Consider the following 57,671-nt stretch of genomic DNA (forward strand, 5'->3'; position numbering starts at 1 on the left):
TTCAAGCCGAAGACAAGGATCAGTGGGCTGACATGTGGCGGGACTATCTAGCGTTCTATGAAACCACGCTGCCCGCAGAGGTGTACGAGACGACATTCTCAAGACTGTTGGGTGATGATCCGCAGGATTTTTCATGTTTTGTCGCCGAGCAGGATGGCAATCTGGTCGGGTTGACGCATTACCTGTTTCACAGCCACGCATGGAAAGTGGAAAAGGTCTGCTATCTGCAAGACCTGTTCGCCCGCCCCGAAGCCCGTGGAACAGGCGTGGGCCGTGCGTTGATCCAGGCGGTGTATGACGAGGCTGACCGGCAAGGTGCCCCGTCTGTCTATTGGCTGACACAGGAGTTCAACAAAACCGCGCGCCAGCTCTATGACCGCATTGGAACGGTCACGCCATTTATCAAGTATTCCCGCACATGAGGCGTTGGTCCGCTCTTGTTCTGGCGTTGTTTGCGGCGGGCTGTACAACTGTAGAAACCATTCAGACGATTCCAGTGTCAGACGAGGTTCGCTCGGTTGAGGCGACTTTGCCTCCGACCAAGACCTTTGGCGCTTCGCGGCCCTGGCCGCCTGCCCGATCCAACAAGAACATCACCGAAGACTTTGTGGCATTGCATTTCGCGTTGGAAAGCGGGGCTGCGCTGCCGGTGTTCACCCGGTTTGAAACACCGGTCACAGTAAGGCTGACAGGTTCACCCACCGCCAGCATGCAGCAGGATCTGACACGGCTGCTGAACCGCCTGAAACGCGAAGCCGGGATCAATATCCGGCAGATCCGCGAGGGTCAGGCCAATATCACAATCGAGGCAGTCAGCCAGGAAGACATCCTGCGCATTCTGCCCAATGCAGCCTGTTTCGTGGTTCCGAATGCCTCAAGCCTGGACGAATACCGCCGTGACCGCCGCAAGGCGAAAAGCAGTTGGACCGAACTGCGCCAACGCGAACGGCTTGGCATTTTCATCCCTTATGATGTCAGCCCACAAGAAATACGGGACTGCCTGCATGAAGAGCTGGCCCAGGCCCTTGGGCCGTTGAATGACCTCTATCACCTGCCGGATTCTGTGTTCAACGACGACAACATCCACACCGTTCTGACCGGGTTTGACATGTTGATCCTGCGTGCCGCTTATGCGCCCGAACTGCGCACGGGCATGAGCCGCGAAGAAGTTGCCGCCGTGATCCCCGGGGTACTGAGCCGCCTGAATCCGCGCGGCAATCGGCTGGCTGCGCAACCTGCAACCGAAACTCCACGTGAATGGATCGACGCCATCCAGAAATCGCTGGGGCCTGGGCCCGGTTCGCCCCGGCAGATGCGTGCAGCCAGAAAAGCAGCAAGCATCGGTCAGCGACTGGGATGGACGGACCACCGCCGCGCTTACCCCCACTACCTGATGGGTCGGATGGAGCAGTTCCGAAATCCGAACGAAGCGCTGCGCCAGTTCCAGATTGCTCAGCAGTTTCTGAAGGCAACGCCTGGAACCGAAGTTCACCAGGCCTATGTGACCACTCAGACCGCTGCATTTGCTTTGGCTCAAAACCAGGGGCCCCGCGTCTTGCCTGAACTGAACAACGCCATTGACGTGATGACCCGCGCCGAAAACGCCTCGATTTTAGCTACTTTGCTTCTATTGAAGTCCGAAGCTTTGAAACAGTCCGGACAGCTTCAACAGGCCCGTTCGGTCAGGCTGGACAGCATTGGTTGGGCGCGATACGGGTTCGGCTCGGAACTGGTGGCCCAATCTTTGATTGAAAGTGCAGGCCAGCGGAGTTCCAGCAGCACGACAGACGGGTGAAACGCATATGGTGGTAGTTTTGGGAATGGCGATCCTGGGGGCAATCCTGGGCGCTTTGACCGCGAAGAAACGCAATGGCAACGGGGCCGACATGGCGCAATATGCGGCAGGCTACGGGATCGCGTTTGCGCTGGTCGGGTTAATAATATCGCTCGTTCTGGTCCGCTTGGTGGTATAGCGCGATGTTTCTGCCCTTCTTCGAAAACCTCCGCAAAGCTGGAATTCCGGTCTCGCTCCGAGAATACCTGACTTTTCTGGAGGGCATGAAAAAGGGTCTCGCCACTTATGATGTCGAAGCGTTTTATTACCTCGCGCGTGTGTCGATGGTGAAAGATGAACGCAACATCGACAAGTTTGACCGCGCTTTTGCTGCCAGCTTCGAAGGGCTGAATGAGATCAGTTTCGATCAGGTTCTGGAAGCCGTGGATATCCCTGGCGACTGGCTGGCCAAGATGGCCGAAAAGCACCTGTCGGACGAGGAAAAAGCCGAGATTGAAGCGCTTGGCGGGTTTGATAAGCTGATGGAAACCCTGCGCGAGCGGCTCAAGGAACAACAGGGCCGCCATCAAGGGGGCAACAAGTGGATTGGCACAGCCGGAACCTCTCCATTTGGGGCCTACGGGTATAACCCCGAAGGCGTCCGCATCGGTCAGAAGGAAAGCCGCCATCAGCGCGCCGTAAAGGTCTGGGACAAGCGGGAATTCAAAAACTTAGACGACACAGTTGAACTGGGCACACGCAACATCAAGGTCGCCTTGAAACGGCTGCGCCGCTGGGCCCGTGAAGGCGCGGCTGAAGAGCTGGATCTGGACGGCACCATCCGCGCCACGGCTGAACATGGCTATCTGGACGTCAAGACCCGCCCCGAGCGTCACAACGCGGTCAAGGTGCTGCTGTTTCTGGACGTGGGCGGATCAATGGACCCGCACATCAAGGTGGTCGAAGAACTGTTTTCCGCCGCCCGAACCGAGTTCAAGCATCTGGAATATTACTACTTCCACAACTGCCTTTATGAAGGTGTTTGGCGCGACAATCGCCGTCGCTGGGATCAACAGACCCCCACGCACGAAGTGCTGCGCACCTATGGCGGTGACTACAAATGCATCTTCGTCGGCGACGCCTCGATGAGCCCGTATGAAATCGCCTATCCCGGCGGTGCCAACGAACACTGGAATCAGGAAGCCGGACAAGTCTGGCTGCAACGGGCGCGTGAACAGTGGGCATCCAACCTTTGGATCAATCCCGTGCCCGAGAAATATTGGGAATACACCCATTCCATTGGGATGATCCGAGAGATTTTCGAGGATCGCATGGTGCCCATGACACTGGCCGGCCTGGAACAGGGCATGAGGGAACTTACGCGGTAGCCAAAGCAAGCCCCCAAGCGCCGTCTTATTGTTTCTGAATTATGAACAGAATTGAAAGATAGGCGCACAAATGCGCCTATTGTTTGCGAATTCCGTACTAAAGCGGCCTCAAGGCTCGCCGATTTTCAGTTTCATGATAAGGTGCAAGCGGGTCAAAGCTTGGGGGCAGACATGACCAACCGCAAATTAAGAAATATTCTTGCGTCCGTGGCAACCGCCATTTCATTGATCGTTACGTTCGGGGCGGCCGCGACATTTGCACTTGCGCCGGATACAGCTTTTGCAAAGAACGGCAAAGGGAATGGGAATTCTGGGAAAGCAGACAATGGGGACGGATCCAAAGGAAAAGGGAATTCGTCAAGGGGATCGCAGGCCAACGGCGGTGGCAAAGGAAACTCCTCAAAAGGATCCCATGCCAGTAGTGGTGGGAAAAACAAATCCAAGGGCAAATCCTCAGCTTCGGGGAAAGGTGCCGGAGCGAAAAAGCAACACGCGGCCAAGACAAAAAAGTCGAAATCTATCGCTGGAGGAAACCAAAAAGCTCGGCGGGTCTCACTTGGCGAATTTGGGCGAGAGTTCAAGAAGGATGTACGGCAGCTGTTTGGCAAACAGCCCACAAAGAAGTCCAACGGCAAGTCCGCAAAAATGACACGCGCATACAAGACCGTTTCAGTGAAACCGGTCGAACGTTCTTTACGTCCTGTTGTTCGATATGATGTTGCTCCTGACTTGGGTGGCCGCAAAAAACACCGCTATCACGACCCTTTGGTTGCTGCGATTACCGATCCTTATGGTTCGGATAAGCTGCGCAATCTGAATGCATCGAAAGCGGCGGCCCCTGCCTTCCAGAACGCTGCAGCCAACAGCAATGTTGGTAAAATCGCCGCTTATCAGGCTGCTGCCGCGGAATATTACGATTTGCGTGGGCAGTTATATGACACGAGACGCGATTTGCGAGATCTGAACGAAAGCTATGACGGGCGAACCAGCGACCAAATTGCCGACGACATCGCAGCGCTTGATCCGAATGATCCGGATTATGACAGCAAACGCGAAGCTCTGGAATCCGAATTGCAGGACGCTGAAACATATGAGGAAACACGCGACGGATTGCGCGCCGATCTGAAAGACCTGCGGCATCAGACAAATGATGCGCTGCAAGAGGCAGAAGACGCGTTCTTTGACGCCTCCAAAGGGCGTACCCTGACCAAAGATACTTTGGGAGATTTCCATGACAATCTTGGGCTTCCGCAACCCAAGAACCGTTACAAAGACGATGTGACTGTGCAACCGGTGCCTTACGATCCAAGCTATCATCAGTATTCTCAGACCCATAACTACAACCCGAAAGAAACCGAATTCCAACTTCGCCATGAGACGCCTTATAACGGTAAGAAACACCGCTATCATGACCCGCTGGTTGCTGAGATCACCGATCCTTACGGTTCGGACAAGCTGCGCAATCTGAATGCATCGAAAGCGGCGGCCCCAGCCTTCCAGAACGCTGCAGCCAACAGCAATGTTGGGAAAATCGCCACTTATCAGGCAGCGGCGACCGAATATTACGACTTGCGCGGGCAGTTATATGACGCACGGCGTGATTTGCGGGATCTGAACGAAAGCTACGACGGGCGAAGCAGCGACCAGATTGCCGATGACATCGCAGCGCTCGATCCCGGTGACCCGGACTACAACGAGAAACTCGATGCGTTGGAAAACGAACTGCGGGACGCACAGACCTTTGAGGAGGCACAGGACGCTCTGCGCGCTGATGTCAGAGATTTGAGAACGGATAGCCTGGTCGCGCAAAAAGAGGCTGAACACGCGTTTTTTGAAGCCTCCAAGGGGTCCACACTGACAATCGAAACTCTGGCTGACCTACATGAAAACCTGAAGCTTCCTGCACCCCGGAAGTGATCATAGCCTGGGCAGTACAAAACGGTATTGAAGCGTCTGGCAGGGCCATTGTGCCTTGCCGAACTCGCGATGAAGAACCATATCTGCGCTATGATCAAGCTCACCCCGATCCTTCTGGCCGTTTTGTATGGCCTTGCGATGTACCGAATATCCGTCTGGCGCACCCACCGAGAGTTGGACGCAAAATCGACCGAACTGGCCGACCCCGCGTTGAAGCGTATGACGGACCGGCTGGCGGCTGCCCTTGGTATCGATCGGGTGCCGGTTTACATCTATGAGATCGACCCGGTGAATGGGTTGGCCGCCCCAGACGGGCGGATTTTCATTACGCGAGGGTTCTATCGCAAGTTTCGCAATGGCGAAGTTTCAGCCGAGGAAATGGCCAGTGTCATCGCACATGAGTTGGGGCATGTGGCGCTGGGGCACGCCCGGCGGCGGATGATTGATTTTTCCGGTCAGAACGCGATGCGGACGGCGTTGATACTGGTCCTGAACCGGTTCATCCCGTTCATCGGTGCGATGATTGCCAATGCTTTAACCGCCCTTTTGGCCTCGCGCCTGTCACGAGGGGATGAGTATGAGGCCGACGAATATGCCGCAGCTTTGTTGACCAAGGCCGGGATCGGAATTGGCCCGCAGAAATCACTGTTCCACAAGTTGGAGGACCTGACGCATCAACGCGCCGGTGTCGTTCCGGCGTGGTTGATGAGCCACCCCAAGACGGACGAGCGGATTGCAGCGTTGGAAGCTCTTGAACAACGTTGGGAACGTGGCTGAGGGTGCGCAGCGAGAGGCCAGCCTCTCGCGCTCTCCGAGGTATTTTTAGCCAGATGAAGACAGATCCCGTTTACGTGGTGAGGGCTTTGCCCAATCGGGGAAGGCGGGCTTTTTTCATCAATGCGCGCAAGGTCCATTGATCACCTGAAAGACGGTTAGCCTCGGCAAGGACCTGAGCCGCGAGTGCGTTCATCCCAATTGCGTCTGCCTGCCAAAAACCGTGAAGCAGACTGTCTGGGTCACGCCGTTCAAGCCCCTCTTCGGACAGGATATTTCTGGGGAAATCCTTCGCATTCACCGTCACGATTACATCGGCAGACGCAGCAATTGCGGTGGCCAATACATGAATGTCAGCAGCATCAGGCAGCCAAAGGCGGTTTTGCAGTCCCTCGTTAACCGCACGCTCGGCATCGGGCCAATTGGCTTGTGTCAGTGCGATTTCGGCACGGGCTTGTGCCTCACCCGTTGGGCCAAGTTTGCGGGCGGCGCGGGCCCATTCCTCGAGGATGCGTGCAGACCAGATCGGGGTGAAATGACCCATACGCGCCGCGCCCAAAAGCATCTCGCGCATCACCGTGGGGTAGATCACGCAGGTGTCGAGCACGGCTTTCATAGGCGATAGAACACCGCTTTGAGGTAACCGCTTTCCGCCAGTTGCGGCAATTGCGGGTGATCCGGGCCCGCAAACCCGGTGTGGATCAGTTGTGCCTGCCGTCCGGCCCGACCGATCCCGCGGGATGAGGCATCGCGGAATCGCCCCAGATCAGCGGCGTGTGAACATGAGCACAGCCCCAGATAACCACCGGATTTGACCAGAGGTGCGGCCAGTCGGGCGATCCGCTCATAGGCGCGCAACCCTGCATCCAGCGCTTGTTTCGACGGCGCAAAAGCGGGCGGGTCGCAGATCACGACGTCAAACTGCGCGCCCTCTTCCCCCAATTGGGTCAACACGTCGAACGCGTCGCCCTGCCGGGTTTGGAACTTGTCAGCAAGGCCCGAAGCCTCAGCGCCCTTTGCCGCCAACTCCAGTGCCGCGGCAGAGCCATCAACAGACAGCGCCTGCCCTGCACCGCCTGCCAGCATGGCGAGACCAAAGCCGCCCACATGGCTGAAGACGTCCAGAACCTGCGCTCCGGGATGAACAAGCCGCGCAGCGAAGGCATGATTGGGACGCTGGTCATAGAACACGCCGGTTTTCTGCCCGCCGGTCAGATCGGCCATGTAGGTCGCGCCATTCATCGGCACCGGCAGCGGTGCATCGGGTGCGGTGCCGCGCAGGGTTTGGTTGACATCGTCCAGCCCCTCCAGCCCACGTGTACGGCCCGAGGCATTTTTTAGAACCGTTGACACGCCAGTGATCCTGACCAGAGCACCAGTCAGCACGTCGAGATGCGCCTCGGCCCAAGCCGCGTTGGGTTGGATGACGCAGGTGTCACCAAAACGGTCGATGATCACGCCGGGAAAGCCATCCGCCTCGGCATGGATCAGGCGGTAATACGGCGCGTCAAACAGGCTTTCGCGCATCTCGAGGGCGCGCCGCAGGCGGGTTTCGAACCACGCGGCGTCAAGCTGCGCGTCAATATCACGGTCCAGCACCCGGCACATGATCTTGGACTTGGGGTTGACCGCCACTAGCGCGATGGGCGCGCGTTTTTCATCCTCAAGCACGGCCAAAGCGCCCGCCGGGATCTTGCGCGTGCGGCGGTCGGTGACGATGTCATTGGCATAGACCCAGGGGAAGCCATGGCGCAGGCCGCGCGCGTTGGCTTTGGGTTTCAGGCGGATACGGGGGCGGTCGGCAGATTGGGTCATGGCGCCCTCATAGTCAGGAACGCGGCGGTCGAAAACCCCTAGCGGTTACGGGATCGCCATCCGCCTCGGCGTTTGGGGGTCTGAGCCGCCTGAAGACCCTCGCTCAGGACCTGAGTCATGGGATGATCGGGGTTTTGGTCCACATAACCCGCGTGCAATTCCGCCAGCGCTGTATTCTGATCGCGATCGGCAGGCAGGCTGAGCGCCCAGTCCAGAAAGATACTGCGGCATTCGGGCAAGGAGATGCCCTCAATGCGATAAGCTTCAAGGATCAAACCCTTGTGGTCGTTGGGATCAGTGCTGCGCGCCATCTTCGCCCCCTTTGATCACGCTCCCGATCAGATCGGCTGCGGTCGTGTAACTGTCCTGCAATGCCGCCTGCAGCGCCTCGACCTGTTCGAACCCGGTTGCGCGGCATAGAAACGCGGTGCCACCCTCGCCGATCTTGTCCGCTTCGATGACCTTGCCCGACAGTAGGCGGGCGGCACATTGCACGGACCAGCATAAATCATAGCATTCTTTCAGCGATTGCGCCTGCGCGACATTCAGCAATCCGGCTGCGACGGCCCCATCCAGACCCGACGATACATCACGCTGCGCCGAGCCGGCCAGCAAAGCGCCGGTCTCGGCCATCAGTTCGATGTCCATCAGACGCCCGGGTCCGTTCTTGGCATCCCAGATGCCCGCAGGTGCCTTGGCGGCGGCGAGGCGCGCGCGCATCTCTGCCACTTCGCGCAGGACTTTAGCCTGTTCTCGTGGGCGAGACAGGAATTCAGCCCGGAAGGATTCAATATCTTCGGCAAGCCCTACGTCACCCGCAACGACATGTGCGCGGGTCAGAGCCAGATGCTCCCACACCCAGGCTTCGTGTTGCTGATAGTTGGTGAAACTGGCCCAGCTTGTTGCCACCGGCCCCTGATTACCCGAGGGGCGCAATCGCATATCGACCTCGTACAACCGCCCTTGCGACATGGGGGCCGAGAGTGCGGTGATCAGCGCCTGCGTAAAGCGCGCGTAATAAGTTCGCGTGGCCAATGGGCGCGGGCCATCCGACATCTCTTGGTCCAAGGGATCATAGATCACGATCATGTCCAGATCGGATTGCGAGTTGATCCGCCCTGCCCCAAGTGAGCCCATGCCCAGAATAGCCGCCCCGCGCCCCGGCGCAGGACCATGTTTGCGGGCGAAGTTTTCAGTGACGTGTGGGAGTATGGCTGCAATCACCGACTGAGCAAGCTCTGCATATTGCTGACCGGCCTGTGTCCCGTCAATCAAGCCGCGCAGATGGTGCACGCCAATGCGGAAATGCCATTCCTTGCACCAGCGCCGCGCCAGATCGAGTTGGGTTTCATAATCCGTTTCTTCTGAAAGGGCTTGTGCCAGTTCGGCCTGCAGCGCCTCTTGCCCCGGCCAATCGGTAAAGAAACTGCCCCCGATCACTGCGTCAAACACAGACGCATTGCGTGACAGGTGCGAAGCAAGCGCATGAGATGTGCCAACAATATCGACTAAAAGATCGATCAGATGAGGGTTTGCCTCGAACAAGGAAAACAGCTGCACGCCGGCGGGAAGACCGGCCAGAAACCCGTCCAAGGCCATAAGCGCTTCGTCTGGCTTGGCCGTCTTGGCGAGGCGCGACAGCAATTCGGGCCGCAGGCGTTCGAATATCCGCGCACCTCGCTGGCTTCGCAACGCCGGATAGGTCGTCCAACGCGCCAGTATCTTTTTGTCAAACTCCACGTCCTGCACAGGTGCGGGCGGTTGTGACTGGCCCGGAGCAAAGAACCCCTCGGTCAGTTCATGAACTTCGGTCAGGCGGCTCGTCAGGTCTTGCATCAACTCAGCGCCACTGATCCCCATCAGGCACGCAACGCGTTCGATCCCATCCGGCGTTTTGGGAACCTTGTGGGTCTGCGCATCGTGGATCATCTGAATGCGATGCTCGACCTCGCGATGCGCCCGGTAGTGATCGGTCAACTTGTCAGCAACGTCCTGTGGCACCCAGCCTTTTGACGCCAGCGCCGCCAGCCCCGGAACAGTCCCCCGCACCCGCAGGTCAGCGTCCCGCCCGCCTGCGATCAGTTGGCGGGTCTGGGTGAAAAACTCGATCTCTCGGATACCGCCTTGCCCCAGCTTCATATCGTGGCCGGGGATCGACATGGACCCACCCGTACCTTTGTTTTCGCGGATACGCAGACGCATGTTATGGGCATCCTGAATGGCCGCAAAGTCCAGATGACGGCGCCAGACAAAGGGGCGCAGGCTGTCCAAAAACCTTTGACCCGCAACCAGATCGCCTGCACAGGGCCGCGCCTTGATATAGGCTGCTCGTTCCCAGGTGCGTCCAAGGCTTTCATAATACCGTTCAGCCGCCTCCATCGCCATGCAGACCGGTGTCACGGCGGGATCAGGACGCAGCCTCAGATCGGTCCGAAACACATACCCGTCCGCCGTCTTGTCGCTAAGCGTTGCGCAAAAGTTTCGCGTTGCCCGGACCATGCCCTGCCGGGCTTCGTAAAAATCATCTGGGTCAAAACGCGTCTCATCAAACAGGACGATCAGGTCAATGTCCGAGCTGTAATTCAACTCGTGCGCGCCCATCTTGCCCATCGCAAGAATGACCAGCCCAGCTGCGTTTTCGACATCATCTTCAGTCATTCCGGGAAGTTTCTTGCGCCGGATCAAAGCAGCGATCTCGGCCTTGGCCGCAACATCCGCAGCCAGGGCTCCGAAATCCGTCAGGGCCGCCGTGACCTTTTCCAGCGGCCATGCGCCCGCGATATCGGCCAAGGCGGTCAGCAGCGCCAAACGTCGCTTGGCCTGACGCAAGCCGGGTTTCAACTGATCGGGCGGCAGATCACGCGCTGCAGCCATAACGTTCGCCAGCGCCTGATCCGGCTGTTCCAATGCCTCGGGCAGCCAGCCTTTTTCACGCTCGATCAGACCTTTCAGATAAGGGCTGGACCCGGCAGTGCCCGCCACGAGCTCACCCACTTCCTGCGGCAAATCTGGCATCAGGGCCCGTGCTTCATCCCCCAGAGACGGATCAAAAGCACGTGGAAGTCGGGTAATGGCAAGTGCGTCAGTCATGCGCGCACCCTGCGCATCGCGGCGCGTCATCGTCAATGGGGCATTCTGATCAGACGTCCTGAACGGGTGTGTCCTGACTGAAACTGTTGACCCAGACGTCGTTCCTTCGTTCCCACAATGAGGAAATCAGCATCGCTTCGCGCTCTGTCGCACCGGGACGCAAGTAATCAGCCCTATAAGACAACAGGACTGTATCCGACGTCAGAACCCGCAACCGCGCATCGCTCAGATCAAACTCCACCATCGTCGGAGAATCCGCGAATTGGCCAACATGATCATCGCGATTGGCAAACCCGGTTGGATAAACCCCCAGAAAATCTGCACTCAGCAAAGCACGGTCTGCGCTTGCATTACCTTCGACCAACGCCATCCAGACCTGCTTTTCCAGGTCAAGAATTTCATTCAACGCCGGAGCTGTCTTGTTTTCAGTCATATTCATGACCGCACCCTGCGATCAGTGGTGTTCAACGTCAACCGAGCTACAGAATGTAAATCTTTTTCACATCACCCCTTGCATCACCAAAATGCATCCCCATCTAGACAATGTGAAAAGAATTTACATCAACCCTGGAGAGCTTTCATGACTGCACTGTCAGACCCCGCCGTCCCCGCAAATCCGGGATGGCTTTACCGAATTGAAGCCTGGCTGGACGACAAAGGCAAAGGGGCCTGGATCGCCGCCATGGTCCTTGGGTTCATCTTCTTCTGGCCCGTTGGCCTAGCCCTTCTGGCTTATATGATCTGGAGCAAACGCATGTTCAGCAAGTCCTGCAGCCGCCGCAAATCCTGGCACAGCCACATGAGCGCAATGAAGCCGTCGGGTAACAGCGCCTTTGACGCCTACAAGGCCGACACCCTTGCCCGTCTGGAGCGCGAACAGCAGGATTTCGAAGCCTTCCTGCGCCGTCTGCGCGAGGCCAAGGACAAGGCCGAGTTCGACCAGTTCATGGACGAACGCGCCCGCGAGAACCACGAAGACGACGGCAAAGGCGCACCTGCCTGATAGCCCTTGCCCTGCCCCGATTCTTCGGGTCAGGGTGCCTCAACCCTATCTTTCGGACCTGACGAATGAACCACCTGCCCAACCCGGATACTCAACCAGAATTCTACAGCTCGGTTGCGACCAAGCGCTTTGTCGCGTGGCTGTTCGATATCGCCTTCATCTCGCTGCTGTGCATCGTGCCCGTCTTCCTGACATTCGGTGCGGGGCTGTTTTTCCTGCCGCTGATTTATGCGGTGATCAGCTTTGCGTATCGGGTCATCACTATCTCGAACGGCTCAGCCACGCTGGGTATGCGCTTCATGGGCATCGAACTGCGCGACGCGTTTGGCGAACGTATGGATATGGGCAAAGCCATCGCACATACTGCCGGTTATTTCGTCAGCATGGCGTTTTTCGTGGTCCAGATCATTTCGGTCATCATGATGCTGACAAGCGCTCGCGGTCAGGGCCTGACCGACAGTTTCCTGGGGACTGTTATGATCAATCAAAGAGCGTGAGGCCCAACTGCGTGAATCACTTGGCGGTCTCGGGAACGGTTGTTATCATCTGTCCCGAGGCTAGATGGGAACTTCATGCGACACACGCTGCCAATTGCGCCACAATTCTATGTGACCGCTCCACAACCCTGCCCCTACCTTGACGGCAGGATGGAGCGTAAATTGTTTACAGCCCTTCAAGGCGAAGGCGCTGAGCAATTGAATAACTCGCTTTCGCAGCAGGGGTTTCGCCGATCGCAAAACGTGCTCTACCGACCGTCCTGCACGGACTGCGCAGCTTGTTTGTCCGCCCGGATCGACGTTTCGGCCTTTCGCGCCACCAAAAGCCAGAAACGCGCCGCAAAGCGCAACGGGTATCTGGAACGCCGCGCAACGTCACCCTGGGCTACAGACGAACAATACGAACTGTTCCGCCGTTATCTGGATACCCGGCACGCCGACGGCGGCATGGCCGACATGGATGTATTCGAATTTGCTGCCATGATCGAAGAGACTCCGATCCGCAGCCGTGTGGTGGAATATGCCGACCCGAAAACCGGCGATCTGATCGCAGTCAGTCTGACTGATGTGCTCGATGACGGGCTAAGCATGGTTTATTCCTTCTACGATCCAAACCAGCCCCAGAATTCGCTGGGCACATACATGATCCTCGATCACATAGACATCGCGCGCGAAGCCGGCCTGCCCTACATTTATTTGGGCTACTGGGTCCCGGGCAGCCCCAAGATGGGCTACAAGGCCAAGTTCTCAGGGCTAGAGGCTTATATTCAGGGCCAATGGCAAAAGATCAAAGATTCAGATGCCTTTTCCGATGCATCGCATCACCCGTTGTCCTCAGCCCCAATAGCGGAACAAGTGGCCAATATTCAGTTGCCAGACCGCCATCCGACTAAAGGCTGACATCATCATGAAGCAAAATTTGCACGCGGTTACCCTTGTGGTGCCCGACTACGATGCCGCGATCTCATTTTATACCGAAACGCTCAAGTTCCAGCTTCTTCAGGACATCGACCTGGGCGACGGCAAACGCTGGGTATTGATCGCCCCACCCGGCTCAAATGGCAGTTCTCTTCTGCTGGCCAAAGCTGACGGCCCCAACCAGGAAGCCGCTATTGGCAATCAGACCGGTGGCCGCGTGGGTTTCTTCCTTCAAACCGATGATTTTTCTCGCGATCATACCGACATGCTGGTACGGGGCGTGACGTTCGAGGAATCCCCACGCTCCGAGCCTTATGGCCAGGTCGCAGTCTGGCGTGACCCCTTCGGCAATCGTTGGGACCTGATAGAATTCAACTGATCCGCATCTTCATCTGGCTACAAATACCTCGGGGATGAATTGGCCGCAGGCCAAGAAGGGGCTGGCCCCTTTTCCAAAGCAAAAAAGAAAAGGGGGCCACCAGGCCCCCTTTGCATCTTGCTCACCGGGATCAATTCGGGATCAGATCCGGCACAATGGTGACGATCGAGGGGAAGAACCACAGGATCGCAATGCCAACCACCTGGATCAACACAAACGGTATGATCCCTCGGTATATGTGGCCGGTTGTGACCTCTTTTGGGGCAACCCCCCTCAGATAGAACAAGGCGAACCCGAAGGGCGGCGTCAGGAACGAGGTCTGCAGGTTCACAGCCACCATGATCGTCACCCATTTCGGATCGAAAGATCCACCATAAATCACCGGCCCCACAATGGGGATCACGATGTAGATGATTTCAAGGAAGTCCAGCACAAAGCCCAGAATGAACAGCACCAGCATCACGATCAGGAAGACCGTGAACTCGTTGTCAAAGCTCTTCAGGAACTGTTGAATATAGTGCTCACCTCCAAACGAGATCACCACAAGGTTCAGCAACTGTGATCCGATCAGAATGGTAAAGACCATCGAGGTCACTTTCGCTGTCTCGCGAACAACAGGCGTCAGAACACCGCTCGAAAACAACACCCAGCAGCCAAACAACAGGCCAAACAGAGCATACAGATACGTTGCATAAGCCAGAACAAACGCGATCACGGTTTCGACCGAAGCACCTTCCTGATTGACCCTGAGGTCAAAGTTCACGCCCAACAGCAAACAGATGATCACGGCAAAGGTCGACCAGATGATGACGCCGCCGGAACGGCCCTGATCATGCAGTTTGCGATAAGCGGCCAGCATGATTGCCCCGCCCGCACCCAATGCGGCGGCAGGTGTCGGGTTGGTGATACCGCCCAGGATCGAACCCAGCACCGCGATAATCAGAACCAAGGGTGGAAACACCACGCGGATCAGGTCGTTGGTCGCACAGCGTGCTGCCGCTTCCCGGCAACCATAGATCGCAATGGCAAATGGAATGGCCAACAGAACAAATATCAGCCCCGCAGATGTAGTCGGTGCAACAAACAGAACATCGACCAACAACATCAACAAAAGACCAATCGCACCAACGATCAATGGCTGTGGCGAGCGCGAGGGCGCGATACCCCGACCCAGAACCAGGGTCAGCGCCATCAGCACCACAAAAACCGCAACTCCGTTTCCAATCGGCGCTGCATTCGCGATTTTTGCCTCGCGGGCTTCAACCAGCTCTTCCTCGCTCAAACGCTCGGCATTGGCTATACCACCGGCAGCGTCGATCTCTTCCTGCTCGGCAACCGCCTGATCCCAGGCGGACTGGCCATGCAGATCGATCATCGATGCCTTGCATTCTTCCGATACGTTGGTGCGCAAAGATGCGCCCTGCCCGACATCCGAGAATGCTGAGACCGAGATGTTCTGGCTGCCGATGACGCCAGCACTGCCCAAAAGCACGGCACCGACAATGATCGCGACCGGCGCGCCCAGCAGCCAGGTCAGACCCTCTGAGCGGGTGATCGTCTCACCCGAGCCACCGGACATTTCAACGGCCGGCGCTTTGTCCGGGTTCAGCAACGCGTACCCAAAGGCATAGAGCGCATACAGTAAGGCCAGCATGATCCCCGGCAGAAGAGCCGCCTGAAACAGGGTTCCGACCGAAACCACCGCGGGCTCACCCAGATAGGTCAGCGCGTCGGTACATCCGGCCTCGACCGCACGCGTTTCTTGCGCGGTCGAATAAAGATCACCGGCCAGCGTTCCCAACAAAACAATGACAATCGACGGTGGAATGATCTGTCCCAACGTGCCCGAGGCCGCAATCACACCAGTCGCCAGCTCTGGCGAGTAATTGTTCCGCAACATGGTCGGCAAGGCCAGCAGGCCCATGGTCACCACGGTTGCGCCGACGATACCGGTCGAGGCCGCCAGAAACGCGCCAACAACAACAATCGACACTGCCAGACCGCCCGGCAGCGGGCCAAAGACACGCGCCATTGTCGTCAACAGATCGTTTGCGATCTTCGAGCGTTCAAGCGTGATGCCCATCAGAACGAACATCAGCACGGCCAGAAGTGTCTCGATGGACTGACCGGCCAGAACACGTTCGTTCATTCGGTTCACGATGAACGAAACATTGCGGTCCAAAGCGGTTTCCCAACCTTGAACAAAGACCGGCTCGGCGATCCTCGGTAAGTCTGGGTATCGGAACACAGATATCGTGTCGGGTTTCACACCCGAGTTCACGACATCCCGGTAAGCTTGCGAGCCTGTGTCAATTGCCTGATGGATCAGCAATCCTGCGCTGTCCAAGGCTGCGATGATCCCGAATGAGATAACCCCGGCCCCGCCGATGGCAAAGGCCACCGGGAAACCGGACAGGATGCCTCCGAAAAGGCAAAAGAATACGATAATGAGGCCTATCTCGACGCCATCAAGTCCGAATAGCATTGTCTTGGTCTCCGTCCTTAATGTGCGCCTTCATAGGCTTCTTCGCCCTCGCCAAGGCTGTCCTTGTCGAGGTATTTTCCGGCGCTTTCCGGCCCTTCCACGTATTCCAGATACGACCGCCACAGGAAGGCAATCGCGTGCAGGAACACCATGCCTGCAAACAGCACCAGCAGGATCTTGAACAGGAAATACGCGTTGAACCCGTTGGGACTGAACCCGATGGTTTCAACGTTCCAGCGCAGTGCGCGTGACTTGGCCACGAGACGATCCAAGGTGTCACTGGCCGAAGGCTTCGGCACAATCAGGTGCCGCCACATAAAGTACCAGCCGTACATCCATGTCAGCACTGCCATGGGCATCATGAACAGCATCGCGCCGCACATATCGACAACGCGCTTGGCGCGGTGGCTGATGCCTGCATAGATCAGGTCAACCCGAACATGTCCGCCCTGAACGAAAGTGTATGTGCAGCACAGGCACACGACCATTGCGTTGTAGAGTTTAAGTTCTTCCGCGAACCAACTGATATCCTTCTGAAACGGTATACCCAGGCCAAAGGCCATGTCGGCCCGTGTGAACACGCGTTGCATGAATACGATGACGATCTGCTGAATAACCATCAGAAGACCTGCCCAGGCAAAGAAACGCCCGGTGACGTTTGCGAACCCTTCCAGCCCTCGAACCATGCCCCACATAAAGTTCCGATAGTAGAGGCCAATGGCCGTCAGAACCAAAAACAGCGTGAAGACCACAAAGAAGAACTCGACCGAGCCCCCATAGTAGACAAAGCGCATGATCGCTTCTTTGTCCGACCAGTTCAGCCACAGCTGCGGATGCGTCACCGCATATCCGAAATTATAGAAGGCTTCGGCAATGTTCTGAATGAACCAGATCAGTCCATTCCACAGGGCGCCGAAAAACGAAATACCGTTGTCGTCCTGCATGTTGTCCCCGGGTCGCGTCAGTTGCATTGCTTATTATAGCGGCATGATGGGTCCGCGCATATGCAACAGGAAAGGCTTCCCCGCGATTGCGGGGAAACCGTTTACTTTATTGGCTGATGTTTAGCCGCGAACGCGGTCGCGCTGAGCGGTATAGACACCCGACGACAGGTTGTTCCACGCGGACGATGCTGCCATCGACGTCATGGCGCTGTCGTGGATCTTCTTGAACAGCTCGTCGCCCATGTTTTCGTCCAGAACTTCTTGCGAAGCCTGACCGAAGGCGTCCCAAACGCTTTCCGGGAATTCCATGACCTTCACGCCACCGGATTGCAGACGCTGCAGGGCTGCACCGTTGTTGGCCAGGAACTGCGCCAGGTTCCACTGGTGCGCTTCGGCAGCGGCGATCTCGATGATCTTCTGCTGCGCCGGCGTCAGGCTGTCGAACACGTCGCGGTTGGTCGCCAGCGACAGACCTGCACCCGGCTCGTGGAAGCCAGCGGTGTAGTAAGTTTTGGTGATTTCCTGGAAACCGGCCTTTTCGTCCGCCCAGGGACCGATCCACTCGGTGCCGTCAATCGCACCCGAGGACAGCGCCTGATACACTTCCGAGCCCGGAATGTTCTGTACGGATGCGCCCAGCTTACCCAGCGCCTGACCACCCAGACCTGGCATACGGAACTTAAGACCCTGGAAATCCTCAGGGCCATTGATCTCTTTCGAGTACCAGCCGCCTGCCTGTGCGCCGGTGTTACCCGCCAGGAAGGATTTCAGGCCAAAGATCGAGCCCAGTTCATCATGCAACTCCATGCCGCCATCATGGTAGTACCAGTTCACCAGTTCCTGCGCGGTCATACCAAAGGGTACAGCGGTAAAGAACGCGTAGCCCGGGTGCTGACCTACAAAGTAGTAGTCAGCGGCGTGATACATGTCGGCCTGACCGGAAGATACCGCGTCAAACACTTCGAAAGCGCCAACCAGTTCACCGGCTGCTTTGATCTCAACATTCAGGCTGCCATCAGACATCGCGTTGATGCTGTCGGCACAGCGCTGCGCGCTATCAAACACGCCCGCCAGACCGCGACCCCATGAGGTCACCATGGTCAGCGTGCGCTGGCCCTGAGCGTAGGCCGGTGCCGCCAGAGCGGTTGCTGCAGCTGCTGATCCGCCCAGCGCGGATTTTTTCAGAAATGAACGACGATCCATATGAGTGTTCCTCCCCTTCATAGTCATAATCCGGCACAGCCGGACCTGTCGCATTCAATGCGCGTCAGCCTAATGACAGTGATGTGAATGGGAATACCTACTACTGCGTAGACAGGCGGTTTCTTTTGCCATTTTTCACAGATTCTTTGACCATCCTCCAAGTAAACATCGCAAAAATCTCGCCATTTTGCTGATCCTGCCCATTCCTTTTGCATTTTCGCCGCCGCTTGCGTATCGATTCGACTATGCAAAGACTCCGTCAACTGGTCTCGCTGACCTATGCGCAGAAATTGTCTCTGGTGGCCGCGATCCCATTGGTGGTCGCTGTGGCTGCAATCGCCGTGTTGGTGGCTTACGAGGCCCGAGCGACAGCCGAGCGCGAGATCGAGGCACTGGAGCGCAGCCTGATCGAGGCCAAGAAGGAAGAGTTGCGCAACTATGTCACGCAGGCGCGCAACGGATTTGCTTACATCTATGGCCGGGCTGAACCCGATGACGAGGTAGCAAAAAACCTGGTCACGCAAATCCTTTCGGCGATGATCTATGGTCAGGATGGGTTCTTCTTTGTTTATGACTACGACGGAAACAACTTGGTCAGCCCCAGACAGACGCAGTTCATCAACCAGAACTGGGAAGGGCTGACCGACAGCGAAGGCACGCCCATCGTGGACGAGTTCATTCGCCTCGCCCGCCAAGGGGCGGGTTGGCACAGCTTCATGTGGCAAAAGCCGTCGACCGGGGAAGAGGCGCAGATGATCGCTTATGTGGTCGGGCTTCAGGACTGGCGTTGGGTCGTGGGCACGGGTGTATTCATCGATGACATTGTCGCCACAGTGGCCAACGCGCGGGCCGAGGTCGAAGCCCGTGTACAACGCACCTTCATGTATATCGGTGCAATCGTGCTAGCGGCTGTCCTCATCGTTTTTGCCTCGGGCATGTTGCTGAACATTCGCGAACGCCGGTTGGCTGACGCCAAGCTGAAAGAACTGACCCAACGAGTCTTCGACGCGCAGGAAGAAGAACGTGGCCGGGTCGCGCGTGAGCTGCACGACGGCATCAGCCAGATCCTTGTCGGTGTTCGCTATGCGCTGGACAATGCCCGCCGCCGTCTGTCACGCGGCGACGATATCGGCGCGCGCGATCCGCTGGAGAAAGGGATCGACCACCTTGGCACCGCCATTACCGAGGTACGGCGCATCAGCCGCGACCTTCGCCCGGGTGTGCTGGACGATCTGGGCCTGGGGCCGGCACTGAAAGCGCTGACTGACGATTTCCGCGACCGCACCGGGATCGAGACCGAATTCTCGACCGTCGTGTTCCGCAACCGGCTGGATCAGGACAGCAAGATTGCTCTCTACCGCATAGCCCAAGAGGCACTGACCAATATTGAACGCCATTCCGGCGCTACGCATGTTACGATAGACCTGCGCGGACATAAGAAAGGCGCGACCATGCGGATCACCGATAACGGCCGCGGATTGCGCACCGAGCCCGGGACGGCAACCACAGGCATCGGCCTGCGCAACATGCAGGAGCGTATCGAACAGCTTGACGGATCGTTACGGATTCTGTCATCACGCGGACCGCGAGGCGGAACGGTGATCGAAGCCAGCTTACCGCTCAGCCACCTTCTGCCGCCGCAGGAAGACGCAACTCCGAACCGAAAGGCCGGTACATGAGTTCTGACAGCACACGGGTTCTTATTGTGGACGACCACCCGATGGTGGCCGAAGGCATCCAGTCTATCCTGGAAAGCTTTGAGGACATCAACGTGGTCGGCACACTCGGTAGTGGTCAGGCGGCTGTGGATCAGGCCGTCGACCTGGCCCCTGATGTCATCCTGATGGACCTCAACATGCCGGGCCTCGGTGGTCTCAGCGCGACGGAAATCATCCTCGAACGCCTTCCCGAAACGCGCATCCTGATCCTGTCGATGCATGATAGTCCCGAATACATCTCAACAGCTCTCAGCCATGGTGCCAAAGGCTATATTCTCAAGGATGTACCCACCGAAGAGATCAAGCAGGCCATCGATGCCGTTATGCAGGACGAACAATACCTGTGCACAGGCGCCAGCGGGTCCCTTAAACCAAAGCAGGACAGCGCGCGCGAGGCACTGACCGGGCGCGAACAGACGATCCTGCTGGAACTTGCACAAGGCAAATCCAACAAGGAAGTCGCCCAAAAACTCGAGATTTCGGTGCGCACGGTCGAGACCCACCGCAAGAACATCAAGCGCAAACTGGGTATTTCTTCCACCGCTGGTCTGACACGCTATGCGCTGGAACATGGTGTGCTGCAAGGTACTGGCGTCGGCTTCTGATCTACGCGCACGCGCGGCGCGTCTGACTTGAAGTTACATGACTGAAGGTCGACGCCGGGCGGGTACTCAGGTCCGGGGTCTTATGTCCTGCCCAAAAAACACCAGTGTTCCGTCCTCGTCCAAAACGTGAAATTCGCGCTGAAGATAAGGTTGGTCAAACGGCGGGCGCACGCGCCCTTCGGGCAAATCAGCCAGCCCGGATTTCAGGCTTTCGTACAGGCCGTCTACATCGTCGACATCAATGTAAAACGACTGATCGTCGCCCAGTGACTTGCCGTCTTCCCGCGCGGGACATTCCAACAAGCGAATAGCCACCGACCCGAGCGACAGGAAGGCGTAGTTTTCCTGCCTGAACCCGCAGGAAAACCCAAGTCGGTCACAGTAGAAATCGATCTGGTTCTGCAAGGACGAACACAGCACGAATGGGGTAAGTTGCAAAATCTCAGGCATTTGAAGCTCCGACCATGAACCGCTTCAGTTTACCCACGACGGGTTTTCAATCCAGCAATTGATCTTTGCGCAGACCCGCGCGTTCATAGTGGTGCGGCAACACACGGCCATAAAGCTGCTGCGTCCGCTCGACCCCGCCGCACATGCCTTCAGCTTCGACAAACGAGAAAATTCCGACGTAGCGGCGTCGCTGTCCCGTGACAGGTGCCACCCGGTGCAGTGAATACCTCCCCTTGAAAATCTGCAGATCCCCAGGCTGAAGTTCTAGTTGGTGAACACGCGTCATGTTGCCGTCCAGAACCGAGGCTACCTGAGCAAAGTTCTCGTCTTCAGATGTGCGAAGATTGGGAACGTATTCGAACGCCCCTCCTGCCTCGCCATTCTGGATGGCCAGGGTCACTGTGTAGTTGTTCGTATCGAAGTGCCAGGGAAAGCCTTGCCCTTCTTCCACCACGTTGATGATCACATCCGCAAGCGGATCATCATAGCGGAAGAACCGATCCTCGGGTTCATTCAGAGCTTCCCGAATGAACGGCAGAAAGTCCGCGAACTCATAAATCCGCCGCAAGGGACCGGACTGATGGAAGTTGTCCGCCGGGACAAAGGCGTTTGAACGTTCATAGAACCGACGTATCGGATGCCCGATACCAAATCGTGGATCGTCCTTGGTGAAATATGCGTTTGTGCGGCTGAAAGAGCGGTGCGCGTTGGGGGCAACGGCATCGGCTTCCTCGGCCAAAAGCTCGATGCCTTTTTCATGCACAAACCCGGGCAGGACCGCGCAACCATCATGCTCCAGCTCCTGCCTCAAATCTCTGATCAACCGATCATAGGCTGGAGAGTCTGGGCAATCGATCGGGTACCGTCCAAGGTCTACCAGGTCTTGCAGCATTTTCCGCCTCCCTTGCATGCGCCCTACGGATGACCGTGCAGCAGACATATCGGCGGATCATGCCAATTTCAGACATTGGCTTGACGCTTTCAGACCCCAAAACGCGACGGCAAAACCAGGGAATCGCGCCGCGTTTTCCCGGAAGTTCCCAACATGCGGCAATCTGCGCAATAAAATGTCGCAAAATACCGCCCTCAGGACAGGAAATTTGCGATTTTGCCTGTTGACGCCCCTTCCCCCCGACCATAATGTCCCTGCACGCAAAGAAGGAGCCTCTGGCGATGAAAGCGCTAGTCGTAATCGTAGGAAAAACGCGCATGGGCCGGTAACGGAAAACCATAATCGAACCCATGCGCCTCCGAAAAAATCGGGGGCTTTTTTTTGGCAAAACGCAAGACACATGTCGCGAACGGAGCAAAGCAGATGACACGTGAGATGACCGGCGCAAAGATGGTGGTTCAGGCCCTCAAGGATCAGGGCGTGGACACGGTATTCGGATACCCCGGTGGCGCCGTCCTACCGATCTATGATGAGATCTTTCTGCAGAATGACATTCGCCACATTCTGGTGCGTCACGAACAAGGTGCGGTTCACGCAGCCGAAGGCTATGCGCGTTCGACCGGCAAGCCCGGCGTTGCGCTTGTAACCTCCGGCCCCGGGGCGACCAACGCTGTCACCGGCCTGACTGATGCTTTGATGGATTCGATCCCGATTGTGGTTCTGACGGGTCAGGTGCCGACCTTCATGATTGGATCAGACGCGTTTCAAGAGGCTGACACAGTTGGCATCACCCGCCCCTGCACCAAGCATAACTGGCTGGTGAAGGATACGGATTCGCTGGCCGAGACCATGCATGAGGCGTTCCATGTCGCTACCTCGGGCCGCCCCGGCCCTGTGTTGATCGACATCCCCAAGGACGTTCAGTTTGCGTCCGGCGAATACACCAGCCCGAAGCCTTCGACATCGCATTACCAGCCGGTATTGAAGGGCGACCTTGAGGAAATCACCGAGCTGGTTGCGGCCATCGAAACCGCCAAAAAGCCGGTTTTCTACACAGGTGGCGGCGTGATCAACTCGGGCCCCGCGGCCAGCCAACTGCTGCGCGAGCTGGTCGATTCGACTGGTATCCCGGTCACCTCGACCCTGATGGGATTGGGGGCCTACCCGGCGTCCGGTGAAAACTGGCTGGGCATGTTGGGAATGCATGGTCTCTATGAGGCCAACCTTGCGATGCATGACTGCGACCTGATGATCAATATCGGTGCGCGGTTCGATGACCGGATCACCGGGCGCGTCGATGCGTTCTCTCCAAACTCGAAGAAAGCGCATATCGATATTGACCCCTCGTCCATCAACAAGGTGATCCGCGTCGATATCCCGATTGTGGGCGATGTGGCCCATGTGCTGGAAGACATCCTGAAGGTCTGGAAAGCGCGCGGTCGCAAGACCGACGCGGCGGCTATCAAGCAATGGCAGGCGCAGATCTCTGAGTGGCGCAAGGTGAACTGCCTTGCCTTCACAGCCAGCGAAAAGACCATCAAACCTCAGCACGCGTTGCAACGGCTTGAGGAACTGACCAAAAAGCACGACCGCTACATCACCACCGAAGTGGGCCAGCACCAGATGTGGGCCGCGCAATATCTTGGCTTCGAAGATCCGAACCGATGGATGACCTCGGGTGGTCTGGGCACGATGGGCTATGGCTTCCCCGCCTCTATCGGTGTGCAGATGGCGCACCCGGATGCGCTGGTGATCAACGTGGCTGGTGAAGCGTCGTGGCTGATGAACATGCAGGAAATGGGCACCGCCGTTCAGTACCGCCTGCCGGTGAAACAGTTCATCCTGAACAACGAACGTCTGGGCATGGTCCGCCAGTGGCAGGAGTTGCTGCATGGCGAGCGGTATTCGCACAGCTGGTCCGAGGCCCTGCCCGATTTTGTCAAGCTGGCTGAAGCGTTTGGCGCGAAAGGCATCCTGTGTTCCGACCCCGCCGATCTGGACGATGCGATCATGGAAATGATCACCTATGACGGCCCGGTGATCTTCGACTGTCTGGTTGAAAAGCACGAGAACTGCTTCCCCATGATCCCGTCGGGCAAGGCCCATAACGAGATGCTGCTGGGCGAGGCCGAGACGCAGGGCGTGATCGACTCTAAAGGTTCGGTTCTGGTTTAACGCAATTCGACGGATTTAGTCGGGCGCCTTGTTGCGCCCGGCATCTCAAGGATGATGAAAGGGACAAATATGTCTGCCCTACATATCAAAAAAGGCTCTACCCGCCATTCTGCCTATAACCTACGCCCCACCTTCTCGGACGTACAGGAACGCCACACGATCGCGGTTCTGGTCGAAAACGAACCCGGCGTACTGGCCCGTGTCATCGGATTGTTCTCTGGCCGTGGCTATAACATCGAAAGCCTGACCGTGGCCGAGGTGGATCACACCGGCCATCTCAGCCGCATCACCATCGTCACCACCGGAACCCCTCAGGTGATCGAGCAGATCAAGGCGCAGTTGGGCCGGATCGTGACCGTGCATGATGTGCATGATCTGACGGTCGAAGGCCCATCGGTCGAACGGGAATTGGCCATCATCAAAGTGGTTGGTGAAGGAGACAAACGGGTCGAGGCATTGCGCCTGGCCGATATTTTCCGCGCCAATGTAGTCGACAGCACGCTCAACTCATTCATTTTTGAAATCACCGGCGCGCCTGACAAGATCGATGCGTTTGCCGATCTCATGCGCCCGCTTGGCCTTGTCGAGATAGCGCGGACCGGTGTCGCAGCGTTGCTGCGCGGCGATTAAACTTAGCGCCCGTTCCGAGGTATTTTGGGGCGGGGATACTTCATGGGTTGGCGGCGCAATGCGCTCGCCGCCCACCTGGCCTTGTTGCGCTATAATTGCAATAGGGGCCCGAGCTTCCGGATAAAGATCAGTCATTTTCAGATAAAGCCTATTGCCTTTGCGCTATACGGCGCTAGCGTTGGGTGTGCAACGCGACGTGGGGATACGTTGCTTGGGGTTATTCTGTGCGATTTATCACTGTTCAACTGGCCTTGGCCGTGCTGTTCAGTTGGTTTCATCCGAAGGCAAAGCAACACTTGGACGGCCATGACCGACGATACCCGCAGTCCTGAAGAGCTACGCGCAATGTTCAGCGAGAATCTTCGGCGCTTGGCGCAGCAACATCGCTCGATCTCGGCCCTGTGCCGCAAACTCGGGGTGAACCGGACGCAGTTTAACAGGTATCTCTCTGGCGAAAGCGTGCCCCGACCGGATGTTCTGGACCGGATCTGTCGTTTTTTCGACGTGGACGCCCGCATCCTTCTGAAACCGCTGGATGAGATCGAAAAGTCTGAGAGTCACCCGGCAACCTCAGCCCTGACCGAGTTTCTGGGCTCCGGGTCAGACGCGATTGAGAAATCGCCGTTTGCACCCGGGTTTTATGCGGTGATCGAAAGCCTTTCGGACGAGCATCGCATGACATTGTTGCACGCCCGACCACTGACCCAATGCACCTTGATACGGGGCTATGTTTCACGTGCGGCGATGCCCGAATCCACTCCGCAGGCCCGTGAGATACAAGGGATCGCAGCCTGTAGCGGCGATACCGTGTACATGCTGACATCCCAGCGGGGCGGACATAACAGCCGGGTCTATCTGATCTCACCCGATGCCACGGGAACCGCGGTTCAATGGCGCGGATCTGTGGTCAACTCGGCCGATACATCCAACCCGGAACCGGTAGTCCTCAAGTATCTGGGGCACGACTCAGCAGCGATTTTTGCCGCTGCGCGCCTGTCCACAAACAATCTGGCGCAGCATTTCTAATCGGTCGCGATTGCGGCTTCCGGCCGACCATCACCCTGCGTGATCTGCCGATACAGATGCCAGCTGGCGTGGCCGAGCAAAGGCAGCACAACTAACAACCCCAGAAACCACGGCACCATCGCCACGAACGTTAGAACCGCAATAAAGGCGCCCCAGCCCAGCATGACAAACAGGTTTTCCTTTACGTAGGAAAAGCTTGTGATCATGGCTGTAACAAAATCCAGTTCACGATCCAGCAGCAACGGGATCGACAGAACGGTGATCATATACAGAACGGTCGCAAAGATCGCCCCTACCGCCGTTCCAACGGCCAGCATAGTTAGGCCGTTCAGAGTGAAGAAGACTTCGGTCGAGGTCGAGATGTTCGTCATCGTTGCCAGCCCCAGAAACAGGGCAAAGATCATGTGCCCCAAAAAGAACCAGAACAGAAACATCACAACGATGATCGCGCAGATCGACGGCAACTGCCTACGGCTCTGCTGAAGCACCACACCAAAGATTGCGCCAAAATCCAGGGGCTCACCCTGCTCAAGCCGGTGCGAGACCTCGTAAAGCCCGACCGCTGCGAAAGGTCCGATCAACGGAAACCCGATGGCCGCCAGCACCAGCCAGAAGGTTGTTCCGGTTTGCACAGTCACCCACGCCATGGCCCAGCCCGCCAGCACATAAAAGCCCGCAAAGATCAGCCCGAATAAAGGTGCGCGACGAAAATCGGCCCATGCGCGCTGCAATGCCGAGCGCAGCATGTCGGTATCAACCGGTCGCATTTCCGGCACTCCAAAAGGCTTTTCCATGATGTCCTCTCCTCCCTGTCCGGCGTTATGGCATCGCCGGTCTCTTATTTGGCCAGTTGGTTTCGGCATGATAGGCCGCCCCAATTGACAGTAGTTTCTTGTCTGAGCCCCTTGGCCCAAACAGCTGGAACCCCATCGGTAATCCGTTTGATCCAAAGCCAGCAGGCGCCGCCAAACAGGGCAATCCAATCAGGCTGACCGGCACTGTGACGTGCATCCAACGGTGATAGGTATCCATGGCCCGACCCGCGATACTGGTCGGGTACGGGGTCTCGATCCCGAAGTGCCAGACCTGTGCGGATGGCAGAACCAGTGCGTCAAACCGAGTGAACAGGTCCGCCGCGCAGCGGAACCAGTCAGAGCGGATAACGCTGGCGTGCTGCACCTCCATCGCGCGCATGGACAGGCCGCGATCCAGTTCCCATTGTGCGGTATCTTTCAGATGATCTTTTTGTGCGGCCAAGGGCTCCAGCCCCGACGCAACGCTGAACGACCGCAGCGTGATCCAACTTTTCCAAAGCTGTTCAGCATCGAAAGGCGGATCCACGTCTTGCACATCAGCGCCAAGGTTTTCACACACGGCCAACGCACCTTTGCACAGGTCCAGAATGCCAGGCTCGATCGGGAACGCACCGCCCCAATCCCCAAGCCAACCGATCCGCAGCCCCTGCATGTCCGCCGGTGTCACCGGTGACACCAGAGTACTTTCAGAGGCTAAAGGCAGGCGCGGGTCTGGCCCTGAAATCACGTCGAGCAAAATGCCCAGATCCTTGGGGCTGCGGGCCATGGGGCCAAGTGTTGACAACTGATGCAGAAAGCTGTCGCCGACAGGGTCAGACGGCACCCTGCCCCAGCTTGGGCGAAAGCCGTAGACATTGTTCCAGGCCGCTGGATTACGCAGACTGCCCATCATGTCGGATCCGTCTGCAAGCGCCACCATACCCGTGGCCAGGGCCACCGCCGCCCCACCGGACGAACCCCCGCAGGTATGGTCGGCGTCATACGGGTTGCGCGTCGCACCATAGACCGGGTTGAATGTGTGCGAGCCCAATCCGAATTCCGGCGTGTTGGTCTTTCCGATCAGGATCGCCCCCGCATCCCGCATCCGGGCCGCAATCAGATCGTCACTATCCGGCACGACACCCTTGAACAGCGGTGATCCATGAGACGAGACCACACCGGCCACATTGACCAAATCCTTGACCGCAATTGGCAGCCCGTGCAGCGGGCCGGTGATTGGGCCACTGTCGTGCTTGCGCGCCTCGTCCATCAACGCACTCTCATCGCGCAGCGCAACGATAGCATTCACATCGCCATTCACCGCCGCGATACGATCAAGTGTGGAGCGCATCACATCCGTGGCTGAAACCTGTCGGGTTATCAGTTGTTTCAAAAGCTCTGCAGCCGATATCCTGGTCAGGTCCATAACACGCCGGTCTGTTGTTCGTCTTCAACAGCCTAGCGAGCGGTTCAACTCATTTAAACCCACTGTTTAAATGTATCTTTTCACCACCACAGCACTGGAACACTTCACCTTGCCGTACGACCAAAATGCAAGTTGCTGTCCGGCCCAAGGCAATGACGCAGGCACAGATAAATCGCGAGGGCACTCAGCACCAACCACACCCCGCCCCACATCATTGTTGTTCCGCCGAACTCCTCGGCCAACATGAACGCATCGGACCGCATCCCAGAACGCCGGATCGTGTCGTCAAAGATGTCGAACGGCACATAGATCACGCTGGTCAACCCGATGACGCGCAGCACAAGGTCGCTGACCTCGCGGCGCAGATACCAGGCGGTGGCGATCATCGCCGACCCGACACCGATACAAAACACAAGTGCAAACAAATCGCGGATGTAAAGCAGAGCCACCAAACACATGACCCCGCCAAAACCTGCCAGAACGGTACGGTCAGCCCGCGTGCGCAAAGCAATGATCAAAAGGCCCATGCCCAGCAAAAGCGAGCCAAGATACCCGGCGGACAGGCTGAGAAACCGGTTGCCACCCCGACCGATCACCAGCCCACCCTGCTGTGGTGAGATCGAAAAGCTTTCGACCGAGCCGCCGGTCAAAATAATCGTCACGGCGTGAGACAGCTCATGCAGAAAGACGATCAGAATTTTCAGCGGAACCACAACGGGTGTGTTCCAAAGCAGAAACACCAATGTGGTGATCAGGATAAGCTGCCAGTGCCCTTTCAGCAGGTTCAGAAAAGAGCTCTGGCGGTTCACCTTAGCTGTCGCCCTGTGCCTCGGACCGGCTTTTACCTGCCACGTTCAGAGCCAGCGTTGCTGCCATGAATCCATCCAGATCACCATCCAACACGCCCTTGGTGTCCGAAGTTTCGTGGTTCGTGCGCAGGTCTTTCACCATCTGGTACGGCTGCAACACGTAGGACCGGATCTGGTTGCCCCAACCTGCATCGCCTTTGGCCTCATGCGCGGCGTTGATATCGGCGTTCCGACGATCCAGTTCCTGTTGATACAAGCGCGATTTCAGTGCCTTCATGGCGATATCGCGGTTCTGGTGCTGCGATTTCTCGGACGAGGTCACCACAATCCCGGTTGGAATGTGCGTTATCCGTACCGCCGAGTCCGTGGTGTTGACGTGCTGACCACCTGCGCCGGAGGACCGGTAGGTGTCGATGCGGATGTCGGCCGGGTTCACCTCTATCTCGATATTGTCATCCACCACCGGATAGACCCAAACCGAGCTGAACGAGGTATGGCGTTTCGCCGCCGAGTCAAAAGGCGAAATCCGCACCAGCCGGTGTACACCGCTTTCCGATTTCAGCCAGCCATAAGCGTTGTGGCCCGAGATCTTGTAAGCGGCAGATTTGATGCCCGCCTCTTCGCCTGCCGTTTCGGACTGCAGCTCAACCGTATAGCCCTTTTTCTCGGCCCAGCGAACGTACATCCGCGCCAGCATCGAAGCCCAGTCACAACTTTCGGTACCACCTGCGCCCGAGTTGATTTCAAGGAAGGTGTCGTTGCTGTCGGCCTCACCGTCCAGCAATGCTTCAAGCTCTTTCTTGGCGGCTTTGCCCTGTAGCGCCTTGATCGCAGCTTCGGCGTCCTGAACGACCTCTTCATCCTCTTCCATCTCGCCCAGTTCGATCAGCTCGATATTGTCGCTGAGATCGGTCTTGATGGTTTCATAGGTCTCGATGGCGTCAACCAGCATCTGCCGTTCGCGCATCAGCTTCTGCGCGTTTTCAGGGTTGTCCCACAGGTTCGGATCTTCGACACGCGCGTTGAATTCCTCAAGGCGATGCGGCGCGGTTTCATAGTCCATACGCTGCGCCAACAGCTCCAGCGACTTTTCGATTTCCGCCACGATGTTCTGGGTTTCGGCGCGCATGGTCTTGTCCCAACTTGCTCAATCAGGCTTGCGTGATAGCAAGAGGTGCGAGACACCACAAGACGGGCCGGACGCGAATGCCAAGCACATGCGACGAGTTTCTGGACGAATGGAACCTGCAGCAGCCAGAGCTGGTTGCCGAGACCGGTCAGGCGCAGGTTTGGAAAGTGCTATCGAAACACGGACCCGCCGCATTGAAACTCTATCGCAGACCGGATCGCGGCAACGAAGCACCCGGCAGCGCGCTGTTAAATGCGTGGCGAGACCGAGGTGCGGTTCGTATTTTCAACGAAGAGCGGAGCGCTGTTCTGATGGAATGGCTGGATGGCCCGTCATTAGGTGACATTGCGCGTTCGGGACGCCCCGATGACACCACTAGAATCCTTGCCGAAACTGCAGCGCGTCTGCATGGGAAAGCCTCCGTCCGGGTTCAGGGTTTGAGACCCCTGGACCAGGTTTTCACCCCGTTGTTTAACTGCGCTTTTGCGCCAACATGCCCAACCCTTCTGCGCAACGACGTGCTTTCCGCCATGGCCATGGGCCGGCATCTGTTGAAAAGCCAACTAACGCCCGTGCCCCTTCACGGGGATCTTCACCCTGACAACATCATCATGACCGATGCAGGCCCACGGGTTTTCGATGCCAAAGGGTATATCGGAGACCCGGCGTTTGAGCTGGCAAATGCATTACGCCACCCAAAAGGAATGCGAGATTTGGTGCGTGATCCTCGGCAGATCGAAACCTGCCTGTCGCTCTACTCCAAAGCGCTGAAAGTGCCAAAGAAACGTCTGGCCCAATGGGCCGCTGCCAAATGCGCCTTGTCCATTTACTGGCGATCGGACGGTGCAATCGATAACGATCCGGAAGCAGACCTTTTGAATCTGCTTCTGTATCTATCTGATCAGTAAAGCCCGCCAGTGCTCAGGTCGCCCTGCGTGGCCTTGGGCCCGACGGTGACCGTCTGACCTGTCGAGGTCTGAACCTGAACGCCTGCGCGCTGTACTTCCTCGAACAAGGGCAGATCCGAACCGATGGCAAAGCCGCCGTCATAGACGCGGTCGATAAAGCCATCGACGCCATCACGGAAGAATTCAGCAACAACATAGTCACCGCTGGCATCGTCAGGCAGCCGTGCGCCGCTAAACCGGTCGATCTTGATGAAATGACCGCCTTCCGGCACTTCGAACGGACCGCCGCCGTATTTCTCGACAGCTTTTTCCATGAAGCTTTGGAACACAGGGCCACACATCGTGCCGCCGTAAGCCCCCCGCCCCATCGGACGCGGGCGGTCGTAGCCGATGTAGCATCCCGCCACGATGTTCGAGGTAAATCCGATGAACCACGCATCCTTGGATTCATTGGTGGTTCCGGTCTTTCCCGCTGTCGGAACCGGCAGGTTGACATAACGCGAAGCAGTGCCACGATCCACAACGCCCGTCATCATTGAGGTCAACTGATAGGCTGTGATCGCATCCATGACCTGAGGGCGGTCCGTCACAAGGGTCGGAGATTCATCAGCGGCCATCCATGTGGAATCGCAATCCAGACACTGACGGTCGTCGTGGCGATAGATGGTTTTGCCGAAACGGTCCTGAATGCGGTCGACCAGAGTGGGTTCGACCCGCTGACCGCCATTGGCAAACATCGCATAGGCGGCCACCATCTTGTAAAGCGTCGTCTCTTCGGACCCCAGCGAGTTGGCAAGGAATGCCCCCATCCGGTCGTACACGCCAAAGCGTTCCGCATAGCCTGCAACCACCGGCATCGTGACTTCTTGTGCCAGACGGATGGTCATCAGGTTCCGCGACTGCTCGATCCCGGTGCGCAGCGGCGTCGGTCCGTAGAACTTGTTCGACGAGTTCTTGGGACGCCACAGACCCTGTGGCGTGTTCACCTCAATCGGGGCATCCACCACGATGGTTGCGGGGCTATAGCCACTGTCCAGTGCGGCGGCGTAGACGAAGGGTTTGAAAGACGATCCGGGCTGACGCTGCGCCTGTGTGGCGCGATTGAACACGGTGTCCTGATACGAGAACCCGCCTTGCATCGCCAGAACACGCCCCGAGTTCACATCCATCGCAACAAAGCCGCCCTGCACCTCGGGCACCTGACGCGCGGACCACTGCCCTTCTTCCCCGGCCATCACAAGGATCACGTCACCGCGTTTGAAATTCGCTGCAAAATCGCCCTGCATCCACTTGATGTCCGAACGTGGGACAATTCCGTCGGCGGGGCCATTTTCGATCCCGACCGTGAGTTGCTGATCCGCGACATTCAGGACGACCGCAGGATACCATCGGGTCGGTAGCACCACATCGCGTGGAATTTCCATGATCGACAACGCTTCGCGCCACTGCGCCTCATCCGCCAGCGTTTCTTCCGGGATCACTTCGCCGGTTCCACGCCACCTGCCGCGTGAGCGGTCGTATTTCTGCAACGCCTCGCGCAGAGCTTTGGCAGCTTCGATCTGCATTTCTTCGTCTACAGACGCACGAACCGTAAAGCCGCCGGTAAAGAACTCGCCTTCGCCGAAATCTTCGCTCAACTGGCGGCGGATTTCGTCGGTGAAATAGTCACGTGGTGGCAAAGCGGTGCGGAAGCTTTCAAAGTCACCGTTCTGAACCGAACGCAGCGGCATTTCTACTTCGACCTCATAGGTCGCCTGATCAATATAGCCGTTCTGGTTCATCTCACGCAGCACATAGTTGCGGCGGGCCAGAAGGCGTTCTTTTTGGCGAACCGGGTGGTAATCCGACGGTGCCTTTGGCATTGCGGCCAACATCGCGGCCTCATGCGGAGCAAGTTCCTGCAAGGTCTTGTTGAAATAGGTCTGCGCCGCAGCCGTCACACCGTACGAGTTCTGACCCAGAAAGATCTCGTTCATGTAAAGCTCGAGGATCTGTTCCTTGTCCAAGGTATCCTCAAGCCGGGTGGCGAGGATGATTTCCTTGATCTTGCGTTCAGCTCGGCGGTCACCCGATAGCAGGAAGTTCTTCATCACCTGCTGCGTGATGGTCGAGGCCCCGCGTACGGTTTCGCCCTTGCTGCGCACGGCCTCAACCCCCGCAGCGATGATACCACGCGGGTCATATCCCTGATGGGTGTAAAAGTTCTTGTCTTCCGCCGAGATAAAAGCCTGCTTCACCAGATCAGGAATTTCCTCGGATGGGGTGAACAGACGACGCTCTTGCGCGAATTCGTCGATCAGCTGACCTTCGCCCGAATAGATCCGGCTGATGGTCGGAGGCTTGTACTGTGCCAGTGATTCATGGCTGGGCAAATCGCGCCCATACATCCAAAACACCGCACCGATTACCAGTGCGGCCATGAAAATACCCAAAGTTACGAGGCTGAAGATGGCCCCGAAAAACGAAAGAATGAACCGGATCACGTTACTGCCTTTTTCTCGCGGTGCCGTCTATATAGTGATGCGCCGCCTGAGGGTCAAAACACCAAGCGTATTCTAGCCGGTTTGCGCCGCAAGGTCACTGACCAATCAGGGATTTCCGGATCACATCCTGCTGTCGCCAATCCTCAAGCCCCTGATAAATCCCCAAAGCCATTTTCGACCGCCATTCCGGATCCTTGAGGTTTTTCAGGTCTCTGGGACTGGACAAGAATCCAAGCTCGACCAGAACAGAAGGGATATCCGCCGCCTTGAGCACGGAAAAAGACGCTGTGCGCAGCGGTTTGCGGTTCATTGGGCCACCTTGCTGCGCCATGCCGTTGGCAATTGCCGAAGCCAGCGACCGAGTGCGCGGCTTGGTTTCCTGCCGCGCCAGATCCAGCAGAACATCGGCCACCTGATCGTCCGAGCCGCTGAGATCAACACCCGACAGCAAATCCCCCCGGTCGTGTCGCTCGGCCAGTTTTGAACTTGCTACATCCGAGGCATCATCGGACAAAGTATAGACCGCCGCGCCATGTGCCTGCCCCTCGGACAGGGAATCAGCGTGCAGCGAAATGAACAGATCGGCGCCCGCGCGATGGGCCAAGGCAATCCGACGCTCAAGCGACACGAACTGATCCTCAACCCGCGTCAGGACCACCTCGTATCTGCCTGAACGCAAAAGAACTTCCCGCAGCTCACGCGCGAAAGTCAGCATCATCGTCTTCTCATTCACATCGCCGACTTCGGCACCCGGATCAATGCCGCCATGACCCGGATCCAGCATGACACGCAGGGGCCGGTCGGTACTGCGTGGTTCCGCATGCGGCAGGTTGGCGGGTTCCGGCAGGTCCCAGCCCGGATTGCGCGGCGCACCTGCGGTTGCGTTGAACGTGTCGAAATCCGTACCCTTGAGGTTCAGGGACAATACGGCAGCACCCGAATCCTCGGCAACTGACAATTGCGCTGTATCAACCGCCATGGGTGCGCCTAGCTCAAGCACCAGACGCGACCAGCCAGGAACATAGGCCCCGAACTGAACACCGCTGATGCGATCTGATTGCAGGAAGTCCTGCGACTTCAAACCCGTCCAGTCGACCTCGTTAAAGTCCAGAACCATCCGATACGGGTCCTGCAAGGTGAAGATCCGGTACGGCACCCCTTGGCTGAGGCCGATATTCACCTGCACCCCAGTACGCCCGACATCCGTAATGCGGCTTTGGTCTGGCTGGACACGCGCCAGCGCGCTGAAATCCTGCGCCATCGCACCGCTGGCAAGCGCCCATATCAGGGTGATGCAAAAGAATATCCTGCTCATAGCCTCAAGTTTTCCCGAGATCGTTTGCACTGCAGCCTATACCACTAGCTGCGTTTTGTGAACGGTTCAGGCCTGTTCCCTGATCGCGCCACGCGCGGCCATGAACAGGCGTAAACGCTCAAGACCGTCTTCGATATCAGCCGTGGCCCTTGCGTAAGAGAAACGCAGGGTCGTGTGACCGCGCTGGGGATCGAAGTCGAGACCCGGAGTCACCGCAACGCCTGCCTTTTCCAGAATCTCGGCCGCGAAGGCACGGCTGTCATTGGTCAGATCGGATACGTCAGCATAAACATAAAACGCACCATCGGGCGGGGCGATGTTCGTGAACCCGGCCTTGGGCAGACCGTCCAGCATCAACGCACGGTTACGGCGGTACACGTCCAGATTGGCCTGCAATTCGTCTTCGCAATCCATCGCCGCCAGTGCCGCAACCTGGCTGGCATGGGGCGCGCAAATGAACATGTTCTGGGCAATCCGCTCAACCACACGCACCTGACCCTCGGGAACGACCATCCATCCGACGCGCCAGCCGGTCATCGAGAAATATTTGGAGAATGAGTTGATCACATAACACTCATCCGTCAGTTCCAGCGCTGTCACGGCTTTCGCTTCGTATTCCAGCCCGTGATAGATTTCGTCGCTGATGAACGAAGCCCCTTGCCCCTGCGCCGCGTCAATAAGCGCCCCCATGGCCGCGTGATCCAGCATCGTGCCGGTTGGGTTTGCGGGCGAGGCCACCATCAGCCCCCTCAGGTCCATACCGCGAATGTCATCGGCGACAGGTTGCAACCTGTTTTCAGGGGCAGTGGGCAGATCGACGGGCACCAGACCCAACGCCTTGAGGATCTGACGGTAAGAGGGATAACCGGGCGCGCCGATACCCACCCGGTCCCCGCTGTCGAACAACGCCGTGAAGGTTAGCAGAAACCCGCCTGAGGATCCGGGGGTGATGACCACTCGATCCGGGTTCAGGTCAACATCATACCACTCTCCGTAAAGCCGCGCGATCCGCTGCCTGAGCGCAGGCAACCCCAAAGCCACCGTATAACCCAAAGGGCCTTGCTCCATTGCCTTTGCCAGCGCTTCAGTCGCGCCCTTGGGGGCCCCTGTCCCCGGCTGACCGACTTCCATGTGGATGATATGGCGTCCGGCCTCTTCCGCTTTGCGCGCGGCCTCCATCACGTCCATCACAATAAACGGATCGACCCCGGACCGGGTTGAGTTTCTCATGCCCATCTCCCATGTTGCAGCCATGGCTTTTGAACGCGTATCCAGGCTGGCGTCAATCCCGGCTCTGATGCTTGCAGCTGTTGTCTGGCTGGCGGCAGTGGCGCAAACCCATGCGCAAAGCCTGATCCGCGATCCCGATATCGAGTATGGGCTGCGTGAACTGGCCTTTCCCGTGCTGCGCGCAGCGGGGTTGAACACAAACCGCGTTCAAATCCTGGTCGTCAACGACAACACGTTCAACGCTTTTGTCATCGACTACAATGCCATCTACGTGAACTACGGTCTGATTCTAAGCGTAGAGAACCCGGAAATGTTGCAGGCCGTCATCGCACATGAAGCCGCTCATATCGCGAATGGCCACCTGGCGCGCCGGGCCGAAAACCTCAAAGCTGCTCAGCGTAATGCGGGCCTTGGCACAGCCTTGGCTCTGCTTGCGGCTGCAGCGGGCGGTGGAGAAGCTGCTATTGGCATCGCCGCCGGCACGCGGGGCGCAGCCCTTCGCAGTTTTCTAGGCCACACCCGCGCCGAAGAAGCTTCGGCGGATCGCAGTGCCGCCAGCTACCTTCGGTGGGCGCGGATCTCACCAAGCGGCATGGTGGAACTGCACAGGAAATTCGCAGGACAGGAGTTGCTGAGCGCTGCCAATCAGGATCCCTATATGCGGTCGCACCCCACCAGCCGCGAACGCCTGCGCGCAGCCGAAGCTTTTCTGGACGAATTTGGAGACAAGGCCGTTCCGAATCCGACCGCCGACTACTGGTTTGCCCGCGTCAAAGGCAAACTCTCGGCGTTTTTGCGATCGCCCAACTGGACCTTGCGACGCGCCAAGGAAGAGACCGATCGGGACATTCGCCTGATGCGCGAAGCCTCGGCCCATCATCAAAACCGCAACCTCTCCCAAGCCCGTGCCGCAATTGATGAAGCGTTGGCTATCCGTCCGGATGATCCGTTTTATTATGATCTGAAGGGGCAAATTCTGTTGGAAAACAGGCAGATAAGCGAAGCAGTTGAAGCTTATGCAAATGCCGTTGAAATGGCCCCCAACAATGCCCTGATCCTTGCAGGTTATGGGCGGGCCCTGCTGGCGCAAGGCAAGACTAAGCAGGCCCTTACTGCCTTGGAACAAGCGCGTGCGCGCGATTTTCGCAACGCGCGTTTGATGCAGGACCTGGGCGTTGCATATGCAAAAGTGGGTAACAACGGCATGGCATCGACCGTGACAGCCGAGCGGTATGCGCTGCAAGGGCGGCTGGAAGATGCCGGAATTCACGCAAAACGCGCCGTGGCGCGACTGCCCGAAGGTTCACCGGGTTGGCAAAGGGCACAAGACGTGCTGATTGCATCCGAACGATTCAAGAGAAACAAAAGGAAACGGAAATGATCCTCAGACATGCTGCACCCGCCCTTCTGGGGCTTTCCATGGCTGCGACCTCGGCGCAGGCGCTGGACCTGAAGGCGATGAGCGATGCCGAAAAGGTTGAGTTTGGCGCCCAGGTAAGGGAATACCTGCTGGAAAACCCCGAAGTCATTATCGAAGCGATCAACATCCTGGAACAGCGCAACGCCGCAGCCGAAGCGCTGGCTGACAAGGAACTGATCGCGGCCAACGAAGACGAGCTTTTCAACGACGGCTATAGCTGGGTGGGCGGAAACCCGGACGGTGACATCACTCTGGTCGAATTCATGGATTACCGCTGTGGCTATTGCCGACGTGCCGTACCCGAAGTTGCCAGCCTGTTGGCCGAAGACGGTAATATCCGCCTTGTCATCAAAGAGCTCCCCATTCTGGGTGATGCCTCTGTCTTGTCCTCGCGCTTTGCGGTTGCGACCAAGCAGGTGGCCGGAGACGACGCTTACAAACAGGTCCACGACGCGCTGCTGGAGTTCACCGGCGAGCCAAATGAAATCTCTTTACGCCGCCTCTCGGACGGATTGGGCCTGGACAGCGATGCGATCATCGCCGCGATGGACAGCGACAGCGTTACGGATGAAATCACCCGCACCCGAGCGCTGGCGCAACGGATGCAAATCTCGGGTACGCCTTCTTTTGTTCTGGGCACCGAAATGCTGCGTGGCTTCCTGCCTGCCGATCAGATGAAACAGATCGCGGATGGTGTGCGTGCTGAACGCGGGTAAATAAGGGATGGGGCGGCTTGGTCCGCCCCAAGCCCGACTCAGTGTACTGTCGACATTGAGCAAAAGGTCACGTGCACCCTGCTAGATCTCGAAGCCTCTCACCTTAAGAACTTCGATAACTTCTGATCTATCCGTCTCGTCCAGGTTCGTCTGGATTGCTGGAAAACAACGCGATCTTGTTGCCTTGAGGGTCGCGAAGGTACCCAACATAGAAATGCGCACCGTATGCGTCCCGAAAGCCTGGCTGGCCTTCATCCGCCCCACCGGCGGCAATCGCTGCGGCGTGAAGATCACGAACCTGCTTTTGATTTCGTGCCTCAAACGCAACCATCGTACCATTACCGGCTGAGGCTGGTTGCCCGTCGAACGGGGATTTCACATAAAACTCTGGCAAGGCAACGGACTGGCCCGGCTCGGCTGGCAAGGCATAGCTTAAATCGCCACGATACCTCTCCAGTTCATACCCCAAGGTCGGCAGGAAAGCAGAGTAAAACTGCTCGGCGCGTGCGATGTCGTCTACGCCAACGGTAATATAGGCGATCATTCCTTGGCCCCTTTTGCAGACTTGCCATTTAAGACGCGTGGAAAGCTTCTATTGAAAGCGCCGTTACTCTGCCGCTTCGGCCTGCGCGTCCAGTTCAGCCGCTTTCTTCTCGACCTGCTCCACGATGTGATCAATCATCTGATCGTTGGACATCTTGTGGCTGGCCTTGCCCGCCAGATAGACCATGCCGGACCCTGCCCCGCCGCCGGTAAAGCCAACGTCGGTCATCAAAGCCTCGCCCGGACCGTTTACGACACAGCCGATGATCGAAAGGCTCATCGGTGTCTTGATGTGCTCTAGCCTGTGCTCAAGCTGTTCCACGGTTTTGATCACGTCAAATCCCTGCCGGGCGCAGGACGGGCACGAAATGATGTTCACACCGCGATGGCGAAGACCCAGAGATTTCAGGATCTCAAAGCCAACTTTGACCTCTTCCACCGGGTCTGCGGACAAGCTGACGCGGATCGTGTCGCCGATTCCCATCCACAGCAGGTTGCCCAGACCGATGGCCGATTTGATGGTGCCGCTGACCAGCCCACCAGCCTCGGTGATACCCAGGTGGATGGGCGCATCTGTGGCCTCGGCAATGCCCTGATAAGCGGCGGCAGACAGGAAGACATCGCTGGCCTTCACGCTGATCTTGAATTCGTGAAAGTCGTTGTCTTGCAGGATACGAATATGTTCCAACCCGCTTTCCACCATCGCCTCAGGGCATGGTTCGCCGTATTTCTCAAGCAGGTGCTTTTCCAAAGACCCCGCGTTCACGCCGATGCGGATCGAACAATTGTGGTCGCGCGCGGCTTGGATCACTTCCTTCACACGAGTTTCATCGCCAATGTTGCCGGGATTGATACGAAGGCAGGCCGCCCCTGCCTCGGCTGCTTCGATGCCACGGCGGTAGTGAAAGTGAATATCTGCCACAATCGGCACGGGGCTTTCGCGTACGATTTCTTTCAGCGCTTTGGACGATGCCTCATCCGGGACCGAAACGCGTACAATATCGGCGCCCGCTTCGGCCGCGGCCTGAACCTGCGCCACGGTCGCTGCCACATCGGTGGTCAGCGTGTTGGTCATGGTTTGCACCGCGATGGGCGCGTCGCCGCCAACCGGGACGTTGCCAACCATGATTTGACGGGATTTACGACGATAGATGTCGCGCCAGGGGCGTACGTGATTGAGGGACATAAGGACGGATCCGCGTCTGCCAGAGTTGCGACTGTAGATAGTTCGGCAACGGGGTCACCGCAATGGCTAGATCACTCGGCGGGCGCTTCTGTCGCCTCGGTCTGCAGTTCAGCCACCAGTTGCTTGAGCGCGCTGTTCTGCTCGGCCTCAAGATCGGCAACGGCATAAGTCTCGGACACGGCATCTTTCGACAGGACGACACCTTTGGCAACCGTACCCGGTGCCCCGGCCGGGCCGTAATGCTCACCGTTCATTGAGAAGTAAACTGACCCAGACGCCCCGGCCCGCAACTGCGGCGGTTCTTCTGTCAGGGGCACCTCAAAAACGCTGCCCTGCTCAACCGTGCCCAAAGTGCCTTCAAAGATGATGCTGCCGTCAGCCGCAGTCACGCGCATCCAAGCCGGGTCAACGGCCACGATCTTTAGCGTTGTGTCGATCTGCTCGACCACCTGTGGCAATGCGGGGCGTTCAACTGTGTGTACATCTGCCACTTCGAACTGCGGCAATTCCGGCGGGCGGAACGTTCCGACCTCACGCGGATCAAGAGTTGAGATCGGCGCGTCACGCGCCACCAGAACCGGAACGTCCAAAGCCTGCGGACGATAAAGACGGTCGAGTGCTTCGGCGCTTGCCGTCTCAACAGGACCGTCCGATACAGTACTGCGGGCTGCATCCAGCGGATCAAGATCGGACAGAACGACAGGGGCTTGTTCCACCGGGCTGACTTGCACCTGCTGGATTTTGTTCAGAACGGCCCAGCCACCATAGCCGATGCCGCCAATGACCGCCAACAAGACCAGCGAAGACCCGATGGCCCGAGGCTCGATCTGGCTGACCAGCGGTTCCTTGCCCGGAATGAAGGGCGTGTTGGGCGAGATGAACGGATCGCGGCCCATCGGACCACGTGCCGGAAGACCACCCGTGGGTTTGCGGACAACCGATGCCTCGGCCGACATGCCGTGCGCGACTTCAAACCCGCTTTCCTGACAGAAGGTCGCAAAAGTCTCATCCGGGTTCATACCCAGATAGCGTGCATAAGAACGCACATACCCGGCTATGAAGCCGGGTGTATCAAATGCATCAGGATCGGCGTTTTCGATTGCGGCGATGTAGTTGGCTTTGATCCGCAGTTCACGTTGAACATCCAGAAGAGATTTGCCCATCGTTGCGCGTTCACCGCGCATCTTGTCGCCTAAACGAATCTCGTAATCGTCAAACCCTTTTGGCCTGACGTCTACATCTTCTTCGGACTCGCGCTGAGATCTGCGCCCAATCATCCCTGCTGCCCCATTCTGCCTGTCGCGTATTTCGCGTTAGCGGCGAATCATCCCCACAATGATTCGTCTGCCAATTTTGTTAACCTAAGCTTAACACGCGGCAATCACGTTGCACACTTTGGCGTGAGGTTAACCGGCAAGTTCGGCGCGATTTAGCGCACAATGTGACCAAAGTTCGTCCATCGCCTGCACCAAACGGTTCATTTCGTCGGGTCCATGCACCGGAGACGGGGTAAACCGAAGCCTTTCGGTGCCGCGCGGAACAGTCGGGAAATTGATGGGCTGCACGTAAATGCCATAATCATCCAGCAACATATCGCTGAGCTTTTTGGTGTGCACAGGGTTACCAACGATCACGGGCACAATGTGACTTCCATGATCAATCAAAGGCAGACCCATACCTTTCAGTCGCAGCTTGAGGATCTTGGCCTGAGTCTGATGCTGGTCGCGCAGCTCCTGCGCGGTTTTCAGATGCGCAACCGAAGCGGCGGCACCCGCAGCGACGGCAGGCGGCAGTGATGTCGTAAAGATGAAGCCCGGCGCATAAGAGCGCACAGCGTCACACATCTTGGCGCTTGCCGCGATATAGCCACCCATAACGCCATACGCTTTGGCGAGGGTTCCATTGATAATGTCGATCCGATGGGCCAGACGGTCACGTTCAGTCACGCCGCCGCCTCGCGGGCCGTACATGCCGACCGCGTGCACCTCGTCGATATAAGTCAGCGCGCCAAATTCATCGGCCAGATCGCAGATTTCTTCAATCGGGCCAAAATCGCCGTCCATCGAATAGACCGACTCAAATGCAATCAGCTTGGGCGCGGCGGGATCGTCTGCTTCAAGCAGCTCACGCAGATGCGCCACGTCATTGTGCCGGAAAATCCGCTTGGCACCACCATTGCGGCGCACACCTTCGATCATTGAGGCATGGTTTAGCGCGTCGGAATAAATGATCAGACCAGGAAACAGTTTGGGCAGAGTGCTGAGGGTCGCGTCATTGGCTATATAGGCGCTTGTGAACAACAGCGCGGCTTCCTTGCCGTGCAGATCGGCCAGCTCGGCTTCAAGCCTTTTGTGGTAAACCGTGGTGCCCGAGATGTTGCGCGTCCCGCCAGACCCTGCACCTGCGGCGTCCACAGCCTCGTGCATGGCATTCAGAACAACAGGGTGCTGCCCCATGCCCAGGTAATCGTTGCCACACCACACGGTGATGTTCTGTTGCGACCCATCCGGGCGCGTGCGTACTGCATGAGGAAAATGTCCGTTGCGACGTTCGATGTCGATGAAGGTCCGGTAACGTCCTTCGTCATGCAGCCTGGCAATCGCTGTATCGAGCTGAGCAGTATAGTCCAACGGACCCTCCTTGAGCGCCCAAATTGGTTTCCCTTGGGCTAATAGTCTGCCGCCTTAAACAGTGTAACCTGCTTCAGCAGCTTTGCGTTCCTTAGTTTAGCTGGTTACAGCCGAACAGGTGAACCCAACTTTGATTTGCATCAAATAAAAGGTTGCGCCCCCTACGACAAGTAAAGTTACGGCCATCGAACGCGTGGAAACGACGCAGGCGCCGTCAAGTCAGTGTGCTGAGTAGACATTTAACTTTTCGACACAACCGCTCTGGACGGCGCCGTTGACGCTGCTAGGGTTCGCCCAACCTAGAAAAGCAGGAGCCCTCTATGTCGCTAGACACCGTGCTGAACCGGATTGACGATGATCTGCAAACGTCGATCGACCGTCTGATGGAATTGCTGCGAATCCAGTCCATTTCAACCGATCCCGCATTCAAGGACGAGGTAAGCCGCGCCGCAGATTGGCTAGTCGATGACCTCCGCAGTATCGGGATTGCTGCTGAAAAGCGGGAAACTCCCGGCCACCCTATGGTTGTCGGTCATGTGGGAGAGGACACAGATGCCCCGCATATTCTGTTCTACGGTCACTACGATGTTCAGCCAGTCGACCCTTTGAACCTCTGGACCCGCGATCCTTTCGATCCCGCGATTGAAGAAACAGCACATGGTCCGGTGATCCGCGGGCGCGGCGCATCTGACGACAAAGGACAATTGATGACCTTTGTCGAAGCCTGCCGGGCCTGGAAGGCCGTCCATGGGTCCCTGCCCTGTCGCATCACCTTTTTCTTCGAAGGCGAGGAAGAATCCGGCTCGCCCTCTCTGGTTCCTTTCCTCAAGGAAAATGCGGCCGAGCTTAAAGCAGATTTGGCACTGGTTTGCGACACCTCGATGGTGTCACGCGGCGTTCCCTCGATTGCCGCCCAGTTGCGCGGCATGCTGAAGGACGAGTTCACAATCATAGGTCCCCGGATCGATCTGCATTCCGGCCACTATGGTGGCCCCGGCCTGAACCCGCTGCGGGAATTGTCAAAAATCGTCGCCTCGTTCTACGATGACGAAACCGGGCGCGTCGCGGTCGAAGGGTTTTATGAGGGCGTGCACGAAGTACCCGAAAACCAACTGCGCCAATGGCAAAACTGCGGCTTCGACGAAGCTGATTACCTGAACTCGGTCGGTTACACCCAACCGCATGGTGAAAAAGGGTATTCGACACTTGAACAGCAATGGGCACGTCCAACACTGGAGGTGAACGGCTTATGGGGCGGCTATAATGGCGCTGGTTCGAAAACCGTGATCCCGTCGGAAGCCCATTGCAAAATTACCTGCCGCCTTGTGGGCGATATGAACCCCGATGCGTTGCGCAGGAAGATCCGCAAACACGTCGAGGAACGCCTGTCTCCGGATGCTAAAGTCGTTTGGGATAATGACTCCGAAGGCTCTCCTGCTTCCGTCATGAACATCAACCGACCGGAATTCGAAGCCGCGCGCGCAGCCCTTTCCGATGAATGGGAGCACGAGGCCGTGTTTACAGGCATGGGCGGGTCAATCCCGGTCGTCGGGTATTTCAACACCGTGCTTGGGCTCGATTCGATGCTGGTCGGCTATGCAAACGAAGATGATGCCATCCATTCTCCGAATGAGAAATATGACGTCAAAAGTTTCCATAAGGGCATCCGCTCGTGGGCCCGAATTCTGGATGCTTTGAATAAGTAGGTTTTTTGCGAGGCTCTGCCTCGCGCTCCGAGGTATTTTGGGACAGATGAAGTACGGATCCCCTGCTTCATCTGGCTACAAATACCTCGGGGGAGTCGCGGCTTGCCGCGGCGGGGGCAGCGCCCCCTTCCCTTACATGTGGATCACGCGATCATAAGCGTCCAGAACGCTTTCGTGCATCATCTCTGACAAGGTTGGATGTGGGAAGACCGTGTTCATCAGGTCTTCTTCGGTGGTCTCCAACTGGCGACCCACTACGTATCCCTGAATCAGTTCGGTGACTTCTGCGCCGATCATGTGCGCACCCAGAAGTTCTCCGGTCTTTGCGTCAAACACGGTTTTGATCAACCCTTCCGGCTCACCCAAGGCAATCGCCTTGCCGTTGCCGATAAACGGGAAGCGACCGACTTTGATGTCATAGCCTAGCTCTTTGGCTTTGGCTTCCGTGTAGCCCACGGATGCAACCTGAGGCTGGCAATATGTACATCCCGCAATGCTTTCGGGTTTAACCGGGTGCGCATGTTGGCCCGCGATCAGGTCGGCAACCATTACACCTTCGTGACTGGCCTTGTGCGCCAACCAGGGCGCGCCGGCGATGTCACCGATGGCATAGAGCCCTTCTACCCCGGTGCGACAATATTCATCCGTCACCACATGCGTGCGGTCGATCTTGACCCCCAGAGCTTCAAGCCCAAGGTTTTCGACATTGCCGACAATGCCAACAGCCGAGATCACGGTGTCGAATTCGTGTTTCTCGACCTTGCCCTTGACCTCGATATGGGCCGTTACCTTGCCCTTGGCACGGTCCAGCTGCTTGACCATAGCTTTTTCCATGATGGTCATGCCTTGCTTGGTGAATGCCTTTTTAGCAAAGGCGCTGATCTCGGCATCTTCCACCGGCAGCACTCGGTCCATCACCTCGACCACGGTCGTGTCGGCACCCAGCGTGTTGTAGAAGCTGGCGAATTCGATGCCGATTGCGCCAGACCCAATGACCAGCAGCTTCTTTGGCATCCGTGGCGGTTGCAGCGCATGTTTGTAGGTCCAGACCAGATCGCCGTCTGCCTCAAGCCCCGGCAATTCCCGCGCCCGCGCGCCGGTGGCCAGAATGATGTTCTTGGCTGTGAGTTCTTCGGTGCCCTTTTCGGTTTTGACACTGACCTTGCCCTTGGCAGGGATCGTGGCTTCGCCCATCACCACGGCAACCTTGTTCTTCTTCAACAGGTGGCCAATCCCACCCGACAGTTGCCCGGCCACCCCCCGTGACCTTTTAACCACCGCATCCAGATCGTAGCCAATCTTGTCGGCCTTCAAACCAAAATCCTTGGCGCGTTCCATAAGGTGAAACACCTCGGACGAGCGCAACAAGGCTTTGGTCGGAATGCAGCCCCAGTTCAGGCAAATACCACCCAGATGTTCGCGCTCGACAACAACGGTTTTTAGACCCAGCTGAGCTGCGCGGATTGCAGCGACATAGCCGCCGGGGCCAGCCCCGATTACGATCAGATCATAAGATTGTGCAGCCATGTGTCCCTCTCGGCGCAGGTGTTGAGAAATTAGTTTACCATTAAACTACTTTCCGAAACACATCAACAGGCCACCCCCGCGACAAAAGCGACGCAGGGTAAGCAATGCCTGAATGTGCGGGATTCAGCCTATACCCAAGCTCTCTCTGTGGCTAGAACAGAACCGCCGACACCGTTCGAGCATTTCTAGACAAATGACATTCAAGAGGCTGACCATGGCAAAAACCCTTAAAGACCTTCTGCTTGCTCTGCTCAACGCCACATTGATCCTTGTGGCGCTGTGCCTGTTTCTGGGCTGGCAACTTGCGTCCAAGGTCGAGAGCATCACAGCAGAGTTTTCCCAAACCTTGCAAGCCGTTGCCCCTATCCGGGATGAGGTGAGTGGCACGCGATCAGAGCTTGCGGCATTGCGTGCAGACCTGGCCGATTTATCGCTGGAAAATCCTGGGGCGAATAGTGCAGCCGCGCAAGAGCTCCGGTCAGCTTTGGCCCGCCTGAACAGTTTGGAACAAAAGTTACAGGCAGCGCAGGAACGGTTGAGCAGCCTGTCGGACGAACCTCAGGTTCTGATTGCTCAGGCCATCGAAAAAGGTGCCGACATCGTGTCTCAGCGCGTACTGGATTTCAAAGGGTGCGAGCCAGGTTCATGAGGCTTCGCCGCGCAAAATACTGCGCGGCCTGCCAACACGTCGGGTGCCGTCAAACGGTCGCTTGAAGCTCGCGCACGGTGGTGCCGTAACCACCCATGTCGACATATGCGACCTCGTGGGGGGTCGAATTACGCGACAGCGCTTCGTTTCGATACGGGAACCGGCCAAACTTGCGGATCACTTCGCGATGCGCCCGCGCATGCAGCAGATTGCTTGTGTCGCGGCTCAGGTTTTCGCAAATCAACCTCACACAGCGCTCCTGATCGCACAGGTTTTCTGAATGCATCAAGGGCAGGTAAAAGAACTGCCGCGCCGGTTCGTCGATCTTTTTGTCCCAGCCTTTGTCGACCGCGCATTTCGCCGCCGCCAAAGCCGCCCGGTCTGTCGCGAAAGCACGCGCCTGACCCCGGAACATGTTACGTGGAAACTGGTCCGTCAAAATAATGTAAGCCAGTGCGCCGCTGGGATATGTCAGCCAGAGCGAAAACTTGCCCTCTACCGCTGCCTCCCAAGTTGACAGGAAACGATCGCGGATTTCTGCATCCAGCGCCTCATCCTGTATGTACCAGCCTTTCGGACCAACTTTATCTAACCAAAAACTCAATACCTCTTCAGGCGTTGCCATTGCCTTAAACTCCGTCTTATGCCCGCAAAAGGGACGTAAGGTCATTTAAGGCCGTTTTACAGAACTGTTACAGTAACATATTGCAACATATTCGACATAAATTCGTGTCTTAAGCGGTTTCCTGCGCGCTTTCTTCTGCTTCTGCTTCGGCTGCTTCAATCGCAACCTCCTGCGCAACTTCGAATGCGACTGGTGACGCAGTTGGATACAATGTCGCCATTGTGCCGGTTTCGTCCACGGGAACCGAGGCGCGCTGCGTCATCCGATATGCGGAATACACCGCAAGGAAGAACAGCAGCACAGCAATGATCAGGAAAAAGCCGGGCGGGCCGAACACGGCATCGTCCATCAGCCAACCGGTGATCAATGGACCTGCGACGGCACCTAAGCCGTTGATGAACACAAGGCCACCGGACGCGGCGGCCATATCTTCGTGTTCCAGAAAGTCGTTGGTATGTGCGATCAACAATGAATACAACGGGTTGGACATACCGCCGATCAAAAAAGCCGAGACCAAAAGGATCTCGAAAGTCACCCCGTAGAGCATTCCTGCGAGGGCCGCGACCGCCCCTACCGTTGCGACCAGAAAGATCAGAACACGCCGGTCCATGCGATCAGAAAACCACCCCAGCGGATATTGAAGCACAACCGCACCAACGTAGAAGGCAGCTACAAAGGTTGAGATTTCAACAAGGCTCAGCCCCGCCTGCGCCCCGTACACCGCGGACATACCGAACTGAGCGGAGAAAACCCCTCCCAAAAGGAACAAGCCGATACAGCCCAGCGGCGATTTTTGCATCAATTCGCGTAGGGTCATGGGCTTGGTGGTGTCAAAGGCCGGTGTTGGTGAAATGGACAGCAAAATTGGCGCAAAAGACACAGATACCAGGATCGAAGCGATGACAAAGGTCTCATATCCCGCCGGATCACCGACCAGGAACAGGGCTTGCGCACCAATGATCCCTGACATCTGAACAATCATATACAGGGACAATGCCTGCCCCCGGTTCTCGTTATTGGCCGCGTTGTTCAGCCAGCTTTCTGCGGTGACATACACGCCCGAGAAACAGAAGCCGATCACCACCCGCCCCAAAACCCAAGCGATTGGGTCCGTGAGCATCGGGTACATAATCATGACGGCCGAAATGAAAGACGCCAGCGCCGCAAAAACCCGTACATGACCCACGCGTCGGATCATTTCAGGTGCAAGACGAGAGCCACCGAGGAAACCGACAAAATAGGCTGACATCACAAATGACATCTGCAGCGTCGAGAACCCTTCGATTTCGCCCCGAACACCCAGAAGCGTGCCTTGAAGGCCGTTTCCGACCATCAGCAACCCCATGCCGAGCAGCAACGCCCATGCGCTGGAAAGAACCTGAATCATTGGGGTCTCCGACTGATGCCAACCTAAAGTGCGAGCTGTTCTGCGATCAAAGACCGCTTCTGTCGCGCTTGTCTACGACATTGAACTGTTTTGATGCTTCGTCTGCGCCCTTCACGGGATTAAAAGCGACGCGTCGCCATAAGAAAAGAAACGGTATTTCTGCTCAATCGCATGATCGTACACCTTGAGCATCCGGTCTTGCCCGATGAGCGCCGCCACCAGCATCAACAGCGTTGATTTCGGCAGGTGGAAATTGGTCATCAGCGCGTCGGTGACGTGGAACTTGAAACCGGGATAGATGAATATATCGGTGTCCCCTTCCCACGGTTGGATTGCACCGGACCGCGCGGCGCTTTCGATCAACCTCAATGCCGTGGTGCCCACCGGGATTACACGCCCGCCTGCGTCTTTGGTCGCCTGAATCTCGGCTGCTGCTTCAGGGCTCACCTGCCCCCATTCTGCATGCATCTTGTGGGTGGTCACGTCTTCTACTTTGACGGGCAGGAACGTGCCTGCGCCCACGTGAAGGGTGACGTGCGTGAAACCAACACCTCGGTCTGCTAACGCTTTCATCAGCGCATCATCGAAATGCAACGAGGCGGTCGGGGCAGCAACCGCACCAGAATTTCGCGCCCAGATGGTCTGGTAATCGGTCTTGTCTTGTTCATCCGCGGGACGTTTGGCCGCGATATACGGTGGCAGGGGCATCGCACCGGCCTGCTCTAACGCGGCATCAAAATCCTCTCCGCTCAGGTTGAACTTCAGATACGCCTGTCCGTCCTCAACTTTGCACAGCGTTGCGCTCAGATCGTCCGAGAAGACAATCTCTTCCCCAATCTTCACCTTTTTCAACGGCTTGATCAGTGCCGACCATGTGCCATCGGCCTGAGGGTCCAGCAATGTGGCCTCGATCCCTGCCGAGACCGGGCCTTGCGCACTGTCCCGATGACGGCGCCCGTTCAGCCGTGCCGGGATAACGCGCGTGTCATTCAGAACCAGCCGATCGCCTGGTTGCAGAAAATCCGGCAGGTCGAACACATGGCTGTCCGTCGTCACATCGCCCTGTGCCACCAGCAAACGCGCAGACGAGCGCGGACTGGCAGGTCGCGTGGCAATCAGGTCATCGGGCAGATGGAAATCAAAATCGCTGAGTTTCATGCGCGCGCCATACATCCCCGAAAGGGATTCGGCCATATGCTGTCAGCGGTCGCTGGGACGCGAGCCAAAGGTGGGTTTCGGCTCGTCTGGTTTCAGGGGAACAGCGTTGGGGCCGTCTGACACCTTTGGGGCAGGCTGGCGCAGCAGGTCGCGCAGAAACAGCGGAGCAAGGCCGGACAGAGGATTGACCGACACTTTCGGCGACGCGAGCGGTCCTTTGAGGGTATAGTTAAAACCAAACACCCCCTCGCCCTTGCGGGTAAAGACGCTGCCGACGGCATTCAGCAAATAGATCGGCGAAATGGCCCCGCGCAGGTTTAGCATCTGGTTCACTGTGTCGATGGTGCCATCGAAGGACAGGCCCATGGATGGTCCGACTGCACTGCCGCTGAGCACTTTGATCTCGGTGGGCGTGACCCTCATGCGGCTGTCTATGGCCGAGAAGAAGATGCCCTGTCCCGCCATCTCGTCCAGCAGGCCAACAAGGCTGATCGCGTTCAGCAACGCCGCCATGGCCGGAGCATCGGTGATGCGTGTGTTCACAATCCTCAGAACGACGTCGTAGTTGCCGGGCGCTGTGACCGGCTCGAGGTTCAGGTTCATATCTCCGCCATGTGCTTGGGTCAGCACCCCGGCAGAACGCAGCACGGCCCCCGCGTCTTTCGATGTCAGCGTCACAGCGCTGCGGTTTCCACGTGGGGTCACCTGCCCTGAAACCGCTGCCCCACCATTGACCTGCGCCGTAAATCCCCCGTTCACCCCCCCGGTTGTTTGAAATGAGCCCCGAAAACCCGTCAGCGCCACAGCTTCGGTGATTTGCAGGCGGTCCAGTGCAACATCCAGCTTGGGACCAGCCCCGCCACCACCGCTGCTTTCGCCAAACGTCGCTTTTCCCATATCCAGCACACCGCCCAGCACGCGTATGTCCGGGACGGTATCACCACGTCCGATCATCTCGGCGGGAACCGCCAACCAATTACCAATATCGAATGAGCTGAATTGGATGCGATCAAAATCGCCGTTGTCCCGAAACGTGATCGAGGCGCTGGTCCGCAGGCCAGCGCCTTCAATGCGCAGGTTGTCTACTTTCAGCTGTTTGCCCAAGGTCGCTTCGGCCGTCAGAGATCCCGAAGCGGACGCCGCTTTGCGCCAACCAAGTTCCGGGATCGCAAGCGCAACGCCCTGCAAGTCCGACGAAACGGACAATTTCGGTGGCTCGTCCGCGCCAAGCCCCAATGAGATGTTCGCAATCCCGGACCCGGTCAGCATTCCCGGCGGAAGCCCCGCGCCGATTTCATCCATCAGGCGTGGCGACAATTCGATCTGGCCTGTCAATGTACTGCGCTGTTCGGTTTTTCCATCAATCGGTTGCCGCCAAAGCGCCTCAAGCGGGACATCTCCGAATTGTCCTTGCCCTTTGATCTGAACGCCGGACTGGTTGCCTGACAGATCCAGCAAAGCGGCGCTGACAGTAAATCCGGGTACCAGACGGTCGCTCAACAGGTTGGCCAGATGGCCGTCGAAGTGAAACTCGGTGTCCTGAAACTTGAGCCCCTTTTTCAGCGGCAACGATAACGTACCAGCCAAAGATGCTGTTCCGTCGGCAAGGTCGACCGGCAGCCCGGCCTTAGTCAACAATTCAAGAGGCGGACGATCCAACAGAGACAAGGCCGCCGTCACACTGCCTTTGGCTTGGATGCGCGCGATTGCAGGGGCTGATTTTTTGATATCGGTATCGGGTATGATGAAGGACGTGCCCGAGGCATCCACGGCACCACCTTCATCCGCAATCACCACCCCCTGCTGTGCGGTAACGGTAAAGCGCTGATTGAGCAGGCTTGCCTGACCCTGAGCGTTTTCGATTGGCGGCAGGGTTTTCACGAACTGGATTTTGGCCTTCTCGAATCCGAAGTCCAAATACAGATCGGGTTTCGATCCAGGTTCAAGCCGAAGGGCAAAGTCCATATCCGACAGAACCCCTTCATACAGGTTTTCGGTGACCCACTCACGCGGCTTGGGCGCCAAGCGTTCAGGCCAGTAACTGAGCACCTTATCCGAGGTCATCTGATCCAGATGGGCATCCAGCTTGACCGCCCAGCCGTCAGGACGACCGCTCAGAACCCCAAAGGCGCGTATGACGTGGCCCGGGTCTTCGATGGTGACCTGCCCCAGTTGCAACTCGAACGGGTCCAAAACCATTTTGAAATCCACGCTGGCGCGCGATAGTTGGATTGGTTCGGGAAACAGATTGGCGGGGTTCACGTTGATGCCGGACAAACGCATCTGCGCGGTCAGGCTGTCCAGAACGCCCTCTTCCACGCCCTGCAGAAATGCCGTGCCGTCCGCCTGTACTTTACCCCAGGCAGAAACCACCGAAACCTCGTTGAAGTTCAGCGCCTGGGATTTCGGATCATAAGTGAAATAGGTCCGGGCAGATTCGAACGGCACCGGACGTGTTTCGGGATTGGGTTGCACGGCCCCCGCACCAAGGTTGAGAGTTGCAAAACCTGTCCCGATAGCACCGCTTTCGTCGATACTGCCCCGCAAAGCACCCGAGATTGGGGCCCGCAGAACCTGCAACCACGCAAGCACGGGGCTCTGACCGGCGATGTCTTCTGCGGGCAGGTCCGAGACCGAGATGCCAAACTGCGCCGCTGGACTACCAAGCGTACTGGTATAGTTGGCCTCGATCGCGCTGACGTAATCCCGCCCGGCCAGAACCGAGAACCCGGTGGCCAGTCGCACCTCATTATCGCTGCGGTTTGCCTGAATATGGCCCCCATCCAGCACCCAGGACCGCCCCTGCCGCAAATCCCGGTAATCCAGTGTGATTGCATCAAGTTCGACCGAAGTCAGGGCAGACAGTGCCGGAGACAGGAACACCTGATCAGACGCCTCGATCAACTCCGCCAGATTCGGTGCCTCTTGCACCGGTGCGCTGCCTGATCCGACGGTCAGGATCAAAGCTCCATCCGTGTCGCGGGTCAACGCGATCTGCGCACCGCTCAGGATAATGCGTTTCGGGCGGACATGCCCACGCAGCAAAGGCCGCATAGCAAGGCTGGCGCGCATGTCCGAGACCTGTGCAATCTGTTGGCCCGCCGCGTCGCTGATGGACACATCGGTCAGGCGCAGCCGGGGCCGCCAGCCCTCATGGATGATGAAACTGACATCGCCAAACCGGATTTGCAGCCCGCCCAATGCCTGTTCCAACCGCGTCTCGACCCTGTCCCTGAGCCAGGCGGGCGCGTGCATCCTTTGGCCCACAATCATGAAACCGGTGAACATCGCCAGCAGCACCAGCATGATCGCCCCGCGCATGGCCCAAATCCCGGCAGCGCGACGACGCGACCGGCGGCGTACCGGTTTGTTCGGTGCCTCCCCTTCGTCGTCCTCGCGTTGCTTCAATTTGCTATTCACGCCTTCCAACCCGCACGTGTCGCCCTATGATATCAGGCAGCCTTTAAAAACCTTTAGCGGAGTTTCCAATGCCCGATATTTCTGACATGGCCCCCGACTTCACTTTGCCGCGCGACGGCGGTGGCGAGGTGACGCTTTCGGCGTTGCGCGGTGGCACCGTGGTTTTGTTCTTCTATCCCCGTGATGATACGCCGGGCTGCACGAAGGAATCCATCGGTTTTTCAGAACAGCTTCAGGCCTTTGCGGATGCGGGTGCTCACGTTTTCGGCATCTCACGCGACAGCGTCGCAAAGCATGACAAGTTCGTGGCCAAGCATGGGCTGACGACACCGCTTCTGTCGGATGAAAATTCGACCGTTTGCGAGGACTATGGCGTCTGGGTGGAAAAGAACATGTATGGGCGCAAGTCGATGGGCATCGAACGTTCGACCTTTGTGATTGACGCCGAAGGTCGCATTGCCAAGGTCTGGCGCAAAGTCAAAGTGCCCGGTCATGTGGACGAGGTGCTTGAGGCGGTGAAGGCGCTGTAAGCCCCCTCTCGACCTGTCATGCCATCCGGTTTAAGACCCGCCTCGACACGACCGAGGCGGAGCGACCCCGTGAGTAAGACACTGACACAGATGGCGACAGAGGTTCTGACAACAGCGGACGGGCGGGCCAAGACCGCCCTGTCCAAAGCGCACGCCGCCGCTTGGTTTGCTGCCCGCAAGGGCGAGGCTGACCCAATCGAGATTGGCACGGCAACACCCCCCTTGAACCCCGCCCGCCCAGACAAGCCCGAGCTTCTTTCGCCCCGCGAAGTGCCAAAGCGAAAACCGGGCACCGATGCCGGGCGCATCGCGCTGTTGCACGCCGTGGCCCATATCGAATTGAACGCCGTCGATCTGCACTGGGACATCATTGCCAGGTTCGGTCACGTGCCCATGCCCATCGGGTTCTACGACGATTGGGTGAAATGCGCCGAAGAAGAATCGCGCCATTTCGAGATGGTTTGCGATTGCCTGGAAGGCATGGGCAGCCATTACGGCGCCCTGCCCGCCCATGCAGGCATGTGGCGCGCGGCGGAAGACACTGCCGAAGATCTGATGGGACGGCTGGCCGTTGTTCCCATGGTGCTTGAGGCACGCGGTCTGGATGTCACCCCCGGCATGATCGAGATCTTCCACAAGGCCAAGTTGGACCAAGCCATTGCGGCGCTCGAAGTGATCTATGCCGAAGAAGTCGGCCATGTTGCTTATGGCTCGAAATGGTTCCATTTCCTGTGCGGTCGCGAAAATGCCGACCCAAAAGATGTGTTTCACGCGCTGGTCCGACGCTATTTTCACGGCGTACTGAAACCACCCTTTAACGAGGAAAAGCGTGCTGAAGCTGGCTTGCCCCCCGATTTCTACTGGCCCCTGACCGAAGATCTGCCTGCGCCCGGAGAAGTCACAAACTGACACTTCTTCGTTATTTTCGGCAAGTTCTCGCCGATCTCAGGGGGATTTTTGCGCCGTTTGACGCAGATTGGTCAACAAACTTGCCCGTTCACGACGAGCCGTTTATGCAATCGGCCCAAGGGACGGCTATTGCACCACGACCGGTCCCGATCTTGGGGATGAGAGGTAAGACGCGTGCGAACACGTCTGACAATAAAGTTACATTCGCTGCTGGAGCGGCATTTCCCGGAACGCCGGGTTTTTCTGAAATCTGACAAGGACACGCGCTTTATCCGGCTTAGCTCGGAAACGCAGGTGATTGCGGTTGCTGGCGTTGCTGTCATGGTCGGCTGGACAGCGGTCGCGACGGCCATTCTGCTGATGGACAGCATCGGGTCTGGCAACTTCAGAGAACAAGCCAAACGCGATCAGGCGACCTACCAGGAACGCCTGAACATCCTGTCCGCAGAACGGGACGCCCGCGCACAAGAGGCCCTTGCGGCCCAAGACCGCTTTAATGCAGCGCTTGAGCAGATTTCCGCTATGCAGTCCGAGCTGCTGGCGTCGGAAAACCGCCGCCGTGAGCTTGAGACCGGCATCGAGGTTATCCAAACCACCCTGCGCAGCACTATGAAGCAACGGGAAGAGGCGCGGACTGAGCTGGCGACCCTGAAACAGGAAACCAGTGACACCGACATGTATATGACGGCCACTACCGCCCCAGTGCAGATGGCCTTCATGACGGATGCGTTGGCACGCACTGCCGAAGAACGCGACCAGATCGCTTCGGACGCGCAAGATGCGTTGGTTCAGAGGGACGAACTGGAACTGGAAATCCGTCTGATGCAAGAGCGCAGCGACGCGATCTTCCGCCAGTTGGAAGACGCCATGGTGATTTCGGTCGAACCGCTGGACAAGATGTTCCGCCAGGCCGGGATGCCCACCGATCGTATCATCGAAGAGGTCCGGCGCGGATATAGCGGTATGGGCGGTCCGCTGACCCCTTTATCCCTTAGCACGCGTGGCGAGGAGGACGAGCTGTCCGCCGACGAGGCCCGCGCGAACATTTTGCTTCAACAGATGGATCAGTTGAACCTGTACCGGATTGCTGCGGAAAAGGCCCCCTTCGCCAGCCCGGTCAACAGTGCAGTGCGTTTCACCAGCGGTTTTGGCACACGCCGCGACCCCAAAACCGGTGGTCGCCGGATGCATAACGGTGCGGATTTCGCTGGTGCGCACGGCACTGATATCTTCGCGACAGCAGACGGTGTGGTCACCCACGCAGGTTGGCAGTCGGGTTTCGGACGGCTTGTAAAAATCAAGCACGCGTTTGGAATTGAGACACTTTACGCTCATAACACCAAGATCAACGTCAAGGTTGGTCAAAGGGTCTCGCGCGGGGATCATATTGCTGATATGGGTAGCACCGGACGGTCCACCGGCACGCATTTGCACTATGAGGTGCGCGTGAACGGAAAGCCCGTGAACCCAATGACTTACATCAAGGCTGCGAGAAATGTTTTCTAAAAGCAAAATCAACGAGCCCGCATCCAAGGCACCTGAGGCGGCCAAACCTGCCGCTCCGGCGACCCCAGCGGCCCCTGCTCCAACCGAGTCGAAACCTGCCACTGCGCCCAAGCCAAAACCGCCTGCGTCGGTTCTGTCTTCGGATCTGCACATCACCGGCAACATCAAGACCTCCGGTGACATTCAAGTGGAAGGTACCGTCGAAGGCGACATCCGCGCTCATCTTCTGACCATTGGTGAATCTGCAACCATCAAAGGTGAAGTCACCGCCGATGACGTCGTGATCAACGGCCGCATCGTTGGCCGGGTACGTGGCCTGAAGGTGCGCCTGACCTCGACCGCACGTGTCGAAGGCGACATCATCCATAAGACCATCGCCATCGAAAGCGGTGCGCATTTCGAGGGTTCGGTACAGCGTCAGGACGATCCGCTGAACCCTGGCCGCAGCGCCAAGGGGGGATCGAACCCGGCGGCTGACGTCAAACAATAATTCGACCTTTCAGGTCAGACCCGAGACGCCGCAGAAACACCTGCGGCGTCTTTTTTTATAACGACTGCTTGCCTGTGAAACTGGTTTTGATCCCGCTGACATCGCGTTAGGGTCGGGCCATGTTGGTTTTTTTGATACTTGTCGCCCTGATCGCTGGTGGTGTGGCGTATTACTTTTGGTCAAAGCAACAGGCCCGCCAGGCCCTGCTGGCCGCGCCGCTGAGCGATCAGCAACGACGGCTTATCGACGCTCAGGTCCCGATTCTGCAGAAAGTGCCGCAAGACCTGCGCGCAAAGCTGGAAGGCAAAATCAACCTGTTTCTCGATCAGGTCGAGTTTATAGGTTGCGACGGTCTGGATGTCACAGAAGACATGCAGATGTCCATCGCCGCGCAAGCCTGTCTGTTGGTTGTGAATACTGAGCTTTGGTATGACAACCTCACCACCATCCTGATCTATCCCAGTGCTTTCAAATCCAGGCAGAGCCGACACAGCGGTTATGTCGTCACAGAGAAAGAAATCGTGCGAACTGGCGAAAGCTGGAATCGCGGCCCGGTGATCCTGTCCTGGGCGCACAGCCAACGTGGTGCGATGAACGATCATGACGGGCAAAATGTTGTCTTTCACGAATTCGCACATCAGATCGACGATCTGACAGGGTCGGCCAATGGTGTGCCCGTTCTCAGCGCCAACCAGAGTTTTTCCGAGTGGGAGGCCGCGTTTCTGACGGCTTATGACGCCCATGTACAGGCCGTTGAAATGGGACGCCCAACTGTAATTGACCCCTACGGCGCGGAAGGGCACGAAGAGTTTTTCGCCGTTTCAGTTGAAGTGTTCTTTGAGCGGCCAAAAGCTCTGCGCAACTCTGACCCAGAGGTCTACAAACAGCTGTCGAAACTTTTTCAACTGGATCCTGCACAGTGGCATTAGTCAGTTGTCGCCTGGGGTGAGAGGGCATCCGGGAAATTCCCCGTTCGCCTCAATTTAACAAAAGTTAATTTTTGAATTACAGTTAACCTCATCGCATTGTGGAGGAAATTTCATGTCGTCAAAATTACTTGCCGAGTTCTTCGGTACCTTTTGGCTGGTTCTCGGAGGCTGCGGCAGTGCCGTATTGGCCGCAGGTGTTGCAGATGTCGGCATCGGATGGCTTGGAGTGTCCTTCGCCTTCGGCCTGACAGTTCTGACAATGGCCTACACGGTTGGTCCGATCTCTGGCGGTCACTTCAACCCGGCGGTCAGCTTAGGGCTGATGATTGGAGGAAGGTTTCCAGCCAAGGATCTGCTGCCCTATTGGGTCGCTCAGGTTATCGGAGCGATTGCAGCCGCCATTGTGTTGTACCTGATCGTTAGCGGAGCACCCGGTTTCGAAGGGGTCGGAGGGTTCGCATCAAACGGATACGGAGACGCGTCCCCGCAAGGCTATTCAATGATGTCCGTTCTGGTGATCGAAATTGTGATGACGGCCTTTTTCATCTTCATCATTCTGGGCG

53 protein-coding genes (2 of these 53 only partly in view) are annotated in these 57,671 nt (G+C 57.5%); 26 read left to right on the forward strand and 27 right to left on the reverse strand.

The window, feature by feature from the left end; all coding sequences use genetic code 11:
* The 4 genes in view from GOV90_RS03985 to GOV90_RS04000 are tightly spaced (at most 7 nt apart) and all read left to right on the forward strand, a layout consistent with a single transcriptional unit that may run on beyond the window.
* Window positions 1-422, forward strand: the 3' portion of a protein-coding gene (locus tag GOV90_RS03985; RefSeq protein WP_371732475.1) for an N-acetyltransferase family protein. Its footprint begins 28 nt before the window's first position; the window shows 422 of its 450 coding nt (coding positions 29-450); the start codon falls outside the window, past its left edge; the stop codon is at window positions 420-422.
* A complete protein-coding gene (locus GOV90_RS03990; RefSeq protein ID WP_171090571.1) occupies window positions 419-1,795 on the forward strand; it encodes a DUF2927 domain-containing protein in 1,377 nt (458 codons plus the stop codon). The genes GOV90_RS03985 and GOV90_RS03990 overlap by 4 nt, the downstream gene beginning before the upstream one ends.
* Window positions 1,796-1,802: 7 nt before the next feature.
* On the forward strand, window positions 1,803-1,973 hold the full coding sequence (locus tag GOV90_RS03995) for a hypothetical protein (RefSeq protein WP_171090573.1): 171 nt from the start codon (window positions 1,803-1,805) through the stop codon (window positions 1,971-1,973).
* 4 nt (window positions 1,974-1,977) lie between these two features.
* On the forward strand, window positions 1,978-3,162 hold the full coding sequence (locus tag GOV90_RS04000) for a VWA domain-containing protein (protein WP_171090575.1): 1,185 nt from the start codon (window positions 1,978-1,980) through the stop codon (window positions 3,160-3,162).
* A 152-nt stretch (window positions 3,163-3,314) separates the two neighbouring features.
* Here the strand turns inward: GOV90_RS04000 and GOV90_RS04005 are convergent, their stop codons facing one another.
* Window positions 3,315-3,605, reverse strand: a complete 291-nt coding sequence (locus GOV90_RS04005) for a hypothetical protein (protein WP_171090577.1) — start codon at window positions 3,603-3,605, stop codon at window positions 3,315-3,317.
* A 202-nt stretch (window positions 3,606-3,807) separates the two neighbouring features.
* Here GOV90_RS04005 and GOV90_RS04010 point away from each other — a divergent pair, with 202 nt between their 5' ends.
* Entirely contained in the window at window positions 3,808-5,079 is a 1,272-nt protein-coding gene (locus tag GOV90_RS04010) for a hypothetical protein (protein ID WP_171090578.1), read from the forward strand.
* A gap of 90 nt (window positions 5,080-5,169) precedes the next feature.
* The gene (locus tag GOV90_RS04015; protein WP_171091198.1) at window positions 5,170-5,856 is read left to right on the forward strand and encodes a M48 family metallopeptidase; all 687 of its coding nucleotides are present in this window, start codon (window positions 5,170-5,172) and stop codon (window positions 5,854-5,856) included.
* A 70-nt stretch (window positions 5,857-5,926) separates the two neighbouring features.
* On the opposite strand, the gene GOV90_RS04020 is transcribed toward GOV90_RS04015, so the two are convergent.
* From GOV90_RS04020 to GOV90_RS04040, 5 genes are read right to left on the reverse strand one after another with little or no spacing between them, the layout of a single operon-like run.
* Entirely contained in the window at window positions 5,927-6,469 is a 543-nt protein-coding gene (locus GOV90_RS04020) for an RSP_2648 family PIN domain-containing protein (protein ID WP_171090580.1), read from the reverse strand.
* A complete protein-coding gene (locus tag GOV90_RS04025) occupies window positions 6,466-7,668 on the reverse strand; it encodes an RSP_2647 family RNA methyltransferase (protein ID WP_171090582.1) in 1,203 nt (400 codons plus the stop codon). The genes GOV90_RS04020 and GOV90_RS04025 overlap by 4 nt, the downstream gene beginning before the upstream one ends.
* Window positions 7,669-7,706: 38 nt before the next feature.
* Window positions 7,707-7,979 (reverse strand): hypothetical protein, encoded by a 273-nt coding sequence (locus tag GOV90_RS04030; protein ID WP_171090584.1) that lies wholly within the window; start codon window positions 7,977-7,979, stop codon window positions 7,707-7,709.
* Window positions 7,963-10,758, reverse strand: a complete 2,796-nt coding sequence (locus GOV90_RS04035) for a glutamine-synthetase adenylyltransferase (protein ID WP_171090587.1) — start codon at window positions 10,756-10,758, stop codon at window positions 7,963-7,965. Before GOV90_RS04035 ends, GOV90_RS04030 begins: the two co-directional genes overlap by 17 nt.
* A gap of 49 nt (window positions 10,759-10,807) precedes the next feature.
* Window positions 10,808-11,197, reverse strand: a complete 390-nt coding sequence (locus GOV90_RS04040; RefSeq protein ID WP_171090589.1) for a nuclear transport factor 2 family protein — start codon at window positions 11,195-11,197, stop codon at window positions 10,808-10,810.
* Between the two features lie 141 nt (window positions 11,198-11,338).
* Between GOV90_RS04040 and GOV90_RS04045 the strand changes: the two genes are divergently transcribed.
* The 4 genes from GOV90_RS04045 (at window position 11,339) to GOV90_RS04060 (ending at window position 13,555) form a co-directional block, all read left to right on the forward strand.
* Window positions 11,339-11,761 (forward strand): DUF2852 domain-containing protein, encoded by a 423-nt coding sequence (locus tag GOV90_RS04045; protein ID WP_171090591.1) that lies wholly within the window; start codon window positions 11,339-11,341, stop codon window positions 11,759-11,761.
* A 65-nt stretch (window positions 11,762-11,826) separates the two neighbouring features.
* Entirely contained in the window at window positions 11,827-12,258 is a 432-nt protein-coding gene (locus tag GOV90_RS04050) for an RDD family protein (protein WP_171090593.1), read from the forward strand.
* Between the two features lie 75 nt (window positions 12,259-12,333).
* On the forward strand, window positions 12,334-13,158 hold the full coding sequence (locus GOV90_RS04055) for an arginyltransferase (protein WP_171090596.1): 825 nt from the start codon (window positions 12,334-12,336) through the stop codon (window positions 13,156-13,158).
* A gap of 7 nt (window positions 13,159-13,165) precedes the next feature.
* Window positions 13,166-13,555 (forward strand): VOC family protein, encoded by a 390-nt coding sequence (locus GOV90_RS04060; RefSeq protein ID WP_171090598.1) that lies wholly within the window; start codon window positions 13,166-13,168, stop codon window positions 13,553-13,555.
* Between the two features lie 130 nt (window positions 13,556-13,685).
* Here the strand turns inward: GOV90_RS04060 and GOV90_RS04065 are convergent, their stop codons facing one another.
* The 3 genes from GOV90_RS04065 to GOV90_RS04075 form a co-directional block, all read right to left on the reverse strand.
* The gene (locus tag GOV90_RS04065; RefSeq protein WP_171090600.1) at window positions 13,686-16,040 is read right to left on the reverse strand and encodes a TRAP transporter large permease subunit; all 2,355 of its coding nucleotides are present in this window, start codon (window positions 16,038-16,040) and stop codon (window positions 13,686-13,688) included.
* Window positions 16,041-16,057: 17 nt separating this feature from the next.
* Entirely contained in the window at window positions 16,058-16,984 is a 927-nt protein-coding gene (locus GOV90_RS04070; RefSeq protein ID WP_171090601.1) for a TRAP transporter small permease subunit, read from the reverse strand.
* 120 nt (window positions 16,985-17,104) lie between these two features.
* Window positions 17,105-18,187: a TRAP transporter substrate-binding protein gene (locus tag GOV90_RS04075; protein WP_171090603.1), complete on the reverse strand. Its 1,083-nt coding sequence runs from the start codon at window positions 18,185-18,187 to the stop codon at window positions 17,105-17,107.
* A 245-nt stretch (window positions 18,188-18,432) separates the two neighbouring features.
* Here GOV90_RS04075 and GOV90_RS04080 point away from each other — a divergent pair, with 245 nt between their 5' ends.
* Window positions 18,433-19,866, forward strand: coding sequence for a cache domain-containing protein (locus tag GOV90_RS04080; RefSeq protein ID WP_171090605.1), 1,434 nt, complete (start codon window positions 18,433-18,435; stop codon window positions 19,864-19,866).
* Window positions 19,863-20,510: a response regulator transcription factor gene (locus tag GOV90_RS04085; RefSeq protein ID WP_171090607.1), complete on the forward strand. Its 648-nt coding sequence runs from the start codon at window positions 19,863-19,865 to the stop codon at window positions 20,508-20,510. The genes GOV90_RS04080 and GOV90_RS04085 overlap by 4 nt, the downstream gene beginning before the upstream one ends.
* A gap of 66 nt (window positions 20,511-20,576) precedes the next feature.
* Here the strand turns inward: GOV90_RS04085 and GOV90_RS04090 are convergent, their stop codons facing one another.
* Entirely contained in the window at window positions 20,577-20,960 is a 384-nt protein-coding gene (locus GOV90_RS04090) for a VOC family protein (RefSeq protein WP_171090609.1), read from the reverse strand.
* Window positions 20,961-21,006: 46 nt separating this feature from the next.
* Window positions 21,007-21,852: a 2OG-Fe(II) oxygenase gene (locus GOV90_RS04095; protein WP_171090611.1), complete on the reverse strand. Its 846-nt coding sequence runs from the start codon at window positions 21,850-21,852 to the stop codon at window positions 21,007-21,009.
* A 423-nt stretch (window positions 21,853-22,275) separates the two neighbouring features.
* Between GOV90_RS04095 and GOV90_RS04100 the strand changes: the two genes are divergently transcribed.
* From GOV90_RS04100 to GOV90_RS04110, 3 genes are all read left to right on the forward strand, one after another.
* Window positions 22,276-24,027, forward strand: a complete 1,752-nt coding sequence (locus tag GOV90_RS04100) for an acetolactate synthase 3 large subunit (RefSeq protein WP_171090613.1) — start codon at window positions 22,276-22,278, stop codon at window positions 24,025-24,027.
* 69 nt (window positions 24,028-24,096) lie between these two features.
* The gene (ilvN, locus tag GOV90_RS04105; RefSeq protein WP_170382781.1) at window positions 24,097-24,657 is read left to right on the forward strand and encodes an acetolactate synthase small subunit; all 561 of its coding nucleotides are present in this window, start codon (window positions 24,097-24,099) and stop codon (window positions 24,655-24,657) included.
* Window positions 24,658-24,963: 306 nt separating this feature from the next.
* The gene (locus GOV90_RS04110; protein WP_171090616.1) at window positions 24,964-25,683 is read left to right on the forward strand and encodes a helix-turn-helix domain-containing protein; all 720 of its coding nucleotides are present in this window, start codon (window positions 24,964-24,966) and stop codon (window positions 25,681-25,683) included.
* Here the strand turns inward: GOV90_RS04110 and GOV90_RS04115 are convergent.
* The 4 genes from GOV90_RS04115 to prfB form a co-directional block, all read right to left on the reverse strand.
* Window positions 25,680-26,477: a DUF2189 domain-containing protein gene (locus GOV90_RS04115; protein WP_171090618.1), complete on the reverse strand. Its 798-nt coding sequence runs from the start codon at window positions 26,475-26,477 to the stop codon at window positions 25,680-25,682. The genes GOV90_RS04110 and GOV90_RS04115 overlap by 4 nt on opposite strands.
* 25 nt (window positions 26,478-26,502) lie before the next feature.
* Window positions 26,503-27,903: an amidase gene (locus GOV90_RS04120; protein WP_171090620.1), complete on the reverse strand. Its 1,401-nt coding sequence runs from the start codon at window positions 27,901-27,903 to the stop codon at window positions 26,503-26,505.
* Window positions 27,904-28,007: 104 nt separating this feature from the next.
* Window positions 28,008-28,712 (reverse strand): M50 family metallopeptidase, encoded by a 705-nt coding sequence (locus GOV90_RS04125; RefSeq protein ID WP_256367915.1) that lies wholly within the window; start codon window positions 28,710-28,712, stop codon window positions 28,008-28,010.
* A gap of 1 nt (window position 28,713) precedes the next feature.
* Window positions 28,714-29,841, reverse strand: a complete 1,128-nt coding sequence (gene prfB / locus GOV90_RS04130) for a peptide chain release factor 2 (protein WP_171090621.1) — start codon at window positions 29,839-29,841, stop codon at window positions 28,714-28,716.
* A gap of 77 nt (window positions 29,842-29,918) precedes the next feature.
* Between prfB and GOV90_RS04135 the strand changes: the two genes are divergently transcribed.
* The gene (locus GOV90_RS04135) at window positions 29,919-30,749 is read left to right on the forward strand and encodes an aminoglycoside phosphotransferase family protein (protein WP_171090623.1); all 831 of its coding nucleotides are present in this window, start codon (window positions 29,919-29,921) and stop codon (window positions 30,747-30,749) included.
* Here the strand turns inward: GOV90_RS04135 and GOV90_RS04140 are convergent.
* The 3 genes from GOV90_RS04140 to GOV90_RS04150 all read right to left on the reverse strand — a co-directional run bounded on the left by GOV90_RS04140 (window position 30,743) and on the right by GOV90_RS04150 (window position 35,777).
* Entirely contained in the window at window positions 30,743-33,232 is a 2,490-nt protein-coding gene (locus GOV90_RS04140) for a PBP1A family penicillin-binding protein (RefSeq protein WP_171090625.1), read from the reverse strand. The two genes, GOV90_RS04135 and GOV90_RS04140, sit on opposite strands and share 7 nt — an antisense overlap.
* Window positions 33,233-33,326: 94 nt before the next feature.
* Window positions 33,327-34,547 (reverse strand): N-acetylmuramoyl-L-alanine amidase, encoded by a 1,221-nt coding sequence (locus tag GOV90_RS04145; protein ID WP_171172815.1) that lies wholly within the window; start codon window positions 34,545-34,547, stop codon window positions 33,327-33,329.
* A gap of 66 nt (window positions 34,548-34,613) precedes the next feature.
* On the reverse strand, window positions 34,614-35,777 hold the full coding sequence (locus GOV90_RS04150; protein WP_171090629.1) for a pyridoxal phosphate-dependent aminotransferase: 1,164 nt from the start codon (window positions 35,775-35,777) through the stop codon (window positions 34,614-34,616).
* Here GOV90_RS04150 and GOV90_RS04155 point away from each other — a divergent pair.
* Entirely contained in the window at window positions 35,776-37,158 is a 1,383-nt protein-coding gene (locus GOV90_RS04155; RefSeq protein WP_171090630.1) for a M48 family metalloprotease, read from the forward strand. The two genes, GOV90_RS04150 and GOV90_RS04155, sit on opposite strands and share 2 nt — an antisense overlap.
* Complete coding sequence (locus GOV90_RS04160; RefSeq protein ID WP_171090632.1) at window positions 37,155-37,913, forward strand: DsbA family protein; 759 nt, start codon at window positions 37,155-37,157, stop codon at window positions 37,911-37,913. Before GOV90_RS04155 ends, GOV90_RS04160 begins: the two co-directional genes overlap by 4 nt.
* A 127-nt stretch (window positions 37,914-38,040) precedes the next feature.
* Here the strand turns inward: GOV90_RS04160 and GOV90_RS04165 are convergent, their stop codons facing one another.
* From GOV90_RS04165 to hemA, 4 genes are all read right to left on the reverse strand, one after another.
* A complete protein-coding gene (locus GOV90_RS04165; protein WP_171090634.1) occupies window positions 38,041-38,457 on the reverse strand; it encodes a VOC family protein in 417 nt (138 codons plus the stop codon).
* Between the two features lie 63 nt (window positions 38,458-38,520).
* On the reverse strand, window positions 38,521-39,642 hold the full coding sequence (gene ispG, locus GOV90_RS04170) for a flavodoxin-dependent (E)-4-hydroxy-3-methylbut-2-enyl-diphosphate synthase (RefSeq protein WP_171090637.1): 1,122 nt from the start codon (window positions 39,640-39,642) through the stop codon (window positions 38,521-38,523).
* Window positions 39,643-39,713: 71 nt separating this feature from the next.
* Window positions 39,714-40,919, reverse strand: coding sequence for a helix-turn-helix domain-containing protein (locus tag GOV90_RS04175; protein ID WP_171090639.1), 1,206 nt, complete (start codon window positions 40,917-40,919; stop codon window positions 39,714-39,716).
* A gap of 129 nt (window positions 40,920-41,048) precedes the next feature.
* Entirely contained in the window at window positions 41,049-42,272 is a 1,224-nt protein-coding gene (gene hemA / locus GOV90_RS04180) for a 5-aminolevulinate synthase (protein ID WP_171090641.1), read from the reverse strand.
* Window positions 42,273-42,592: 320 nt separating this feature from the next.
* On the opposite strand from hemA, the gene GOV90_RS04185 reads away from it, so the two are divergent.
* A complete protein-coding gene (locus GOV90_RS04185; RefSeq protein ID WP_171090643.1) occupies window positions 42,593-43,978 on the forward strand; it encodes a M20/M25/M40 family metallo-hydrolase in 1,386 nt (461 codons plus the stop codon).
* A 132-nt stretch (window positions 43,979-44,110) separates the two neighbouring features.
* Here the strand turns inward: GOV90_RS04185 and lpdA are convergent, their stop codons facing one another.
* A complete protein-coding gene (gene lpdA / locus GOV90_RS04190) occupies window positions 44,111-45,505 on the reverse strand; it encodes a dihydrolipoyl dehydrogenase (RefSeq protein WP_171090645.1) in 1,395 nt (464 codons plus the stop codon).
* Window positions 45,506-45,719: 214 nt separating this feature from the next.
* On the opposite strand from lpdA, the gene GOV90_RS04195 reads away from it, so the two are divergent.
* Window positions 45,720-46,154 (forward strand): hypothetical protein, encoded by a 435-nt coding sequence (locus GOV90_RS04195; RefSeq protein WP_171090647.1) that lies wholly within the window; start codon window positions 45,720-45,722, stop codon window positions 46,152-46,154.
* A 49-nt stretch (window positions 46,155-46,203) separates the two neighbouring features.
* Here GOV90_RS04195 and GOV90_RS04200 read toward each other — a convergent pair whose 3' ends face one another.
* From GOV90_RS04200 to GOV90_RS04215, 4 genes are all read right to left on the reverse strand, one after another.
* The gene (locus GOV90_RS04200; RefSeq protein ID WP_171090649.1) at window positions 46,204-46,779 is read right to left on the reverse strand and encodes a DUF924 family protein; all 576 of its coding nucleotides are present in this window, start codon (window positions 46,777-46,779) and stop codon (window positions 46,204-46,206) included.
* Between the two features lie 109 nt (window positions 46,780-46,888).
* Window positions 46,889-48,166, reverse strand: a complete 1,278-nt coding sequence (locus GOV90_RS04205; protein ID WP_171090650.1) for an MFS transporter — start codon at window positions 48,164-48,166, stop codon at window positions 46,889-46,891.
* Between the two features lie 111 nt (window positions 48,167-48,277).
* Window positions 48,278-49,324: a tRNA preQ1(34) S-adenosylmethionine ribosyltransferase-isomerase QueA gene (gene queA / locus GOV90_RS04210; RefSeq protein ID WP_171091201.1), complete on the reverse strand. Its 1,047-nt coding sequence runs from the start codon at window positions 49,322-49,324 to the stop codon at window positions 48,278-48,280.
* A gap of 42 nt (window positions 49,325-49,366) precedes the next feature.
* On the reverse strand, window positions 49,367-52,744 hold the full coding sequence (locus GOV90_RS04215) for a DUF3971 domain-containing protein (protein WP_256367914.1): 3,378 nt from the start codon (window positions 52,742-52,744) through the stop codon (window positions 49,367-49,369).
* A gap of 68 nt (window positions 52,745-52,812) precedes the next feature.
* On the opposite strand from GOV90_RS04215, the gene GOV90_RS04220 reads away from it, so the two are divergent.
* The 6 genes from GOV90_RS04220 to aqpZ form a co-directional block, all read left to right on the forward strand.
* Window positions 52,813-53,274 carry a peroxiredoxin gene (locus GOV90_RS04220; RefSeq protein WP_171090654.1) on the forward strand — a complete coding sequence of 154 codons (462 nt, stop codon included), beginning with the start codon at window positions 52,813-52,815 and terminating at the stop codon, window positions 53,272-53,274.
* Between the two features lie 18 nt (window positions 53,275-53,292).
* Complete coding sequence (locus tag GOV90_RS04225; protein ID WP_171172816.1) at window positions 53,293-54,183, forward strand: ferritin-like domain-containing protein; 891 nt, start codon at window positions 53,293-53,295, stop codon at window positions 54,181-54,183.
* A 174-nt stretch (window positions 54,184-54,357) separates the two neighbouring features.
* The gene (locus GOV90_RS04230) at window positions 54,358-55,689 is read left to right on the forward strand and encodes a M23 family metallopeptidase (RefSeq protein ID WP_171090658.1); all 1,332 of its coding nucleotides are present in this window, start codon (window positions 54,358-54,360) and stop codon (window positions 55,687-55,689) included.
* Window positions 55,679-56,179, forward strand: coding sequence for a polymer-forming cytoskeletal protein (locus GOV90_RS04235; RefSeq protein WP_171090660.1), 501 nt, complete (start codon window positions 55,679-55,681; stop codon window positions 56,177-56,179). The genes GOV90_RS04230 and GOV90_RS04235 overlap by 11 nt, the downstream gene beginning before the upstream one ends.
* 119 nt (window positions 56,180-56,298) lie before the next feature.
* Window positions 56,299-57,108 carry a zinc-dependent peptidase gene (locus GOV90_RS04240; protein ID WP_171090663.1) on the forward strand — a complete coding sequence of 270 codons (810 nt, stop codon included), beginning with the start codon at window positions 56,299-56,301 and terminating at the stop codon, window positions 57,106-57,108.
* Between the two features lie 112 nt (window positions 57,109-57,220).
* Window positions 57,221-57,671, forward strand: the 5' portion of a protein-coding gene (gene aqpZ / locus GOV90_RS04245; protein WP_171090665.1) for an aquaporin Z. Its footprint extends 239 nt past the window's final position; only the first 451 of its 690 coding nucleotides appear in the window; the start codon lies at window positions 57,221-57,223; its stop codon lies beyond the right edge, outside the window.

This window comes from Ruegeria sp. HKCCA5929 (assembly GCF_013034525.1).
Taxonomy (GTDB): Bacteria; Pseudomonadota; Alphaproteobacteria; order Rhodobacterales; family Rhodobacteraceae; genus Ruegeria.

Excerpts from the sequence above, each read along its gene's own strand:
- GOV90_RS03990 (WP_171090571.1), top strand. The coding sequence starts at position 419 with ATGAGGCGTTGGTCCGCTCTTGTTCTGGCGTTGTTTGCGGCGGGCTGT.
- GOV90_RS03995 (WP_171090573.1), top strand. The coding sequence starts at position 1,803 with ATGGTGGTAGTTTTGGGAATGGCGATCCTGGGGGCAATCCTGGGCGCT.
- GOV90_RS04000 (WP_171090575.1), top strand. The coding sequence starts at position 1,978 with ATGTTTCTGCCCTTCTTCGAAAACCTCCGCAAAGCTGGAATTCCGGTC.
- GOV90_RS04010 (WP_171090578.1), top strand. The coding sequence starts at position 3,808 with ATGACACGCGCATACAAGACCGTTTCAGTGAAACCGGTCGAACGTTCT.
- GOV90_RS04015 (WP_171091198.1), top strand. The coding sequence starts at position 5,170 with ATGATCAAGCTCACCCCGATCCTTCTGGCCGTTTTGTATGGCCTTGCG.
- GOV90_RS04020 (WP_171090580.1), bottom strand. The coding sequence starts at position 6,469 with ATGAAAGCCGTGCTCGACACCTGCGTGATCTACCCCACGGTGATGCGC.
- GOV90_RS04025 (WP_171090582.1), bottom strand. The coding sequence starts at position 7,668 with ATGACCCAATCTGCCGACCGCCCCCGTATCCGCCTGAAACCCAAAGCC.
- GOV90_RS04030 (WP_171090584.1), bottom strand. The coding sequence starts at position 7,979 with ATGGCGCGCAGCACTGATCCCAACGACCACAAGGGTTTGATCCTTGAA.
- GOV90_RS04035 (WP_171090587.1), bottom strand. The coding sequence starts at position 10,758 with ATGACTGACGCACTTGCCATTACCCGACTTCCACGTGCTTTTGATCCG.
- GOV90_RS04040 (WP_171090589.1), bottom strand. The coding sequence starts at position 11,197 with ATGAATATGACTGAAAACAAGACAGCTCCGGCGTTGAATGAAATTCTT.
- GOV90_RS04045 (WP_171090591.1), top strand. The coding sequence starts at position 11,339 with ATGACTGCACTGTCAGACCCCGCCGTCCCCGCAAATCCGGGATGGCTT.
- GOV90_RS04050 (WP_171090593.1), top strand. The coding sequence starts at position 11,827 with ATGAACCACCTGCCCAACCCGGATACTCAACCAGAATTCTACAGCTCG.
- GOV90_RS04055 (WP_171090596.1), top strand. The coding sequence starts at position 12,334 with ATGCGACACACGCTGCCAATTGCGCCACAATTCTATGTGACCGCTCCA.
- GOV90_RS04060 (WP_171090598.1), top strand. The coding sequence starts at position 13,166 with ATGAAGCAAAATTTGCACGCGGTTACCCTTGTGGTGCCCGACTACGAT.
- GOV90_RS04065 (WP_171090600.1), bottom strand. The coding sequence starts at position 16,040 with ATGCTATTCGGACTTGATGGCGTCGAGATAGGCCTCATTATCGTATTC.
- GOV90_RS04070 (WP_171090601.1), bottom strand. The coding sequence starts at position 16,984 with ATGCAGGACGACAACGGTATTTCGTTTTTCGGCGCCCTGTGGAATGGA.
- GOV90_RS04075 (WP_171090603.1), bottom strand. The coding sequence starts at position 18,187 with ATGGATCGTCGTTCATTTCTGAAAAAATCCGCGCTGGGCGGATCAGCA.
- GOV90_RS04080 (WP_171090605.1), top strand. The coding sequence starts at position 18,433 with ATGCAAAGACTCCGTCAACTGGTCTCGCTGACCTATGCGCAGAAATTG.
- GOV90_RS04085 (WP_171090607.1), top strand. The coding sequence starts at position 19,863 with ATGAGTTCTGACAGCACACGGGTTCTTATTGTGGACGACCACCCGATG.
- GOV90_RS04090 (WP_171090609.1), bottom strand. The coding sequence starts at position 20,960 with ATGCCTGAGATTTTGCAACTTACCCCATTCGTGCTGTGTTCGTCCTTG.
- GOV90_RS04095 (WP_171090611.1), bottom strand. The coding sequence starts at position 21,852 with ATGCTGCAAGACCTGGTAGACCTTGGACGGTACCCGATCGATTGCCCA.
- GOV90_RS04100 (WP_171090613.1), top strand. The coding sequence starts at position 22,276 with ATGACACGTGAGATGACCGGCGCAAAGATGGTGGTTCAGGCCCTCAAG.
- ilvN (WP_170382781.1), top strand. The coding sequence starts at position 24,097 with ATGTCTGCCCTACATATCAAAAAAGGCTCTACCCGCCATTCTGCCTAT.
- GOV90_RS04110 (WP_171090616.1), top strand. The coding sequence starts at position 24,964 with ATGACCGACGATACCCGCAGTCCTGAAGAGCTACGCGCAATGTTCAGC.
- GOV90_RS04115 (WP_171090618.1), bottom strand. The coding sequence starts at position 26,477 with ATGGAAAAGCCTTTTGGAGTGCCGGAAATGCGACCGGTTGATACCGAC.
- GOV90_RS04120 (WP_171090620.1), bottom strand. The coding sequence starts at position 27,903 with ATGGACCTGACCAGGATATCGGCTGCAGAGCTTTTGAAACAACTGATA.
- prfB (WP_171090621.1), bottom strand. The coding sequence starts at position 29,841 with ATGCGCGCCGAAACCCAGAACATCGTGGCGGAAATCGAAAAGTCGCTG.
- GOV90_RS04135 (WP_171090623.1), top strand. The coding sequence starts at position 29,919 with ATGCCAAGCACATGCGACGAGTTTCTGGACGAATGGAACCTGCAGCAG.
- GOV90_RS04145 (WP_171172815.1), bottom strand. The coding sequence starts at position 34,547 with ATGAGCAGGATATTCTTTTGCATCACCCTGATATGGGCGCTTGCCAGC.
- GOV90_RS04155 (WP_171090630.1), top strand. The coding sequence starts at position 35,776 with ATGCCCATCTCCCATGTTGCAGCCATGGCTTTTGAACGCGTATCCAGG.
- GOV90_RS04150 (WP_171090629.1), bottom strand. The coding sequence starts at position 35,777 with ATGAGAAACTCAACCCGGTCCGGGGTCGATCCGTTTATTGTGATGGAC.
- GOV90_RS04160 (WP_171090632.1), top strand. The coding sequence starts at position 37,155 with ATGATCCTCAGACATGCTGCACCCGCCCTTCTGGGGCTTTCCATGGCT.
- GOV90_RS04165 (WP_171090634.1), bottom strand. The coding sequence starts at position 38,457 with ATGATCGCCTATATTACCGTTGGCGTAGACGACATCGCACGCGCCGAG.
- ispG (WP_171090637.1), bottom strand. The coding sequence starts at position 39,642 with ATGTCCCTCAATCACGTACGCCCCTGGCGCGACATCTATCGTCGTAAA.
- GOV90_RS04175 (WP_171090639.1), bottom strand. The coding sequence starts at position 40,919 with ATGATTGGGCGCAGATCTCAGCGCGAGTCCGAAGAAGATGTAGACGTC.
- GOV90_RS04185 (WP_171090643.1), top strand. The coding sequence starts at position 42,593 with ATGTCGCTAGACACCGTGCTGAACCGGATTGACGATGATCTGCAAACG.
- lpdA (WP_171090645.1), bottom strand. The coding sequence starts at position 45,505 with ATGGCTGCACAATCTTATGATCTGATCGTAATCGGGGCTGGCCCCGGC.
- GOV90_RS04195 (WP_171090647.1), top strand. The coding sequence starts at position 45,720 with ATGGCAAAAACCCTTAAAGACCTTCTGCTTGCTCTGCTCAACGCCACA.
- GOV90_RS04200 (WP_171090649.1), bottom strand. The coding sequence starts at position 46,779 with ATGGCAACGCCTGAAGAGGTATTGAGTTTTTGGTTAGATAAAGTTGGT.
- GOV90_RS04205 (WP_171090650.1), bottom strand. The coding sequence starts at position 48,166 with ATGATTCAGGTTCTTTCCAGCGCATGGGCGTTGCTGCTCGGCATGGGG.
- queA (WP_171091201.1), bottom strand. The coding sequence starts at position 49,324 with ATGAAACTCAGCGATTTTGATTTCCATCTGCCCGATGACCTGATTGCC.
- GOV90_RS04220 (WP_171090654.1), top strand. The coding sequence starts at position 52,813 with ATGCCCGATATTTCTGACATGGCCCCCGACTTCACTTTGCCGCGCGAC.
- GOV90_RS04225 (WP_171172816.1), top strand. The coding sequence starts at position 53,293 with ATGCCATCCGGTTTAAGACCCGCCTCGACACGACCGAGGCGGAGCGAC.
- GOV90_RS04235 (WP_171090660.1), top strand. The coding sequence starts at position 55,679 with ATGTTTTCTAAAAGCAAAATCAACGAGCCCGCATCCAAGGCACCTGAG.
- GOV90_RS04240 (WP_171090663.1), top strand. The coding sequence starts at position 56,299 with ATGTTGGTTTTTTTGATACTTGTCGCCCTGATCGCTGGTGGTGTGGCG.